The following is a 57,256-nucleotide window of genomic DNA, read 5'->3' on the forward strand; positions in this document are numbered from 1 at the left end:
TTTCCCAAGGAAGGCGAGCAACCTCTCGATCATCTGGTCAGCCGACGTTTCGGGCAGCAGATGTCCGCCTGGAAGGCCCTCGCCTTCTACCGAGACCGCCCAGTCCGCCCAGATGTCGAGCGGCGTGCGTCCGCCACCGTAGAGCCGGCCTTGTTCGGAGAGCACCAGCACCGGCGCCTGTATCTTTCGACCGGAGTTGCGATCGGCAAGGTCGTCTGCCTCGTCCACCGACGCGCCAGCCCTGTAGTCTTCGCACATCGCATGACGGACCTCGGCGCTGCCGAAGGCCATCCGGTAGTCTTCCAGTGCCACAGGATCGATCAGGCGGATGTCGCCGGCCATCTTGCCGAGCGTCAAGTCGATAAGAAAACGCGGATCGGCCGCCATCAGCGTTTCAGGCAGCGGTGCGGGTTGCGCCAGCATGAACCAGTGCCAGGCGCCAAGCCCGAAAGCCTTGCCTGCCCCTTCCCACATTTCCGGCGTCGGCACGACGGTGACGGAAACCAGTGCGCGAACCGCCTCCTCGAAATCGAGCGCGAGCCGATAGGCAACCCTTCCGCCGCGATCGTGGCCGACGACGACGAAGCGGTCGTGCCCGAGGGCTCCCATCATCTCGTGCAGGCTCTTCGCCATCCGACGCTTGGACCCCATATCTTTGAGCGTCCCGGTGACCCGGCTATTACCGTAACCCGGCAGGTCGGGCACGACCACGGAATAGGACGCAGCGAGCACGGGCGCGATCCGGTGCCAGGCCGAACGGGTTTCCGGATAGCCGTGCAGCAGCAGGATGGCAGGGCCGGAGCCTGAGGTGAGGACGGCGAAATCGACATCAGCCGTCTGGACGCGACGGTCCTTGAACCCCGGGAACAGGTCGTTTGCCGGTCTACTCATCGGTTTTTGCTCCTGCTTGCGTGTGTGTCACAGCTGCCGCGATTTCTCGGAGCGCGGTGATCAGGCTGTCGACGCCTTTCTGTCTTGGACGACGGTCGCAGACGTGAACATAGGCGGAAACGCTGGCGCTGTTTTCGATCGGTATTGCCACCAACCCATGGACATCGCAGTCGATTGCCGAAAAGGCATCGAGAACGCTGATGCCGATACGTTCGGCGACGAAGGCGAGAGCGGCGTCGACAAAATGGACGTAGACCGCCGTTTTGCGCGTCTCGCCCCAGCGCTGATAGGTCTGATCGATCAAAAGACCGTGCGTCGTGGTCGCGCCAAACGAAATCAGTTGCTCGTCCGCAAAATCCGCTGGCCTGACGGACCGTCTACCTGCCAGCGGATGGCCAGCAGGCACCACGCAGACCAGGCCAGCGGTGGCGATCGGGACAGTCTGGATAACCGGATCGTTAACCTCCGCGATCGTCGCGACGCAGGCCCCTTGGCCAAAGAGGAGGTAGTCACGCACATCGCGCTGCGACAAGGAATCGCTGTAGAAAGTGCCGGCGGTGCCTTGCTGCTGCAAGCGCTTCAGTGCCTTCGGGATCAGCCGGGCGCCAAGGCTTGGCGTGGAGCCGAAGCGGAAGGTGGACGCGTCGCCCCGGGCAATCGAGTAGATGACATCGGACAGTATTTCCGACTGCTGATGAACATGCTCGACCTCGGCAAGAATGAGTTCGGCCTCCTGCGTCGGGACCAGCCGGCCGGAGATGCGGGCAAACAGCGCGATGCCGAGCTGGTCCTCCAGACGCTTGATCGCGGTCGACAGGCTGGGCTGAGAAACGCCGAGATGTCTTGCGGCAACCGTCAGCGAACCCGTCGCCATGATCGTCCGAAAAATCTCGATCTGCCGTTCCTTGAGCTTGGGGTTCGGCATCCGCCACGGGTCTCCGTCCTATAAATCCGGGTTATACCCTGGTTCGGAAACTGTATTAGCGTCAATACCCGCGGCCGCCTATCGTCGCCTTTATGCTCGCAACCGCAGTGAGCATCATCGATTGAGATCCATAGGATGAGCATTATGCGTGGTGGTCGATATGATGTCGTGGTGGTCGGAGGCGGTGCAGCCGGCATGAGCGCGGCGGTGGCCGCATCCCGGTTTGGCGCACGAGTTCTGCTCGTCGAGCGGTACGGCTTTCTCGGTGGCGCAGCGGCAAACGCGCTGGTGCTTGCCTATTGCGGCTTCTACCAGAAAGGCCCCGAACCGGTCTTTGCCGTGCGCGGCATAGGTGCGGATCTCTTGCACACCCTCGGCACGCTCGGCCAGGAGGTCGCGCCGATCAGGTCGAGCAGCGGCAACTGGATCGTCATGCTTGATCCGGAGGCAATTAAGTTCGGCTTCGACCAGATGACCGACGCTGCCGGTATCGACGTGTTGCTGCACTCTCGCGTGACAGGCGTCGCAACCGGCTCGGACGGCCTGACCGCAATCACCGTGACTGACCACGCCGGTTGCTACGAGATCACTGCCGCCGCATTCGTCGATGCCAGTGGCGAGGCAGCGCTCGCATCGCTCGCCGGGTTCGAAATGACAGTCAACAGCATGGCAGGCGACAAGGTTCAGCCGGCCTCCATGCCGGTTCGCATCGGCGGAGTAGCGCCAGGGGTCTCATTCGACCGGGCGCGGATGGCAGACCTGATTGCAAGGCACAACGAGAGCGGCGATACGCAAATTCACCGTGCAGACGGGGGCGTTATGCTGCGGCTTCCGACATCGAACGACTACTGGTGGATGACGATCGACCTCGACACGGACGGTTTGAGCGGCGCAAGTCTTGGATCAGCGGAACGCCAGGCACGACGAGAAGCGTGGCGAAACCTTCAGTTGTTGCGGCAGCTACCGGGCTTTGAAAAGGCCTTCATCGCGGCGACCGGACCGCAGATCGGCATCCGCGAAACGCGCCGGCCACGGTCGCGCGACGATCTGACCGGCGCAGCCCTGGCAAAAGGCGAGCGGCGCGAAGACGGTATCGGCCGCGCAGCCTGGCCGATGGAGGTTCACGAGGCGCCTGGGAAAGTTCGTTTCGTCGATCTTGGGGGAGAAGGATTTGCAGACATCCCGATGGGATCGATCGAGGCTGCCGGAGCTTCCAATCTTTTCCTCGCGGGCCGCGTCGCCGGGGCCGATCAGGCAGCCTATGGTTCGCTGAGGGTGATGGGAACCGCTTTCGCAACAGGGCATGCAGCCGGCGTTGCCGCAGCATTGCGCGCCTCGAGCGCAACAGTTTCGGCCGACGACGTGCGGGCAGCGCTTACGCTCCAGGGCGCGTTGATTTGAAATCCTGCAGGTTCACTGGCGGCCGGAAATTTTCGGGACAACAATGACTTTGATCACCGCAGTGCCGGGGCCGCGTTGAGTTCAACACGGCCACGGCTTTTATCGTCGCGGAAACAGGAACCGTTTTACCCGCGAGCGCAAAGATCAGGGCTTGCAGGTCTGTACAGCGCCGGGGAGCTTGCACCAGTCGGCATACCAGGTGTCGAACAGCGTCAGCTGGGCTTCCACATAGCCGCGCTGGCTGTCGCTGAGCACGTCCGTTTCGATGAAGTTCAGCGCATATTCTGCGTCGCCCTTCAGGACCATCATGTGCTTGAAGTAGAGAACCAGATCCGGGCCTTCATCGAAGGAGGAAAGCACGCCGAGCGCTTCTTCCAGTTCCTTGGCGCGCAAGCGTGCATCGGCGTTACCCGTGGCCGCGGCTTTCGCGAGGTTGCACAGATGCAGCACTTCCCTGGGAAGAACGTTGCCGATGCCCGTAATGGCGCCGGTTGCGCCGCAATTGACGTAGCCGTGGTAGACGGCGGTATCGACGCCGATCATCAAAGAAACGTCGTCATCGCGGCTGGTGATGGTTTCGGCCGCATAGCGCATGTCGGCCGGACCGCCGAATTCCTTGAAACCAACAAGGTTGGGGTGTTCCGCGCGAAGCGCGAAAAACAGATCGGCGCGCGTGGCAAAGCCGTAATAGGGGCTGTTGTAGATGACCGCAGGCAGGTCCGGTGCAGCGGACAGGATTTCCTTGAAATGCGCCTTCTGGGCGGCGATCACAGAGCCGCGCGACAGAACCCGCGGGATGACCATGAGACCATTTGCGCCGACCTTCTGGGCGTGTGCGGCAAGCGCGACGGCAGATGCGGAGTTGATCGCGCCAGTGCCGACAATCACGGGGATGCCAGCCTCAACCAGACGCGAGACGCCTTCCATGCGCTGCGCATCTGTGAGCAGGGGCCAGTCACCCATTGATCCGCAATAGACCACTGCCGACATGCCCGTTTCGATCAACTGCTGTGCCTTACGGACCAGCGCGTCAAAATCCGGCATGCGGTCTGCGGTGCACGGTGTCATCAGCGCCGGAACGACGCCCGAAAATATGCTTGCAGTCACGGAAAGCTCCTTCGTTTCGGCGCACGGAAACGCGCCCCTGTCCCTATCGACGAGCAGCATAGCGTCTTCTTCAATCTTGTCGACAAGAAAAATACAAAGACCTACAGGACAATGTCGAGCCTATCATGGCGGGTCAGCAACCGCTCGATCTGGGCTTCGATCTGCTCACTGTGAGCGCGGCCGAGCCTGTCCGCGGCCTCGACGTCTCGCGCTTCGATCGCCGCGATGATTTCCTCGTGTTCGTCCACAAAGCGGGATGGCAGCCGATCATCATAGGATTGGTAGTAGAGACGCAGCATTCTCCGCCCTTCGCCCAGCAGACGCTCGAAGAAGCGCGCATAGTATTCATTGCGGCCAGCCGCAGCGATCGCCGCGTGAAAGTCCGCATTGGTTGCGATCATGGCCAAGGCGTCCTGGGCTTCGACAGCCGCTTTGAATTCTGCCTGATGAACTCGAATGCTGTCGAGGTCACCTGCCTTATGGTGCTGCGCGGCGAGCCGCGTCGTGACCCGGTACATCAAACCCAGCGCATCGAAATAGGCGTGCATGCCGAGAAAGTCGATGTTCGACACCATGGTCGACCGGTTCGGCAGGGTCTCGATCAGCCCCTCTCCGGCAAGCCGCACCAGAGCTTCACGAATCGGCGTGCGCGACATGCCGAACCGCGTTGCCAGTTGCACTTCGTCGATCGCACTTCCGGGGGCGAGGCGAAGATCAAGGATTTCATCCCGCAAGAGGTCATAGACCTGCCTCGCGCCGGACCCCCTCTTGCGCTCCAGCGCATGATTTTGATTGCTGTCGTCCATGCCGGCACCCACAAAGTTTTTATCTGTCATTCATGCACTACTGCATCCTCTCCTCGTCGTCAGCCCGTCCGGCAATTCGAACGAAAGTCTTGACGACCGTCGCCAGCAGCATATTCATCGCCAAACGCTACCGCTACGCCAACTGCGCACGCTCAAAGATCTCACCCCTCGCGTAGGCCCCGCCCGCCGAACAGCGCTTTCAGGAAAGTCCCAGCATGAGTGCCCCTGCCTACATATCGTTCGAACAGTCGCTTGCCGGTTTTGACAATATTGCTGCCGCGGTTCCGCCGATCTCGAAGGAGGAACTGAACGCGCGCATAGCCAAGCTGCAGGGGCTGATGCGCGACGGAGGCGTCAAGGCGGTCTATCTCGATACATCGACGAGCCTCACCTATTTTACCGCCATGACGCTCGGGGCGAGCGAACGCATGCATGGTGCGATCATCCCTTCGCGCGGCGCTCCGATCTATATCAGCCCAGCCTTCGAGGAGCCGAAAACCCAGACGCTAATCACGATCCCCGGCGAGATCGCGGTCTGGGAGGAGCATGAGGATCCGGCCCGTTTGGTCGCTGACCTGATCTGCAGCCTTGCCGCAGACGGGAACATTCTGGCCTTCGATCCGGCGACGCCGTTCGCATTTTCCAGCCCAATCACCACGCATCTCGGCGACCGCCTGACGGTTACCGGCGCCAAGGACTTGATTGCCCAGTGCCGGCAGATCAAGTCGGCGAACGAGATCGCGATCATCCAGGCCGCGATGACCGCGAGCCTTGGTGTTCACAAGGCCGTCTGGGAAGGTCTCTACGAGGGCGTGAAGACAACGGAAGTCACCGATTTCATTGCCGCTGCGCATGCCAAGCTCGGCATGAAACACATCTTTGCCGCCGCGCAGTTCGGCGAAGCGACCGCCTATCCGCACGGCGTTCCCTACGCGCAGACGCTGAAGGGGGGCGACATGGTGCTGATCGATCTCGGCGCGCATATCCACCGCTACTGTTCTGATATCACCCGCACCTATGTCTTCGGAGAGCCGACGGAACGCCAGCGCGAGATCTGGTCGCTCGAACAGAAAGCCCATCGCGCCGCCTTTGACGCGGCAAAGATCGGGACCGCCTGCGAAGAGGTTGATTTTGCCGCCCGCAAGGTGCTGACCGATGCCGGCTACGGTCCCGACTATCAGGTTCCCGGCCTGCCGCACCGAACCGGACATGGGCTCGGCATGGACATGCACGAAGACCCCTACATCGTTCGCGGCAACAAGACACCGCTTGCTCCCGGCATGGTGTTTTCCGACGAGCCGATGCTGGCACTTTACGGCGAATGCGGCGTCCGCCTGGAAGACATCATCTACATGACCGAAGAGGGGCCCGCCTTCTTCACGCAGCCGTCGTCCTCTCTCGAGCGGCCGTTTGATTGACGAGGCGAGTCTATCCGAGGGCGTGAGCCTGGGCCGGCGTCACCTGTGTTGGCCGGCGCAGCCTTCTAGCCAGTCGTCATCCTGCGCAGAACATTTGTTTTCCAATAGAACTGGTGGACAAGAGCGCCCAGCACATGGCCGGAGATCAGCACCCATAAGGCGACTTTGAGGACATCGGCATGCAGTTCCCCTGCACTGCCGTAGCCAAGATAGTATGCAGCCATGCCAGTCAGCGGCATTGCGACGAGCAGAATGTAGAGCGCGGCATGCGCGGCTGTGGCAGCCATCCGAAAAATCGGGGGTTCCTGCGGCGGGGATGCCGGAACGCCACGGGTGAAGCGGATGATCAGGCGAAGCACGACGAGAGCCAGAATAGAAATGCCCACATAGGCGTGAATATTGGCACTTGCCACTTGGTCGGCAGAGGCCATCCCGTCTCGCTCCATACTCCGGTTCCAGTCGCTCATGCCATCGGGCAGGACGAGGTTGAAAGTGACGAGCGCAGCGGTAAGCCAGTGCAGGACGCGTTGAGATACGGAGAATGATAGAGGTCTAGACGTTGTCATTGGTGATCCTTCCATCGTGGTTGTCTCAGACGTCGCATGGGGCGATCGGATGGTGAGCGTCGACGGGGCATTGGGTTTGATCATCGAGATCGCTTGGTGCGGGGACTTCAGCTTCACACGCACCGTTTCATTCCTTCGGTTGTCAGGATGATCGACTAGAGGCCGAAGCTGACATTGAACTGAAGGCGGTCAGGGTCATTTCCCAACGCCTGCCTCCGCTGCCATGACGCGGTCTCGAAGCGTTTCGCGATTGCATCAGGTAGAGAGACCCAGCCGCCACGACGTCCCGTTCCGGACGGCCCGAACACCGTGCCGGTCGCCGTGGAAAGGTTCATCCGCGGCAGCCGTTGCGGTCACGGATAGAGTTATACGGGGTGAAAGACCGATCATTCAAAGCGTATGCGAAAGCAGAAGAAAAACAGACGCCGTGTTCAGGGGAGTCAATCCAAAAGTTCGCGTAAGACCGTCGCGAGCTCCCGAGCAGTATGTGGTTTCCGCAACCATCGTCCTGACTGAGCCAGTTCTTTACCTGCGATGGTTGGCTCGGCGTATCCGGACGTGAACAGAACCTTTATCGTCGGCTTTGCCATCCTCACTTGATCCGCAAGCTCGTTGCCTGTCATGCCGCCTGGCATGACGATGTCGGTAAAGAGGAGCGAGATGTCATCGTGCTTTTGGAGGAGTTCGAGCGCCTCAATTCCAGTTGCTGCTTCGATGATTTGGTAGCCGAGGTCTGCAAGCCGTGCGACCACCACTCGACGCACCCTCGGATCGTCTTCGACGACCAAAAGCTTTTCCCGGCCTCGGGGCAACGGAGCGGTTTCTGCCGTGTCGAAATGCGTGATCTCTTCGTCAGCTTTTGACCGGGCGGAAGGCAGAAAGAGCCTGACGCTCGTTCCCTGCCCGGGCTCGCTGTAGAGCTGAATGTTTCCACCGGATTGCTTGGCAAAACCGTAGACCATACTCAAACCCAGACCTGTCCCGGCACCAAGGCCCTTCGTTGTGAAGAACGGGTCAAAAGCCTTCTCGCGAACCTCGGCCGTCATTCCCGAACCCGTGTCCGTTACTGAGATCAAGACAAAGTCACCAGTCCTTACCGACGGATAGGTTTTCGCGTAGTCAGCATCGAGTTTGACGCTGGAGATATCGATCGTCAGCCTTCCGCCTTTTGGCATAGCGTCGCGCGCATTTATCGCCAAGTTCAGGATGGCATTCTGAAGCTGCGATCCGTCGACCGAAGCCTCGATGGCCGCGCCTGATATAACCGTGCGAAGCTCAACGGCTTCTCCAAGGGTTCTGCGCAACAGGTCCGAAAAGCCGCCGACGAGTTGCCCTATGTCCACCGTTCTCGGATTGAGGCTTTGACGCCGTCCGAATGCGAGAAGCTGGCTTGTCAGTTTGGCACCGTCATCTGCCGCGCTTTGCGCCTCACGCAGGAGCACTCGAAGCTTTGGATCCTCAAGCTTGTTATCGATCATTTCCAGATTGCCGCTGACCACGGTCAGGAGATTGTTGAAATCATGAGCCAAACCGCCGGTCAGCTGGCCAATTGCCTCCATCTTCTGCGATTGGCGCAGTTCTTCCTCGATCTTGTGTCGGCTCGTCAGGTCCCGGATGAAGCCCGTAAAGATCCGCTTGTTGTGGGTTGCTGCTTCGCCCACCGAAAGCTCCATCGGAAAGGTCGAGCCGTCCTTGCGTCGTCCGGTCACAACCCGGCCATATCCGATGATGCGCCGTTCGCCGGTCGTCAGGTAATTGGAAATATAGCTATCGTGCGCCGCTCGGTCGGGGTCGGGCATCAAAACCTTGACATTCAGTCCGCAGACTTCTGCTGCCTTGTATCCGAACAGCCGTTCCGCAGCCGCGCTGAACGACGAGATGATGCCCGCTTCATCAATGACGACCATCCCGTCAGGAACGGTATCCAGGATAGAAAGCTGGTGGGCCTCGCGCTCGGCGACGGTTTCCTGCATCACTTTCATGGCCGTGACATCGTTGTTTGTCTGGACCACGACCTGCTCGGCCGAGCCCAGCGGCGACAGAAGAACCCAGTGGGTCGCAATGAAGAGAGGACGGCCATCCTTGTGGTGATGAATGACTTCGCCGCTCCAAGACTGCGCAGCCAAGAACCGGTTTCGTTGTTCTTCAACAGATTCAGGGAACTGCGTGCCGAGAAGCTCGTGAACCTCTTGGCCAACGGCCTCGATGCGTGACCATCCGTAGAGGTTTTCGCATCCTGCAGTCCAGCTGCGGATGATACCATCCGTTCCGTGAACAATGATGTTTGCCGCATCCAGCAAGCCTGTAACAGCAGAAAGCTGTCGTTCGAGCTCATCTCGACTGCCTCTATATGACATAGCTTTCCCATGATCGCACGCTCAGTGGGACCGTCCCCCGCGGACGATCGTTAACCGGGGCTCGCGGGAACGATCATCTTCATCTCCGGCCATCTGCGCAAGCAGAACCGGACGGCAGATCGTTATCGCGTTTCGAGCCGCCACACCGTCGATTTGGATGGCACCCTTGCCGATGAGTTTTGTCATGGTGCGCGAGACTGTTTCGATTGTCAGTCCAAGGTAATCGGCTATGTCCTGCCTCCCCATGGGAAGCTCCAGCGTGGTCCGGTTGCCTGAGGAAGCCGCTTGGCGCCGGAGTGTCGCCAGCAGAAAGGAACAAAGGCGTTCCTCCGCGTTCTTGGACGACAGGAGTACCATCTGATCCTGCGCTGCCGCCATCTCGTCGGAGACCAGAGCGAAGAGCTGTGGGCGCAAGTGATCACTCTCGGTCACCGCTGCATCGAACCGGCGTCGTGACAATCGCCTCAGGGTTACAGACGTCACCGCCTCGGCACTGTAGAGATAACGCCTGCCAAGCGAGATGCCGACGATATCGTTTGGATAGAGAAAGCCGGTAATCACCCGCCGTCCGTCGGCGATGATCCGAAAAATCCTCAACGTACCTTCGAGAATTTCGAAAACATCGACCGCATCGTCGCTCTCAAAGAAAAGCGCTTTTCCCGCTGTCAAATGTTCAAACGGCTGCTTGCAGAACAGGCTGTGAAGGCTGGTTTGGTGATGGACTGCGTGAAGAGCAGTCGTCCCACTTTCATAATTCTGAGTTGTACTGAGCATAACCGTGCCTCCAATCTCGATGCGCGCAGTTGACTCGCGTGGCGTGACGGGCGGATGCTGTTTCCGTGACAATCTATGGAATTGCGTAACACATTGTAACAGGAGGGGATAATGGCGCGGCAAAATCCTGCGACAGCTCACATCCTCATCGTCGATGATGATGTGAGGATCACTCAAATGTTGAAGCGATATCTCAACGAAGAGGGCTATTTAACCAGCAAGGCCAAGGACGGTGAGGAGATGCGCCTGCAACTTGCGCACACACAGGTCGATCTCATCCTGCTGGACGTCTCTTTGCCCGGAGGGGCCGATGGTTTTGATCTTGTTCGGGAGGTGCGAGCGGCGTCCGATACCCCGATCATCATGCTGACCGGTCGAAATGACGTTGTGGACCGGATCATCGGGCTTGAGATGGGCGCCGACGACTATCTCGCGAAGCCGTTTAACCTCAGGGAGCTGCACGCCAGGCTGAAAGCCATTCTTCGCCGGCGAAACGTGCAACCTCCCGAGCAGGAAGAGACCGACAAGATCGTCCATTTCGACCGCTGGGCTCTGAACCTTACGCGACGCGAGCTGTCATCAGCGGATGGCGAAGGTATCCATCTGACAACAGGCGAATACGACCTCCTTGCTGCCTTTGTGGCCCATCCAGGACGCGTGCTGTCGCGAGATTTCTTGCTAGAGGAAACAAAAGGGCGCCATCTCGATGCCTATGATCGGGCAATCGACGCTCAAATCGTCCGGATCCGGCGCAAGGTGGAGATCGACCCCAAACAGCCGCAAATAATTCGCTCCATCCGGGGCGTCGGCTACATGTTCGCCGCACGCGTCAGCGTGGCGAAGGTTGCTTAGAGGGCGATAGGTCATACGTTAAACCGGCCCGCGGTACTTTGAAAGTCGAGGTGTCGCCCAGAAGCCAGTGGTCCGTTTTGGCGACGGGCCAGACGTGGATGCGATTGCATCCTTCCTCTGCAGCGCGGCGTTTCGCATACTCCAACAAGCGCCCTGCCACGCTGTGCTCATTGAGGAGACTTACGGACGCGAGAACAGGAACTTCCAGCTGTTTGCTCAAGCCACTTTGCGTGCTGACAAATACCAGGGAAATCCCGCGGACAACCCCTGCCGGGTCGATTACAGTAAGCCAATTTCTCCGGAGGTCTTCTGTGGAAGTCGCTGCCTGCCACTCGGCAAGATCAATGTTCGGAAAGAGATGCCGAACGATTGCGTAAGCACGAGCAACGTCCGAGGCTCGAAGCGCACTGACCGTATAGTCCGCATCCATCTCCATCCCCCCATTGCACCGTTAATCTTTGGTGGACCGGCTGAGCCTGCATTGACGGCGGTCAACGCAACGACTGCAGATGTCGAAGGGTCAGCGCGGGTGAAGAAAGACGCAATATGGACGCTGAAGCGCCTTCTTCAGCGCGTAGCGTGAGGATCGAAGGAGAGCGCAAGGATGTGCTTATCCATTCGCCCGATGAACCTGGAAGGCATGCCTGCTCGGAAATCAGGCGACGGTCTTCAACTGGACCTCTGCCAACATCTGCTGCGCCACAAACGCCTGACCCGCAATGGCTCGACGATCAACGCCCCGTTGCATTGCGCTTTATCAATGAGAGCCGCACCATTCCGGGTGAAAGAGTTACCGGAGGCGAGCCACCGAGAACGACCGTTTTGAACACGCGGCCCCAAAGCCCAGCCATGCGGTCGCAGGACTACTGAATGATTGCCATTACAGCGCCGTGTCGAGCCGCGGGCTGCAAGAGGACGTGAAACAAGGACGCCTTTATGACGGACAAGCTTCTCCTCACCTTCAATGCCGGATCTTCATCCGTGAAAATCGGCATCTTCAGGGTGGACGGTGAAAGGCCTGAGCGGATCGGCAAAGCCGTGGTCGATTTTGCAAGCGACCCCGTGTCGCTGCATCTCAAGGAAGGTCCGGCGCAGTTCGAACTGTCGCTGGAAGGCGCTTCCGGCGACGATCTTGCCGGCCTGATGGACAAGGTGTTCGGGGAACTGAGTGCCCATTTCGATCTCGACGCCGTCACCTCCGCCGGTCACCGCATCGTCCATGGCGGCGACGTCTTCGACGGTCCCGTGGAACTGACGACCGCGACTGTTGCGAAGGTTCGGTCGTTGACGGCACTTGCGCCACTCCATCAGCCCCAGGCGCTGCGGATGATCGAAGCCGTCCGGCACCTGCGCCCTGATCTGTTCCAGACCGGCTCCTTCGATACGACTTTCCATGCGACACAGTCCGACCTCGTGCGGCGTCTCGCAATTCCGCGCGCCTATCATGACGAGGGCATCAAGCGGTACGGCTTCCATGGACTGTCCTATCGCTACGTCGCCGGTGCACTGGCCGCCAAGGCGCCCGGTATTGCGGACGGCAAGGTCATCATCGCCCATCTGGGCAGCGGCGCCAGCCTCTGCGCCATCGAAAACGGTCTCAGCCGCGATTCCAGCATGGGCTTTTCGACGCTGGACGGAATCCCGATGGCAACGCGACCCGGCTGGCTTGATCCCGGTGTGCTGCTGCATTTTCTGGGGCCGATCGGCAAGTCGGTCGAAGACGTGGAGGACATGCTCTACCACAAGTCCGGCCTGCTGGGTGTTTCAGGCCTTAGCGGCGATACGCGCGAGCTCCTGGAGAACGACAGTGAAGAAGCGCGGGAGGCAATCGATCTCTTCACGCTCCGGATCGCCGGCGAGGTCGGGAGGCTTGCATCCACGCTCGGTGGGCTCGACGGCCTCGTCTTCACCGCCGGCATTGGCGAGAACCAACCGGAGATCCGCAGGCGCATTGCAGACCAGCTTTTGTGGCTGGGCGTAGAGCTGGACGGTTCGGCCAATCAAAACAACGCGCCCACGATCAGCACCGCGGCAAGCCGCGTTGCCCTTCATGTCATCGCTACGGATGAAGAACAGATGATCGCAGAGGAGTGCATGTCCGTTTTTCGCGCGAGGGAACATCCCGCCACCTGACGGCACCGCGGAGGCGTCGCTCCCAGTCACGACAGTAATTTTCGATCACTCGCCCTTTCAAAGGAGCAAGAAGATGCAGCTACGTAACAACCTGCCCGTCACGCCCGAAATCAGCACTGAGGAGCTGACGCTCATCGACCGCTATTGGCGGGCGGCAAACTATCTCTCCGTCGGGCAGATTTATCTTCTCGACAACCCACTGTTGAAGGAGCCCTTGAAGCCGGAGCATATCAAGGCACGGTTGCTCGGCCACTGGGGCACGACGCCCGGCCTCAACTTCATCTATGCGCATCTCAACCGGATGATCCGCAACCGCGATCTCAGCATGATCTATGTCTGCGGACCCGGCCATGGCGGTCCCGGCATGGTGGCGAGCACCTATCTCGAAGGCACCTATAGCGAAATCTATCCGGACATCTCCGAGGATGCCGAAGGTATGCGGAAACTGTTCCGGCAGTTTTCCTTCCCTGGCGGGATTCCGAGCCATGCGGCCCCGGAAACCCCGGGCTCGATCCATGAAGGCGGCGAACTCGGCTACGCTCTGGTGCATGCCTACGGCGCAGCCTTCGACAATCCCAACCTCATCGTCGCCTGCGTCGTCGGCGATGGCGAGGCAGAGACCGGACCGCTTTCCGCAAGCTGGCAGTCGAACAAGTTCCTGAACCCCGCCCGCGACGGTGCGGTGCTGCCGATCCTGCATCTGAACGGCTACAAGATCGCCAACCCAACGCTTCTCGGCCGCATGGCCGACGAAGACATCGAGCACCTTTTCCGCGGACACGGCTACGAACCGTTTTTCGTAGAGGGCCATGAACCGGCCGATATGCACCGGCAGATGGCTGCGGCATTCGAGACGGTTTTCGATCGCATCCGCACGATACAGGCCGAAGCCCGCGACGGTACGGTTTCGGAAGGCCTCCCACGCTGGCCGATGATCGTGTTTCGCAGCCCCAAGGGCTGGACGGGACCAAAGGAAGTCGACGGCAAGAAGGTCGAAGGTTTCTGGCGCGCGCACCAGGTGCCGGTCTCCGGCTGCCGCGAGGACGACGGGCATCGCAAGGTCCTTGAGGACTGGATGCGGAGCTACAATCCGGACGATCTGTTCGACGCCAACGGCCGGCTGAAGGAGGAATTGCGGGCGCTATCGCCCGGCGGCGAACGCCGCATGGGTGCCAACCCCCACGCCAATGGCGGCCTTTTGCGCAAGGAACTCATCGTCCCCGACATCCGCGACTATGCGGTTCCCGTAAGGACGCGGGGCGCCGACATGGTGCAGACGACGGAGATCCTCGGGAAGTATCTGCGCGACGTAATGAAGCGCAACGACGCGAATTCGAACTTCCGCATCTTTGGTCCGGACGAAACGGAATCGAACCGGCTCGGCAATGTCTTTGAGGTCACCGACCGCGTCTGGATGGAGAAGATCGAGCCCTACGACGTGCATCTGTCCCGTGACGGCCGTGTGATGGAGGTGCTTTCAGAGCATCTCTGCCAGGGCTGGCTGGAAGGTTATCTGCTGACCGGCAGGCATGGCCTCTTCTCCTGCTACGAGGCCTTCATCCACATCATCGATTCGATGTTCAACCAGCACGCCAAGTGGCTGAAAGTGTCGAGTGAACTGCCATGGCGCAAGCCCGTCTCCTCGCTCAACTACCTGCTCACCTCGCATGTCTGGCGGCAGGACCATAACGGCTTTTCCCACCAGGACCCGGGCTTCCTCGATCTCGTTGCCAACAAGAAGGCGGATATCGTGAGCATCTACCTGCCGCCGGATGCCAATACTCTGTTGTGGATCGGCGACCACTGCCTGAAGACCTGGGACCGCGTCAACGTGATCGTTGCCGGCAAGCAACCTGAACCGCAATGGCTGACCATGGACGAAGCGATCCGGCATTGCGAGGCCGGCATCGGCATCTGGGACTGGGCTGGCAACGAGGACGGTGCGGTCGAACCCGACGTGGTGATGGCCTGCGCCGGTGACGTGCCGACGCTCGAGACGCTGGCGGCGGTTTGCCTGCTGCGGGACGCGATCCCGGAACTCAGCATACGCGTCGTCAATGTCGTCGACCTGCTCGCCCTGCAATCGCAGGACCAGCATCCCCATGGTCTCTCAGACGAGATGTTCGATCGTCTGTTCACCACCGACAGGCCGGTGATCTTCGCCTATCACGGTTACCCCTACCTCATCCACCGGCTGACCTACAAACGTACCAACCACCAGAACATCCATGTTCGAGGCTTCATCGAAGAAGGCACGACGACAACTCCGTTCGACATGACGGTGCTGAACGAACTCGATCGCTTCCATCTCGCGATCGAGGCGATCGAACGCCTACCCGGTTTGAAGGACAAGGCAGGCAGCGTGATCGCGATGCTTGAGGACAAGCTGGCGGAACACACACGCTATGTCCGCGAACATGGCGAGGACATGCCGGAAATTCGCGACTGGAAATGGAAAACCTCCAAGACGGTTGGATAAAAGGCCGGACATCAAACGAAGCAGCCCGACCTATCACGCTCGGGCTGCTTTGAGCGGAAGCACCAAGTCCGCTTGACCACGATCAATGCCCTTTCCTGCGAGTGGAGGAATATCCGGTCTCACACTTAAAACTCGGGGACACGATGACGACATTCTCATTTGAGCAGCGGGAGCAGCGCGAGACGAAGTTCAAGGCGATCCTCCTCCAACGACAGCAGTATCTGCAAACACGCCTCGAAAAAATCGAGCATGACTTTGAACAACCTCGTAATCGCGACGACGACGATCGTGCGGTCGAACGCAACAACGACGAGGTTCTGGATGAGCTCGGCGAGGCGGGGCAAACGGAGCTGCTGGCGATCGAGGCCGCCCTTCACCGGGTAAAGGAAGGCACTTTCGGTATCTGCGCCAAATGCGGCAATGGAATCAGCGACCAACGTCTCGACATCGTCCCGCACACGCCGTTCTGCCAATCCTGCGCACACGCGCTTCAGCATCTCTAGACCGCCCTATGGCGGCGTTACGGGCGAAGGCGTGAATTCCGGCAGTGGCTGCGTCTCGGGCGCCTTGCGTTGCGAAAGATCAAAGGTCTCCAGCATCGCATCTGTCAAAGTGAACAAAAGCTGCGAGAGGATTGTTTGATGTTGGTCAGGGACTTCATGACACAGAGGCCGATCTGCGTGTCGGCGAGCACGAGTATCAAACATGCGATCCAGCTGATGCTCGATCACAAGGTCAGCGGTCTGCCGGTGATCAGCGACGATGGTCAAGTCGTCGGGATGCTGACGGAAGGCGATCTCTTGAGTCGGAGCGCCTTCAATCTAGGCCCGCAGTCTCCACCGAAAGATCCTGACGATAGTTTCTTCGAAAGTTACGTGCGAGCGCACGGCACCACCGTGGCAGATTCCATGACAAAGGACGTTATCTCCGTCTCGCCACAACAATCGCTTGCGGATGTTGCAGCGCTTGTCAGGACGCATGGTATCAAACGGTTGCCCGTTCTTCAGTCGGAAAGGCTCGTGGGGATCATCAGTCGGAGCGATATCATACGGGCCGTGACTGCAAACCGCGATGCGGTGGCAAAAGGAGATCTCGCGTTGCGGCTTGCAGTTTTGACGCGGCTGCGCTCGGAGCTCGGCCTCGAGCCAGAGAGACTTACAGTTGAGGTCAGGAATTCGATCGTCGAAATCTTCGGCCCTGTCCCCTCGCCTGCGCAAAGGCGTGCCATGCAAGTCGTGGCAGAAAGCGTTGCTGGTGTAGCCGGCCTGATTTTCGAAACCAACTGCGTTGAGACACTGGACCACTGACGCGACGTTCGCCCTGTCTGACGCCTTTCGGTTGTCCACATAGGCGGGCGCAGGCGGCGACAGCCCCTCAAAACAAAGACGATCATGCGCGAGCGATTTCGTACGGTCCGTCCTGCGCAGGCACTGTTCGGCTTAAAATCCTGGAGGTGAGACTGGCATTTCCGGTAGTCCGACAACCAGAATCTGATCGATCACCTTGGTGACACCCAGAGTGTTCTCAGCCGCGACCCGCGCAGCCGTCTTTTCGCGTGCATCCAGTACCCTGCCTTCCAGTGTGACCACAGTCGCGTCGACGGCCACCGTGATGGTGTCACCCCACCGTTGCCGGTCATATTCAGCCTCAAGTCCGGCTTTGATATCCGCATCGATCCGATCGACGGCGGACGCTGACATCTGTCGGATCAGGGTGCGCATGATGTCGGCTCGCGTGACGATGCCGACAAGCTTTTCATTTTCGACAACCGGCAGGCGTTTGATGCCGCGATCGCCCATCAGGTTCGCGGCATCTTCGACGGTTATCCATGGCTCGACCGTGATCGCCGGCGAGGACATGACTTCGCTCACCTCTTTCCCGAAAGCTTTCGCGTAATCCTCCGCCAACGCACCGCGTGACGAAAACAGCCTACGCCACATCCCGGGCGAAGCCTGCGACCGAAGCTCCCCGCGTCGCAGGAAATCGCTTTCACTGATCACGCCCAGCACCTGCTCGTCATTATCGATTACCGGCAGACCGCTGAAGCCGCAATCCAACATGGTGTTGGCCGCCTCCCAGATCTTGGCGTCTGGGTGAACAGAAATCGGATCTGCCGTCATGATTGATCGCACGGTCTGCATGGTCTTTTCTCCCTCGTTGTCGGGAGGTTAAACCCGCGGCTCGGGCCGTCCTTGATCTTCATCAACGATCACCGCTTCGAGCGCCCCAGTCCGGGCAACGCGTGTGCGAAGAGGCCGGTCTGAAGATAATGGACCTGTTCGGTCTCCCGAAAGCGCTTTCGTACCCATCGATTGACAAAGATCATCGCCATCTCTTCCGAGGCTTCTAGGCTTGCTTCATCCAAAACCTCTGAAATGGATGGAGCCAACCATGTCGTTCAAAACTATTCTTGCTGTCGTCGGTGAACACGGCGCCAACGCCGATATTGCCAAGGCCATCGAACTGACAATTGAGTCAGACGCGCATCTTTCGATCATGGTCATCGGCACGGCGTTGCAGCCGATCACGTCCGACTATCCCGTGGGGACCGCCTGGCTTGAGCAACGGCAGGAAGAGATAAAGGCGCTGGTCAACGTCAAGACGGCCGCCGAGGCGCTGTGCAGCCAGAGCGCCATTTCCTTTGATATCGATCACTTTTACGACGACAATTTCATCCTTCAGAGCAATATCGGCGTGCGCGCCATGTATGCCGACCTCGTCATTCTCGGCAACAGCGTCCGGCGCGAAAGAGGGTTGCGACGTCTTGTGGTCTCGGCTGCAGCCTTTGACGCCCGCACGCCGATCCTGCTGATCCCTTCCAAGGGCAACATCACTTTTCCGCCCAAAAATGTTCTTCTCGCCTGGAATTCCAGAGCGGAATCCGCAACAGCCGCCAAGGATGCATTGGATATTCTGAAACGAGCCGATGCCGTGCATGTCGTTCTCGTCGATCCGGATGGTGCCTACTTCAAAAACGGGGGCGAGCCTGGCGCAGACGTTGCCGCATTTCTCTCGCGACATGGCATCAAGGTTGTCGTCGAACAGCTGGCGAGCGGCGGCCGAGCAACCGAGGACATTCTCACGCAGCATGCATTGGAAACCGGCTGCGACATGATCGTCATGGGAGCCTACGGCCATTCGCGGCTGCATGAACGTATCTTCGGCGGTGTGACGGCAACCTTGCTGGAATCTTCGGATTTTCCGATATTCATGGCCCGATGAGCGGCTGTCACGCACAGTCTCCGAACCTTAGGCGCATCGGCTGCGGTCGGGCCTCTCGTTCCGTCCGGCGCGTTGACGGCCTCATGGCCGTCGCGCGCCCGATGGTTCTCGTGGTTCAGGGCTTGGTCCGTCCAGCACGTTCCCGCGTCGCTGACCCGGTCGATCCTATACAGATCGTCTCGGCGGCAACCGGGGTGGGAATACCGCAATCTAAGATTGCAATCCTGATCATGCGATCGGTCCCTGGTAGCGGATCCCGGTGACGGTCCCCTGCCTTAACAACAGGCGCTTGAAGACGAGGATGACTATGCCCCTGGAACACTGGCTCCGGCCGTTACGGCCCCTTCTCGTCGCGGCCCCGATCATCGGGCTGACAATTGGATTGATCGCCTGGCACGGCGGATTTCAGGATCTCTATGTCACATCGCTGGCGCTTGCGACCGGCCTCGTCATGGTCGCCCTCGTTGCCCAGATCATCGCGCGGATTGGCGCCGGTGAAATCGGTCTGGATGTCATCGCGCTTCTCTCCATGGGCGGAGCCCTTCTTTTTGGCGAATACCTTGCGGCGACGATCGTGGCCTTGATGTATTCCGGCGGTCAATATCTCGAGAATGTCGCCGAGGGCAGAGCCCGACGGGAGATGACCGCGCTTCTTTCGCGTGCACCTCATGTGGCAACGAGGCGCCGTGAAAGCCAGATGGAGGAAGTGTCAGTCGATTCCATAGCAGTTGGCGACTGCCTTGTTGTTCGGCGTGGCGATCTGGTGCCGGTCGACGGTACCGTGAACGACGGGGAGGCTGTTCTTGACGAGTCCGCACTGACAGGCGAACCGCTGCCTGCCAAGAAACGCCCGGGCGATGTCGTCATGAGCGGGGCCGCCAATGTCGGTGACCTCTTTAATATGACCGCCACAAAAGCAGCCTCCGACAGTACCTATGCGGGCATCTTGAAGCTTGTTGAGGCGGCCCAGCAGAGCAAGGCGCCGATGGCCCGCATGGCAGACCGGTATGCGTTGGTCTTCCTGACCGTCACAATCGCAATCGCTTTGCTGGCTTGGTGGATTTCCGGGGATCCCGTCAGGTCCGTCGCTGTCCTCGTGGTCGCAACACCCTGCCCACTCATCCTCGCCGTACCGATCGCTTGGGCTGCTGGTGTCTCAAGGGCGGCAAGCTCCGGTCTTCTGATCAAGGGGGCAAAAATCCTTGAAGAGCTAAGCATGATCCGGACGCTGGTGCTCGACAAGACAGGGACGCTGACCGATGGCAGACCGACCCTGCGAGAAATTTCTACATCTTGGCCAGAGGACGAGTTTCTGCGCCTCGTCGCCTCGCTCGATCAGGCATCGAGTCACGTGGCCGCCAAGGCGCTGGTTGATGCAGCGCATGCCCGGAACTTGAGCCTTGTTTCGCCGGAACAGGTGAGCGAGGAACCCGGCGAAGGAATTGCCGGGACGGTTGGCGACAGAAAGGTTGCCATCGGTGGCATCAACTTCATCGCCTCGGCCTACGGCGTTGAAATCAACGACGCACACACACCAGGAACCATCGCCGCAGCGGTCGCGATCGACGGGAAATTTGCCGGCATCTTGTTGTTTTCGGATCAACTCAGGGCGGGAGCTGCTTCGGCGTTGAACGGTTTCAAGGCAATTGGGGTAACGCGGATCATTCTGGCCACGGGCGACCGCGCGATTGTCGCACGCCAAATCACCGCCGGCCTGCCTTTCGATGAGGTCAGAGCCGACCTCTCGCCAGGCCAAAAGATCGACATCGTCAAGGATGAAAAGACACGCGCGCCGGTGATGATGATCGGCGATGGCGTGAATGACGCGCCTGCCCTTGCTGCAGCGAATATCGGACTTGCCATGGGTGCGCATGGCTCAGCTGCCGCCATCGAGTCGGCCGATGCGGTTCTGTTGGTCGAGAGGCTCGACAGGATTGTGGAGGGCATCGCGATTGCGCACGCCTGTCGACGGATCGCGCTACAGAGTGTTTTTGCGGGCATCGGTCTATCGGTGGGCGCGATGATCCTCGCCGCAGCGGGGTATTTGACGCCGGTGCAAGGTGCACTGTTTCAGGAAATAATCGATATCGCCGTCATCCTCAACGCCCTGCGTGCCCTAAGAATCCGACCTTCCGCCTCGCGTATGTCATAACGCGATTGGCGTCGCGCCTGTCTATTCTACCGCCACTGCTTTGTTTGGCTTGGATCGACGACCCGATCTACAGAGGCGGCAGTTCTCAGCTGCTCTCGCCTTCGATCAGATCCATGGGCCATACCAAACGTTTGACGGCATCAGGGTAGTGCAGCTTGTATTCCGGCATGACAGACAACAGACCCTCGGCAAGGCTTATGCCGAGATCGCGAAGAGAAAGACTGAAGCAGGTTAGGCTTGGTTTGAGAAACTGGGCCTGCGGGCTCTGCCGCCCGATGATGGCGATGTCCTTGCCGGGCATCAGCCCGACCTCTTCCAGCCCACGGTAGAGCCCGGTCACCAACGTCTCGTTGACAAGGACAACAGCCGTCGGACGGGTTTCGCAGTCCATGATCTGACGAGCCACGCCATAGCCACCCGTTTCGCTTGGCGTGGCACGAAAAATGTGCTCCGGCGAAAGCGACAGATTGTGCCGGGCAAGAACCTCCTGGGATCGGTGAACGAACAGATGGCCGAGGTTCAGATCACCATTCGGCCAGATCAGGCCGATGTGCCGGTGACCGCTTTTCACAAGCCGCTCGATGGCGACCTCTGCCATGCCCTCGAAATCCAGATCGATCCAAGGCTGGCCGACATCGGTCTGGCTTCGCCCCAAGGTGATGAAGGGAATATTGTGGCGAGCGAGCAGTTCGAAACGCGCATCGTGGAGACGGGTGGCAGAGAGAATGACAGCATCCGCGAAGCCACGCGCGACGACGCGCTGAAGATAGGCGTCCGGGTCTTGGTCGGATGAACACAGCAGTGCGACGAGATCGAGCTTGTGACGGGCAAGGACGGTTTGCACGCCGTCAAAGACACTCATAAAGAACGTGTCGCCCTGGCCTGTAATTTCGGGTCCCGTCTGCATCATGAAGCCGATGACGCCTGTCGAACCCTTGCGCAGAGAACGCCCCGACTGGTTGGCGACATAGCCCAGTCTGGTGGCCGCTTCGAGAACCCGGCGCCGCGTCTCCTCATTCACGTCCGCCTTTCCGTTCAAGGCGCGGGACACAGTTCCTATTGATATATCTAGATAATTTGCCAGCTGGCGAATGCCCTTCATGAACTGCCTTTCCGCGGACCCGAATGCGTCGCCCAAAACAATATTGACAAATTCTGGCTCCTGTCCATACTACCGTAAACGTTTACGGAAAATCGGAAGAGGAGTTTCGATTTCCGTAAGGAGGAGGATACCAGTGACATACAATGCTGTTTTGTGTGGATGCGGAGCTATGGCCAAAGGCTGGCTCCGGGCGGTGCGGGACACGCCCCACATCAAAGATGCCATAGAAATCGTTGGCCTCGTTGATCTCGACCGAGCGACAGCTGAGGCGCTTGCAACCGAATTCAATCTTCAACAAGCGGTTATCGGGACGGATCTGGAAGTTGTTCTCGCGGAGACCAAGCCAGACATCCTGTTGGATGTCGTCATCCCCAACGCTCGCCATTCGGTGGTAAGGGCCGGTCTGGCCCATGGCTGCCACGTCTTAAGCGAAAAGCCGATGGCAACCTCCATGGAGGAAGCGCAGGATCTGCGCCGTGCCGCCAGCGCAGCGGGTCGTATTCATGCCGTCGTTCAGAACCGACGTTTCATTGCAGGCGTCCGCCGCATGCGTCGTCTGGTCGAAAGCGGCGCGATCGGCGAGGTCACGGGCATTCATTCCGATTTCTTCCTCGGCCCACATTTCGGTGGCTTTCGAGAAGAGATGGAGAATGTCCTGCTCCTCGACATGGCGATCCATACGTTTGATGCAGCGCGTTTCGTGTCCGGCAAGGCGCCCCTCTCGGTCTATTGTGTTGAAACCAATCCGGCCGGCTCATGGTACGCCCATGGCGCTGCGGCCAATGCGATTTTCCGTTTCTCGGACGATGTAGTCTTTACCTATCGAGGTTCCTGGTGTGCCGAAGGCGAGCGCACCAGCTGGGAAAGCGCGTGGCGCATTGTCGGCTCGAAAGGCATGCTGACCTGGGATGGCGAAGACACGTTTAGGGCTGCCGTTGCCGGGAACGATCCCGGCCTCCTCCCGGGCTTTACGTCAATTGACGTGCCTGCCCCTGCCAGAGACGAGGAAACCCACGGCCACGCCAGCGTGATCGCCGATTTCCTCGATGCCATCAGCACCGGGCGCGAACCCGAAACAGTCAACCACGACAATATCAAAAGCCTGGCCATGGTGCTTGGCGCCATCGAAAGCGCCAAGTCGGGCCAATCCGTCGACATTTCAGCATAGGGACCGTGACATTGATCAACCAGCAGCAAAAATCCATTCGCATCGGCACCATGGTCAGCGCCTCGAAGGGGCAGGCTGCAGAACGCATTGCGCAGATCGCCGACATTGGGTTTGAAAGTTTCGAGCCCTTTTTCTGGCAGACGACCAATGGTCAGGACATTGCCGAGCTCGGCAAGCGCTGCCGCGAGGCGATTGGAGATCGCGACATTACGATGTCGACACTTGGCATGTTCGGTAACCCGCTCGAAGAGACCGACATGGACCTTCAGACGTTGCAGGGTTGGAAGGATTGCATCGACAACGCCCACCATTTTGGAGCGACGTGCGTTGCCGGCTTTACTGGCCGCATCCGCAACAAGCCCCTGCCCGACAGCCTTCCACGTTACAAGCAGATTTGGAGTGAGCTGGCCAAGCGGGCGGCGGACAAGGGTGTGAAAATCGCTTTTGAGAACTGCGCCATGGACGGCAACTGGGCGACGGGCGACTGGAATATCGCTCACAATCCGGATGCCTGGGAGCTGATGTTCAACGAGACCCCCGATGACAATATCGGGCTTGAGTGGGAACCCTGCCATCAGATGGTCTACCTCATCGACCCACTGCCGCAGATCCGCAAATGGGCTTCGAAGATCTTTCACGTCCACGGCAAGGATGCGACCATTCGGTGGGACGTCATTCGCGAACATGGCATTTTCGGCAAACATCCGTTCGTATTGATGCGCACACCCGGTTTCGGCGACAGCAACTGGACGGACATCATCTCCGAGCTACGACTGGCGGGCTGGTCCGGCTCCATCGACATCGAAGGCTGGCACGACCCGGTCTATCGGGATGGACTGGAGATGACCGGACAGGTTCACGGTCTCAATCACCTGAAACAGGCGCGCGGCGGCGATTTCGTCGTCGACCCGGTTTAGATCGTTCAATGTTGGCGCGGCAAGGAGGAGGCCGCGCCGCGCGAAAGTGCATTCCGGAGAACCACAAAGGAGGACAATATGGGTATCCGAACATATACGATCGCCATCGCTACGGCGTTTGCAGCAACTGCATCGCTCTTTGCGCTCAGCGCTCAGGCAGAAGACGTCAAGCTGACGCTATGGTCGCTCGACCGCGACATTCAGCCCGCCCCCAATCTCATCAAGGAATTCAACGCCCAGAAGAACGGCATCCAGATCGAATATCGCCAGATTCAGTTCGACGATGTGGTCAGCGAGGCGATGCGAGCCTATTCGACCGGTAAAGCACCTGACATTATCGCAATCGACAACCCAAATCATGCCATGTTTGCGTCCCGCAAGGCATTTCTGGACCTTACCGACATGATTGCCGGTTCAAGCACGATCAAGCCGGAAAACTACTTCCCCGGCCCGCTCGCCTCCGCCACCTGGGACGGAAAATATTACGGCGTGCCGAAAGCGACGAATACGATCGCGCTTTACTACAACAAGGATCTGTTCAAAGCCGCGGGCCTCGATCCGGAAAAGCCGCCGCAGACCTGGGACGAGTTGCTCGAGACCGCCAAGAAGCTGACCGACCCATCCAAGAATGTTTACGGCATCACCTTCTCGGCCAAAGCCAATGAGGAAGGCACGTTCCAGTTCCTGCCCTGGGCACAGATGGGCGGCGCCACCTACAAGTCCATCAACAGTGATGGGGCTGTCCGGGCGCTGACGATCTGGAAGCAATTGCTCGACGGCAAAATGACATCTCCCGATACGTTGACGCGCAGCCAGTGGGATTCCACGGCAACCTTCAATGCGGGCAATGCGGCGATGGCGATATCCGGACCTTGGGAAATCGACCGCATGGTGACCGATGCCAAGTTTGACTGGGGAACCGCGCTCTTGCCAGTCCCGCAGGAAGGTGCCGAGCGCTCTTCCGCTATGGGCGACTACAACTGGGCGATTTTCTCCAACACCAAACATCCGGAAGAGGCGTTCAAGGCGCTTGAGTTCTTCGCCTCCAAAGACGTCACCATGTACAAGGATTTCGGCCAGATCCCTGCCCGTTCCGACCTGCCGATCCCGCCGACCGGAAATGCGCTCAAGGATGCGGCCCTCAAGACCTTCGTGGAACAGCTGAAATATGCCAAGCCACGCGGCCCTTCGCCAGAATGGCCGAAGATTTCCAAGGCAATTCAGGATGCCGTCCAGGCGGCGCTGACCGGACAGATGGAGCCTAAGGCCGCGCTCGATCAGGCTGCAGAGAAGATCAAGCTTATCGAAGGCTGAGGCAGGACTGCCTTTCTCAGGAGCCGATGGCACTCGTGCCATCCACCTTTTCCTCCCGGAAGGAGCTGTCTCGTTCGTCAAGAGCGGACAGCTCCACACCGGATCTTATGGGGTTTCCATGAAAAGGATACTTTCCAGCATCACGGACGGCCGCGGCTTCGACATTGGCCTGGCCGGAGTTCCCTTTGCCTTCCTGTTCATTCTTGCGGGCTTGCCCCTGCTCTACAATATCCTGATGAGCTTTCAGGAAGTGGACATGTTCAGTCTGGGAAGCATCATCAGGCCATTCGTCGGCTTCAAGAATTACATCGATCTGTTCAAGCAGCCCGAAACCCTGCCTATTCTCTTCAACACCGTCATTTTCGTGGTCGGCTCCATCGCTGGCCAGTTTCTCATCGGGTTTGGCCTTGCGCTGTTTTTCTGGGTCAACTTTCCGGGATCATCGTGGCTTCGTGGATTGTTTCTGGTCTCTTGGGTCATGCCGGGTCTGGTCGTCGGTGCGATCTGGAACTGGATACTCTCGGGGGACTTTGGCGTCCTGAACTTCTTTCTGCGTGAAAGCGGCCTGATCGACAGCAATATCTTCTGGCGCTCAGACCCCAATTTCTCGCTCTGGGCGGTCGTGCTCGCCAATATATGGCTTGGTACATCGTTCAACATGATCCTTCTGTCCGTCGGTCTTTCCGCCATACCCGGCGATCTCTATGAAGCAGCCGAGCTGGACGGTGCAGACGCCTGGCAGCGCTTCTGGACCATCACACTGCCCATGATGCGCTCCACCATCGGCGCGATCATTTCGCTCGGGCTTATCTTCACACTGCAACAGTTCGATCTGTTCGCGGCAATCACGGATGGCGGGCCGAACAACTCATCCAATGTCGCCCAATACTGGGCCTGGGACCTCTCCTTCCGGCAATACGACTTTGGCAAAGGTGCCACGATCTCGGTCATCATGACTGTGTTCGTGATGTTTGCGGCTATCGTCTATGTGCGCTCGACCCGTCATGAGGTGCGCGGATGACTGAAACCAACCGAAACCGCCTGATGCTCGCCATCGCCATCATCATGGCGGCGATCTACCTGTTTCCGCTCTACTGGATGTACGTCACGGCTCTCAAAACGGGCTCGGAGATGTTTGCCACCCCGCCCAGCTTCTGGCCATCGACAGCGCAGTGGAGCACCTTCGCGTATGTCTGGGAAAGCCGGAACATGGGCCGCTACCTGTGGAACTCAACGCTGATCGCCTTTGGATCGGTGGCGCTCATCGCCGTTCTCGGTACCGGCTGTGCCTATGTACTGGCGCGGTACCGTAACCGCTGGGTGGATGTGGGCCTGTTCCTCATTCTGATGCTGCAGGTTCTGCCCGCATCGCTGATGATCACGCCGATCTTCGTCGGGTTCTCCCAAGTCGGTTTGCTGGACTACCCGCGCTTTGCCGTCATTCTGGCGATAGCGGCAAAGAGCATGCCGTTCTTCGTGGTTCTCGTGCGGGCGACATTCATGGCTGTGCCGATGGAGCTTGAGGAGGCCGCATTGGTCGATGGCAACTCGCGCATCGGTGCCTTCTTCAACATCGTGCTCCCGCTTGCCCGCAACGGTATCCTTGTCAGCGCCATCCTCATCTTCATGCAGGCATTCGGCGAGTTCGTCTATTCGAAGTCGATGATCCAGAACATCGAATTGCAGCCCGCAAGTGTCGGTCTCAACTCGTTCATGGGCCCAAACACCAGCGAATGGAACAACATCATGGCGTACGCAACGATGTACGTAACCCCGATCCTTGCCATCTTCGTCCTTCTGCAGCGCCGCATCGTTTCCGGCCTCACATCGGGAGCTCTCAAATGACCAATCAAATTGAATTGTCGGGCGTCAACAAATATTACGGTGCCTATCACGCGCTGAAGAACATCGACCTCACCATTCGCAAAGGCGCTTTCGTCGCCCTGGTGGGACCGTCCGGATGTGGCAAATCAACGCTTCTGCGCGCCCTCGCAGGGCTTGAATCGATCTCCGAAGGTAACCTGGTTATTGCCGGCGACCGCATGAACAATGTACCGCCCCGCAAGCGGGATCTGGCCATGGTGTTCCAGTCCTATGCGCTCTACCCGCATATGACGGTTGAGGAAAACCTCACCTATAGCCTGCGCATTCGCGGCACCAAGAAGGCGGAAGCGAAGAAGGCGGCAGAGGACGTGGCCGCCATTACCGGCCTGTCGGACCTGCTGCATCGCTATCCCCGCGAACTCTCCGGCGGACAGCGACAGCGTGTCGCTATGAGCCGGGCCATTATCCGCAATCCCAAGGCCTTTCTGTTCGATGAGCCACTGTCCAACCTCGACGCCGCCTTGCGTGTCCATATGCGCAAGGAAATCAGGGCACTGCATGACCGGCTTGGCGCGACCTCGGTCTATGTCACGCACGACCAGATCGAAGCGATGACAATGGCTGATCACGTCGTGGTCATGCGCCAGGGCGTGATCGAGCAACAGGGCCGGCCACTTGAACTCTATGACCGTCCGGTCAACCGGTTCGTTGCCGGATTTATAGGATCGCCGGCCATGAATTTCATTCCGGCAACGACTGGACCGGATGGAAAAAGCCTCATTCTGGATCTTGGCCGGCCACAGACGATCGGTCTCGACCGAACCATTCCGGCCAATCGAAATCTTGTCGTCGGTCTGCGGCCCGAACATCTTACCATCGCCGAAGACGGCAAGGGTTTGTTGGAAGCACCAGTGGCCTTGGTCGAGTCGACAGGGTCAACGACCTTCGTCACAACGGCAACGACGCCCGAATGTGTCGTCGTCGTAAATGGACGAGTTCCAATAACCGGCGGTCAAACCGTCGGATTGAATTTCCAGCAGGAACACATTCATCTGTTCGATGCGGAAACGGACAGTCGGATTGAATGATTGATGCCTATGGCGACAAGCGTAACCGTGCGCTTGAGCCGGATGGCCGCGTCCGACGGCTTGCAGAAATCGCTCTGGCCGGTTTTGCTGAGCGCAGCTGGCACCGTTGTTTTTCCGCTGCGGCTTTCTTCTCCGCATTTTCCCTTTGCGGTCCGCCAATTCTGACCCGCCACACCCCCATGTTCATGGCTGGCGCGGTTTGGGAATTTGCTCAATAATCCTTTCTGGCCAAGCCGAGGCCTGAAAGCGAGTGTTATCTTGAACACCCAAACGGAGAGAGCCGGACCTATATCCGTTGTCATCGTCGAGGACGATGGACCAACACGTCAGCGTATCGCTGACGGCCTGTCCGACGCTTCCGCATTTTCGGTTCTTCAGGCGGGAACGCTCTCGGAGGCGCGCCAAGTGCTGGGGTCTGGTTACCCTGATGTGCTTCTGACTGACCTCCAGCTACCCGATGGCCATGGCATGGACCTGATCCGCGACGTCCGGCAGCATAGCCAGACCACCGAGATCTTGGTCATCTCCATCCTGGGCGATGAAGAAAGCGTCATTTCGGCTATTTTACTCGGTGCCAACGGCTATCTGCTGAAGGACGCTCTGCTGACCGACATCGCCGACACGGTGCGCGATCTTATGCGGGGCCACTCGCCAATCTCGGCCTCGATTGCCCGTTTCATCGTCAAACGGACCCAAGGCGTCAAGGATCCCGTCGTCGGGACGGACTTGAATACCGCCAAGCTGACAGCGCGCGAAATCGACATTCTCTGGGGCATCGCCAAGGGTTTCAGCTACGCCGACATCGCGGATTATCTGGGTATTTCACGCCAGACCGTTCCCGGCTATATAAAGAACATCTATCGCAAGCTCGAGGTGAATACCCGCGGTGAGGCCGTATTCGAAGCCTTGCAGCAGGGCTTGATAAAGCTTTAGGATGAAAGCTGCCGCTCACCAAGTTGGAAGGATGGCTCGACCCCGTGGCAGGATCGGCTGTCTGCTGCTGTACCTGGCGCTGCAACCTGTCATCATCGTCCTTTGCATCCTGGCCCGCCAGATCGGCCCGCCCCTGCCTCCCGCGGTCTATGAACTGAGCGGCGTTGAGCTCCAGGACGCGACAGGCCAATTCCGTTCTGTGAACCTCCCGGACTTTCGGCCCGTCTCCGAAGATGCAACCTCCTCCGCGATTTATCGCGTCTCACTCGAACGACCGACCACACAGAAAGATCTGGCATGGAGCATTTTCGTGCCGCGCTTTACCACGGGCGTACAATTCGAGGTTAACGGCTCAATGATCCACGATACGCACCGGAATGTTATGAGCCGCAGACCCGACCGCAATACGTCCGCCATAGCGACGATTCCGGAAAGCCTGCTGCATGAGGGGCGCAATGAGCTGATCATTCACCTCGTCACATGGGGGCCGGTCGGCGGCTATCTGGACAGCGTTTATGCCGGTCCGGACAAGGTCCTGAGACCGGTTCACGATCAGCGGTCGATCATGTTCGAGACCCTGCCACTCATTCTCGTTGCCGGACAGGCGACATTGGGAGCGATCCTCGGCCTGATCTGGATCAACCGCCGGAACGATCGCAGCTATGGGCTGCTTGCGCTCGCCATGCTGATCGGTTTTTTTCAGTATTTCGTCTCGATGCCAGCATCGCCACAGACGCTCGGCCTCGTCGGCGCTGCCGTTGTTACGCAAGCGCCGCTGGTTCTGCACTTCATCGTGCGCTTCATCGACATGCCGCCACCGCGATGGCTTCATCTCACATTCGTACCCGGCATTATCATTGCCTTTGCGGGCCTTACGGGACAGCATGATTTACTTCACGCACTCTTCCTGCCGCTAGGGCCACCAACGATTGCTCTCTGCGCCGCCGTTGCTTGCCTCCTTTTGGGCAACGCAGCTCTGCGCGGAAACCGAAAGGCGCTGATAATGGCGCCTGTATTCTCAGTCATGCTGGGGTGCGCCCTGAACGATATCCTGACGGTCAGCCGGCTCATTCCGGGTGAACGGATCTTTATCGGCTGGTTCGGTTATTCGATCGTCCTGATCGTCATCGGAGTCTGGCTGACCTGGCGTTTCGTCCAGGCTTTGAATGATGCCGACAGTTTCGCCGACCGGTTGGTGAAGCAAGTATCGGAGGCCGAGGTCAAGCTCAGGGCAAGTTTTTCCCGCGAAGAAGAACGCGCAAGGGCGGCGGCTTTGGCCTCGGAGCGGACGCGATTGATGCGGGACCTGCATGACGGGTTGGGCGGGCAACTCGTCAGCATCGTCGCTCTTGCCGAACAGCCGAGAGATACAACGAATACAATCGGAGATGCCGCTCGCGCTGCGCTGCGCGATCTTCGTCTGGTCATCAACGCAATGGAAGAGATCGATGGCGACCTCATGCTTGCCCTTGGCTCCTGGAGGGAGCGGATATCAGGCCAGTTGCGCGCCCACGACATGCAGCTGGTTTGGAGCGTGCAGTCGCCACACGGACTTCCCGTCTATCCGGGCCTGCGTCCAAGGCACGTTATCCAGGTGATCAGGCTGCTTGACGAAGCTGTCACCAATGCGATCAAACACTCGGGCGCATCGATCGTGACGATCATGATCGAGACCATACCTGGCCCCGACGGCGACGCGAGGGGCCAGATCTCCGTCAGGGACAACGGTTGCGGCTTTGCGGTCGATGCGGTGAATGGGGCGGGGACGGTGCAGGGCCGAGGCTTGCTCAACATGAAAAAGCGCGCAGCCCTCTGCGATGTGACCTTGTCCGTCACAAGCGCACCGCTCGGCACAACGGTCTCGCTGCTGCTACCCGCCGACTTCCCCGAAGCCGGCTAAGGGGGCTGATGCCAGCGGGGAGCGCGCGGATAAGGTCATAGGAACCGAGCGCGGAGACACTTTCATCGCCTGGACTATCTGATGCCGAGACGGTTCCTCGGGCCACCACGATTGACCGGCGCGACACCGAGACCGGGTGCGCGAACGCCCGGCCTGCGGACACAGCCAACTGGCAAGCCCGGAGCAGTACAATAGATCGCGGTCCTTGCCACGGGACGCGCCACGCAACCAAGCGGAACCCCCGGCGCCGTGCAGTAGACGACCACCGCGGCCGGGGGGCGCACCACGCAGCCTTTTGGGACGCCGACGGCGTTGCAATACACGACGGCCGCCGCCGGCGCGGCCGTGAAAATTGGAGCTGCCAGCACGGCAAGATAGGTAAGGGCCAATGCGGCCTTGAAACCATTTGGGCGATGTTTCATGGCGAATGTCTCCCGGATTCTGAACTGCGCCGACGGATACCGGCTTGACCCCATCATGCCCGTTTCCGGTGCCGCGAATACGCCATGAACATGGGGTGGATGCGCATCTTAAACGCACCTAATGGTTGAAACTATCGGTTGCTCGCCAGGCCGGTTTGCCCGGCGAGCCGTAGTTTCTCTGCAAGTGCGAACGGGACTGGCACGATGGACGTCTCCGCGACTGCAACAGGCCCGTCCCCGGCCCCCGATCAGTCTGTCGTCAACGTCGCGGACTGGATCGTCAGCGCAGAGCAGGTCTTCGATCGTCTCGAGACGGCGTTGGTGGACACGGCGCTCGCCCTGCCACATCTTGATCAGGAACTGTTATGGGCGGGCACGGTGTCCATGACCTCGGCGCCCAGGGTTCTTGCCCTCAGCCTTGGCGCCGGCGGTGTCGTCATGCTGATTTTTCTGCTCAGCAGTTACGGTCTGAGAGGCCGACGCGAGGCTGCCGCGCGCGAACGCGTCCCATTCCTCGCCGTCTTGAAACGGACGGCCTGGAGCCTTGTGCCGTTGCTGGCCGCCATCGCAGTGGGGCGCGCAATAGCCGTTCGACTGCTGAGCGCCGATCCGCTCGGGGACGGCTTTGCCAGGGAGTTTCTCGTTTCCGTCATCTACTGGCTGTCTGCCATTACCTTTCTAGGCATTGTCTTTTCGCCCCGCACTCCTCAATTGCGGCTTCTGCCGCTGGACGAGAGCGGCGCGGAAAAAGGACTTCGGCGAAGCGCCGTGATCCTGGCGTGCGGATACCTGATGGTGTGCCTTCTGGCAGCAGCCGCCCGCGTCGGCATGCCGCCGAACTCGGTGCGGCTGCTGGCGATACTCGGCGCGTTTGCCATGACGGCGGCGGCTTTGAGATTACTGCATCTTCTGCGCCGGCACGGCCTGACGCCGCGGCTACACATGGTCGCCGCCTGGATGATCCTGCTGGTGTCAGGCTTGTGGATATGGGGCTGGCTGATGCAGCAGTTTGACCTGTACCAGGGCATCAAGGGAACAACGATCGCCCTTATGCTGGCGCTGGCCTTCGATCGCTCGATCGCCCTCTCGATCCAGCTGTCGCGCAAGCCCGAGGTGATGCGTCGACTGTTCGTGGTGCGGGTGGTGATCGATGCCTTGGCGGCAGCTGTCATCCTCAGGCTGATCGTCGAGTACTGGCTGGTCGGCACGCTTGCGGTCATCCCGCAACAGGATTGGCCGCATTACTCGCGGCAGATCAATTTTTCGCTTTTGGTGTTGGTGCTCGCTGCCGTACTCGCCGCGGTTACCCACGCATGGGTAGAGTCGCGCATGATGCCGAAGGAGGCTCTCACCTCGCTGGAAGACGCGGAGTTGCACCTTGCGCGTATGACAACGGTTCTGCCGATCCTTCGTGTGGTCTTGCTGGGGCTCATCGGATCGATTTTCTCGCTCGTGACCCTGTCGGTTCTGGGGGTCGACACCACTCCCATCATAGCCGGCGCCGGCATTCTCGGTCTGGCGGTCAGTCTCGGGTCCCAGGCGTTGGTGAAGGACGTAATATCGGGCATTTTCTGGATGCTGGACGATGCGTTCCGGCTCGGCGAAGAGATTGAGATCGACTCCACTCCCGGCAGGGTGGAGCAGATACTGATCCGCAGTCTCAGACTGCGCGGCTTGGATGACAGGCTGCATACAATTCCCTACGGCCAGATCGAGACCGTTGTCAGCCGCAGTCGCGGACTCGTCCTCGCTCGGGTTAGCCTGAGACTGGAGAACGACACGGACGCCGTCGGGCACGCGCGGTTACTGCGGTTGGCGGCGTCGACCCTTCGAAGCGAAACCAGGCTTCAGGCCGATATCGTCGGCAAGATCGCGATCAGCCCGCCTGAAGCCCATCTGCAGACCAGGGAGCTGGTGTTGAGCTTCAATTTGGCGCGTGCCGCAGCGGTGACCGCCCTTCCCCTGATCCGCTCTCTGCTGCTTGAAGTGCTCGAAGCCTCCGGCTTCGATCGCGCGCCAGATGGCGTCCACGTCTCTCTTGCTGAGAGGCGCGCCACGGCAGCCCCGGTGGCTGGCACACTGGACGAGGTGCAGACCCCATGAACATGGGATGGCTTCACTGCAGCCTTTGGTTGATCGTGCCGTCCAGCATCGTAGGGACATTGACCAGTCCCTTGGAGCAGGTCCTGCGGCCTCGTCGCGAAGAATTGGTCCGGATTAGCTGATGCTGGCAGTTCCGCAACTGAAGAATGGACTGCTGACCGCGTCCGCCCGGCAGGAGGCTCCCGACACAGGGATCAACCTGGCGGATATCGCAACACTCAAAGGAGATCGAAATGGCAAACGTTAAGCTGATCACCCCTGTTCTGATCGTCTTCGGGGGGCTCGCCGTCGCTTCGAGCGGCTATGCGCAACAGGAGGCCTTCATGACCGCAGACAAGAACGCCGACACGATGCTGGACCAACCCGAATTCAAGGTTTTCATCGACACGATGGCCGCGTCCGGAAAGCCGATAGCCCTCAAGGTCAAGCAGGCCGGTCGCTACAACCTGGCGTTTGGCCGGATCGACAAGGACAAGAACGGACTCCTGACGCCGAACGAGTTGCAGTCGCTGAAATAGCTGCCGCTCCCTGAGCAGGCCTGCCACGACATGCGCAAGGGAAGGATCTTTCCATGAAACATGCACTGTTGCCCCTGGTGGCCGCAGCTCTGCTGATTGGCTGGGTCGGGCAGACCCGCGCCCAGGCCGAGAAGCGGAAAGTCATGGTCGAGGCACCTACCCTCGTCGAGGTGACGCTGTACCTGGAGACGACAGGAACGTTCCGCGCGGTCAACCAGGTTGACCTCGTCGCCCGAGTCTCCGGTACGCTCGAGAAAGTGAACTTCAATGACGGCGACACCGTGCGAAAAGGTGACGTCGTCTTTCTCATAGAGCCCGAACCCTATCGCATCAGCCTCGCAGCTGCCGAGGCAGAACTGCGTCAGCAACAGGCCAACCTGCAACAGGCCGTCTCAAACGCGGCCCGGCAGGAAGGACTTTCTGCCAAGCAGGTCGTATCACAAAGCGCAAATGAATCGGCCGTGGCACAGCGACTGGCAGCCGAGGCACAGGTCGAAGCAGCCAAGACCAAGGTGCGAAGTGCTGACATTAACCTCAGCTACACGGAAGTGAAGGCGCCCTTCGCCGGTATCCTATCCGCACGCGCGGCCGATCTCGGCGCCTTTATCAATCCCGCATCGGCTCCGAAGCTCGCATCGCTGGTCGTACCGGACCCGCTCCACGTAATCTTTTCGGCCGATGAGCGGCAGGTAATCGCCATTCGCCGCGCGATGGCTGAGCGCCATATAGACCTGAGGAGCCTCGGGGCGATCCGAGTTGAAGCCGGTCTTCAGGGTGACGCGACCTACCCTTACAGTGGATATCTCGACTACATCGCCCCCGAGCTGGACAGCGCGACTGGAACCATGACCCTTCGCGGCGTCATTGCCAACACGCAACGCCTGCTATCGCCGGGCATGTTTGCCCGCGTCCGAGTCCCGATCGTCACGCGCAAGGCATTGACCGTGCCGGAAGCCGCGATCGGCAATTCCCAGTTGGGCCGAACGCTTCAAATCGTCGATGCCGAAGGCAGGGTCGCAACCGTCAAGGTCGCGCTCGGAGAAAAAACCGCCGGTGGCCGACGGGAAGTTGTCCACGGCGTAAGGGAGGGCGACCGCGTGATCGTCAAGGGCGGGGCTGGGTTGCGTGCCAGAGAAGTCGTCGAAGTCGTGACGGCACTCGATTGATCTGCTTACAGAAACAGGGAATGCCCCAGGATGGCCAGGTTCTTTATCGATAGACCGGTGCTTGCGAACGTGATCGCGCTCCTGACCGTCATACTCGGTCTGGTGGCGCTGGTCGGCCTGCCTGTCGCACAATATCCGAATGTCGTACCGCCCTCGGTGCAGGTGACGGCACGCTATCCCGGCGCCAACGCCGAGACGATCGTCCAGGATGTGGCATTGCCGATCGAGCAAAAGGTCAATGGAGTTGAGGGCATGCTCTACATGCAATCGACCTCCACCAGTGACGGCACCTACGCACTCACCGTGACCTTTGCGATCGGCACCGATCCCGACGCGGCGCAGATCCTGGTGCAGAACCGTGTGGCGAGTGCGACGCCTTCCCTTCCGGATGCCGTACAGGCACAAGGCGTGCAGACGGCCAAGCGCTCGACGGCTATTCTGGCGATTGTAGCACTCACCTCCGACAACCCGGATCATGACAGCCTGTTCATGACCAATTATGCAACCATCAACCTGATCGATCAGATCGCTCGCATCCCCGGCGTCGGTAGTGTTTCGGTTTTCGGCGCCGGCAACTATGCGGTGCGCATCTGGATGGATCCGGACCTGATGGCGGCACGCGGTCTCATGCCGTCAGATGTGAACAACGCGATCCGTCAGCAAAGCCGCACATCGTCCGCCGGCCAGCTTGGCCTTCCACCAGTGCCGGAGGGACGCGATTTCCAGTACACGCTGAAGCTCGACTCCAAGCTCGCCAATGTAGCGGCCTTCGAAGACATCGTCCTGCGCGCAAATGACAATGGTGATCTTGTGCGCCTGCGCGACGTGGCACGGGTAGAGCTGGGTGCTCAGCAATACAGCCAGGATTTCAGTCTCGATGGAAAGCCGGCGGCAGGCCTCGCACTCTTTCTGTTGCCCGAGGCCAATGCGCTCGACGTCGTAGCGGCGGTCAAGGCAAAACTGGAGGTCATGTCGACCGACTTCCCCGAAGGGCTTCGCCACTCCGTGCCGTTCGACACGACGCTGTTCGTCAAGGCCGCCATCGATGATGTCTACCACACCCTGGTGGAAGCCGCGTTCCTCGTGCTGGTTGTCATCCTCATCTTCCTGCAGGATTGGCGCGCGATGCTGGTGCCTGCCACCACGGTGCCTGTCACCATCATCGGCGCCTTCGGCGCATTGGCCTTGTTCGGTTTCTCCATCAATCTTTCCACCCTGTTCGCCATCATCCTTGCCATCGGCATCGTGGTTGACGATGCAATCATCGTGGTCGAGGCCGCTGCTCGCCATCTCGATGATGGAAAAACGCCAAGGGAGGCGGCGGCGCTTGCCATGGACGAGTTGATGGGCCCGATCATCGGCATCACACTTGTGCTGCTTGCCGTGTTCCTCCCGGCCTCCTTTCTGCCTGGCCTCAGTGGCGAAATGTATCGCCAGTTCTCGCTGGTCATTGCCGCCACGGCCCTGATCAGCGCGGTCAACGCCGTGACCCTGAAGCCGACCCAATGCGCCCTATGGCTGAAACCACATGCCCTGAAGCCGCGCAAGAACATCGTCTACCGCGGTTTCAACGCAAGTTACGACGCCGTCGAACGGGTCTATGCAGTGCTGGTGAGGATCATGGCCCGTTTCAGTGTGACAGTCTCGCTGGTGGCACTGCTGTTGGTCGCGCTCTCGCTCTCCCTGCTGACACAGGTGCCGACGGCCTTCCTGCCGATCGAGGATCAGGGGTATTTTCTGGTATCTGTCCAGTTGCCCGAGGGCGCGTCGCTCGAGCGCACCCGCCGCGCAATCGAAAACCTACGCGGGCGGGTCGAGAAGCTGGATGCCGTTGAAACGGCGGTCGCAATCAGCGGCATTTCCGCCCTCAACAACAATGCCAGCATTTCCAACGCGGGTGTCCTCTACTTGATCCTCAAGGACTGGAGCCTTCGACAACAGGGAGATGACCTGTTGTCGCTCTACACATCCCCGCGGAGCCTGACTGCCGATCTCCCGGACGGACAGGCGCTCGTGCTTCCGCCGCCTCCGATCCAGGGTATCGGCAACGCGGCGGGCTTCACCATGCAGGTAGAGGCCCGTGACGGCGCCTTCGACTATGCGGCTTTGGAAGAAGTGGCGGCCAGCATCGCCCGTGCAGCAGGGTCTGATCCGACATTCCGCGAAGCCTTCAGTCCGTTCCGTGCCGACGCCCCCCAATTCGCCGTCTCGATTGACCGAAGCAAGGCTCAGCGCGCCGAGATCGATGTCGGCGGGGCCTACGACGCTGTCAGCCAGTACATCGGATCGTCCTATTCCGGCCAGATCAACCTCTTCGGCCGCATTTTCCAGGTTTACCTGCAGGCAGACGCCTCGAGGCGCGCCGAAGTCGCCGACCTGGAGCGGATCAGGCTGCGCGGCGCCTCCGGCCAGATGGTGCCCCTGGGTTCGATCGGAGATGTGAAGCTGGCCACCGGGCCTGCGCTGATCAGCCTCTACAATCTCTATCCATCCGCTCAAATCATCGGCTCGCAGGCGCAAGGCTATTCGACCGGCCAGGCGCTCGATGCACTCGACGGGATCGCAAAGTCGCTGCTGCCTCACAGTTTCGAACGGGAATGGACGGCTGTGTCCTACCAGGAACGAGAACTCGGCGGACAGATTTATCTGGTCTACGGCCTGAGCCTGCTTCTGGTCTATTTCGTTCTGGCTGGCCAATATGAAAGCTGGTACGCACCGTTCAGCGTCATCGCGACCGTCCCACTTGCGCTGATCGGAACGGCTACGACGCTGCTGTCGCTCAATGCCGCCGTCAACCTCTACACGCAGATCGGTCTGGTGCTGCTCGTCGCACTGTCGGCCAAAAACGCGATCCTGATCGTTGAAACCGCGCGGCATCTGCGGCTGCATGACGGCGCAGAGACCGTGGATGCGGCCATAAGGGCTGCGATCACGCGGCTTCGACCGATCCTGATGACGTCGATCGCCTTCATCCTCGGCGTCGTGCCGCTCGTGCTGCAGACCGGGGCGGGAGCGAGCGCGCAAAAGTCGATCGGGCTCGCGGTTCTGACCGGCATGATGGGCTCAACCTGCCTGACCGTCGTTTTCGTACCGTCGCTCTTCGTCGTCATGCAGAGAATGGAAGAGCGCTTCAAACGTCGCGTTCCAGTTTCAAGCTAACTGTGGCCGGCAAGCAGAGAGCCTTGTAAAGTCGTTCGCATGAAACCGAACCTCCACGTAAGCGCTTTCGTTGCGGGGACCTAGAACGACGCCTTCAGCTGGCCGCCGATGCTCCATACAGGATCGGCGTCTTCGCGAAACGTTGCTGCGGCAGAGGTGTTGACCTGCCATTTTTCGGTAACCATCCACCCGATGCGTCCGCCAAGCGCCGCATAATTCTGGTCCTCTGTGCTGCCCTTGACATCGCCGACCCAGTCGACGGAGGCTTCTACGCCCTTCTTGTCTGCGGACGTGCGTCCTACACCCAGTGAAAGCGTCAGGTCGAACCGCTCATCGAGCTTGCGGCTCCAAGCTAATTCGGCGCCGAGACTGTCAGTGATCGTTGAGCCGGATCCCATCCTGGCGGCGAAGAGATTGTCGGTCTTGTCTTCCCCATAGCCATCGAGGTCGAGCCAGGATCGAGCGAAACGGGTCGACAGCGCCAGTTCGTTGGTATCGTCGGGCGCGTAGATGACACCAACCCGAGCGTAGGACGCAAACAACGATCCAGATGTCGCACCCCCGGTCTGGATCATCTCATCGATGTTCATGTAGCTTCGGGTGAGCGACGCGGAAACATCGGGCGATCCCCATGCGCCAGCCTCCCCGAAAGCACGCCATGTTGCCGGCGCAGTCGTGTATCGGATACCTCCGGCAAAGAGCGCAAGGTCGTCCGAGAGAGCGTCCGACGCGCTCGCGCTGACGCGTGTTGCGCCCCCAAGCAGGCTGAAGCCGCTGCCAGCTTCCCAGCGAGCGTTAAAGCCCGCCGCCGCGTCACTGTTGCCCGAGAGAGAGACATAGCTTCCGCTGTCGAAGCGCTCGGATTGGCCTAACAGCGTTAGTGCTGTTTGAGAAAGATCGAGTGCAATGGACTGCCGCTGATGTGCAATCTGGTTCATCGAGTCCACCACGGAGCGGGTTGTGGTGAAGCCGAGGCGAGCGAAATCGATGGTATCGAGGAACAGGATTGCGTCCTGGGCCTCATCGTCCAAGGGCCCGGCGGATGTGAGGAGCACTGTAAGGTCGAGTGTGCTCGATCCCGAGACCCCGACCTTGCCACCAACCGCGACGTCGGCATCCACTGGGCCGGACGCCTCGTATTTCAGTATCTCCATCCGATCCTTGAGAGCTTGAATGGACACGGCCTGCCCTTCCGACGTCGAAACAAAGCCGCGATAGTCCATCGCATAAACTGAGTGACCATCCGGCTGTGTCACCGGTACGCTGAGCGAGCAGCGTGTCGTGGCGCGGCGGATACCGGAGGCACCGCCCGCTGTCGCCGAAAAATCGTCGAACAGATAACTGGTCGCGTTGCCGTCGGGTGATCGGACGCGCGAGTATGTCCCTTCAGCGCATCCGTCTGCTGCGAGCACCAGATCTGGAATAGAGAAATTGACCACAGCAAGCAGCGGGAGGAAACGGCGGATACGCATGACAAAATATTCCCGGCATCGGGGGGGGCAGCGACCGTGCTGCCCCGGATTTTCCTTTTTAGCGGCAGTCGCGCCACTGAAGTTGGTAGACGATCGCTGCCTTCACGTCCTGCGTATCAACTGTCGCCATGGCCTCCTGCTTGCGCGTGGTATTGACGCGGATGCTGGAATTGGTGCGCAGGTTTACGTCCTCGCCGCACGCCGACCAGATCAGTGATTCCGCAACGAGCTTGTTTGAAATCAGATAATCCTTCTCGACCGGGCCGTTGAACGTTTTTGTGAATGCCGGACCACTTCTGCCCGCGAAGAAGTACTCCACATTGAACTGCGAGCGCGCGCCGCGTGGGAGCTGGTTAAACCCGCGGTAATCGATCGCGAGGACCGAAACACTGCGACCCTGCGGGACATGGACCGGTATGGCAACGTTGCAGGTCTTGCGGTCCAGGGATTTGCCGGTATCACCGCCGGCTTCAACAATGTAGTTGTCGAACAGCAGGCTGAGAGCCTTTCCATCAGGGCTGATGGTCGCCGATACGCTGTCAGAAGGGCAACCACTTCCGCCATAGCCTGGTGTGCCAAGCGAGATATCGTCTGCTTGGGCGGCCGAGGCCATAAGGAGAGATGCGAGCAAGAGACCTGCGGTTTTCATGGGGTTCCTCAAATTTTGTCGAACGTGGCGTTCGGTAGCGGCATGACGCGAGTGAGCTGAACTTCTCCTGAGTGGGACATTCATGTCGGAGTCATTCGCCTGATGCCAAATGTCAGTAGGAGAGTTAAAAGATTTTTAACTAAAAGTGGCGGTGAAGGTACTTTTCGTAGGTCTAATTAAGGCAATCCAATCACTTTGCGCGAGAAACCGGATCCATCGAAGCAAAAAGCACTGACCGAGGAGATTCAGATGTTCAGGATTGGCACAACTTTGCGTCTTTCAGCTCTGGCGGTCAGCCTCGGCATTGGCCTGTCGAGTTGCGCTGCGACGGCACCATCCATCCGTTCCAGTGAAGCCGGACCATCTCAATCCTCGCGGGCTGCCGAACACCGGCGCGCGCAGAGGCAAAAAGCGATTGATGGCGGTTATCAGCGGCTTTATCGTCCGAAAGGATGCCGCTCCTCGACGGCATCATGCGATGGATTTCCTCGAATGTCGTTCAAGCTGTCCACACCGGGCACGGCGACGACATAGGATTCGCGCCGAGCGACGCCCGATGGTGATCGTCTCTACCGCTCAAGCCCGCCGTCACATTTGAACAACCAGCCGGATCACTTCGCCTCGGTGCAAGCGGTCGAAACCTTCGTTGATCTCGTCGAGCCGGATCTCGCCGCTGAGAAGCTTGTTCACCGGCAGGCGCCCGGACTTGTAGAGAGCAACGTAGCGCGGAATGTCGCGGACGGGGACGCAGGTGCCGATATAGCTGCCCTTCAGCATTCGCTCCTCGGCGACGAGACTGACGATGTTGAGGGGAAGCGTCGCGGTGGGTGCCGGCAGTCCGGCTGTCACCGTCGTCCCGCCGCGCCGTGTCATCCTGTAGGCGCTCTCCAGCGCCTTTTCGGAACCGGCAAACTCGAAAGCGAAATCGGCGCCGCCATTGGTGAGCTGCCGAACCTTATCGACCGCGTCCGCATCGCGGGCATTGAATGTCGCCGTGGCGCCCAGATCGCGGGCGATGCTCAGCTTCTCATCCGAGAGGTCGACGGCGATGACCTGCGCCGCACCCGCCGAAATAGCTCCCAGCAGAGCAGCAAGCCCGACCCCGCCGAGGCCGATGATTACCGTGGTCTGGCCTGCCTGGACCTTCGCCGTATTCACCACCGCGCCGACGCCGGTCAGGACCGCGCAGCCGAACAGCGCTGCTTCGTTGAACGGCAGGTCCTTGTCGATCTTGACGATCGAGCGGCGCGACACGACCGCGTGTTCGGCAAAAGCCGAGCAACCGATGTGATGATGGACCGGCTCGCCATGCGATTTCAGGCGGATGCTGCCTGTCAGTAGTGTGCCCTTGCCGTTTGCTGCAGCGCCCGGTTCGCAGAGCGCCGGTCTTCCTTCCGCACAGGGAAGGCAGTGGCCGCAGCTTGGCACAAAGGCAAGCACGACGTGATCGCCGACCTCGAGATCGTCGACACCTTCACCCAGCTCCACCACTTCGCCCGCGGCCTCGTGACCGATTGCCATCGGCAGCGGTCGCGGCCGGCTTCCGTTGATCACCGAGAGATCCGAGTGGCAGAGCCCTGCGGCACGAATGCGCACAAGCACCTCTCCCTGCCCCGGCGGATCGAGATCCAGCTCGGCGATTTCAAGCGGCTTGCTCTCTGCATAAGGCATGCTCGCGCCTGTCTGGCGAAGCGTTGCGGCTCGGATCTTCATGTCATACCTCTCTGGAATCTGGAATGCGGCGCGTGAAAACTAGCATTGTCTGCACCGCATGCGAAAACTTCCGCCGTCGGTTTCGATCTGCGTGGCGTGCGGCGCCAGGAAATGCCCCGTCATCAGCATAGTCTCGGTGTCGGCGATATCGCCCAGCAATGCTGCCCGCGTAAGCGCGGACTGGGCCTGATTTTCGCAGCCCATGCAACTCAGTTGCGGATATTTGAGCTGGATCGGGTGATGGATGATATCGCCTGAAAACACGCATTCGCGGCCATTGGAATGCAGCCATATCGCGACATGGCCAGGCGTGTGGCCCGGCGCCGGTTTGAACGTGAGGCAGCCATCCAGTTCATACCCATCGTCGACCAGCACGACCTGACCGGTCTCCACGACGGGCAGAACGCTGTCGCTATAGGCTGCAAGATGATGGCCGCCGGGATCGGAGCCGTATTTCTCGGCCCAGTAATCGTACTCTGTGCGGCCAAAGATGTACTTGGCATTCGGGAAGGTCGGAACCCAGCGTCCGTCGATCAGCCTTGTGTTCCAGCCGACATGATCGGCGTGGAGATGGGTGCAACAGACATAATCGATGTCCTCGGGCTCAACGCCTGTTGCGCGAAGACGCTCGAGAAACGGGGTCGAAAGGTTGGACCACTGGGTGCGAGCGTGCCGTTCCTTGTCGTTGCCGACGCAGGTATCGATCAGGATCTTGTGCCGGCCGGTGTCGACCAGCCAGGCATGGATGCTGAGCCTGATCCGATCGCTATCGGCATCGTAGAAAGCCGGTGCAAGCCAGGAACGCTCGCGCTCGAGGATCTCGTCCGTAACGAGAGGGAAGAACGTCTTCATCCGGAACGATGTATCTTCCAGCTCCCATATGGCCGAAACCGTGATGTCTCCAATGGCAAAACGGGTCATGAAAATCTCCGAAGTTCGGGCCTGCTCACGCGCTCGCGACAGCTGCCTGTTGCCGGACCGGAGGCCAACCGGAATCAGTCGATGTCGCAAGCCGGTTCAGCAGCTGTTTCAGCACCCAGACCTCGTTTTCGTCGAGAAGCGCAAGGCAGTCGGCTTCGGCAGCCTTCAGCATGGCAACGATCTCCATCATCGCCTTGCGTCCCGCGCCCGTCAGATGCGCACGCCGTGGTCCTGTCCCGTCGATCTCGATCAACCCTTCGGCCTCGAGCTTTGCCATCGTCTCGTCGGTAATCTCGTCTCCGCGGGAGCGACCGATCTCGCTGATGGTGTCGAGTGTCCTGCCATCCTCATGGCCGAGCAGCGTCAGCACGGCATAGTCCGCGCCGCTCCATCCGCGCCGCCGGCGTTCAACCACCGCGTCGTTGCGGATCTGGTAGAAGACCCGTGAGATCTGGTAGATGAAATCATCGGGCGAAAGACTGCTTTCCGTTTTCTCAAACGAGGTGTTTTCGCCGGCGTGGCGAATGAGCCGGCCGTATTGCCCGCCATGGAAGACCAGCGGCGGTGTGCTCGAATGCTCGAACCCGGTGATCTCGCCCACGAAAATGATATGGTCCCCGCCTTCATACTGATGGGCGGTCCGGCATTCGAACCGGGCAGCGCAGTCTTTAAGCAGCGGGATGTCGCCGTCTCCCCTCTCCACGGTCAGCCCCTCGAACTTGTCTTCCTTCTTGCTGGCGAAAAGACCGGAGATGTCGCTCTGTTCGGCTGACAGGATGTGAACTGCGAAATGGCCCGCCTGCCGGAAATCGTCAAAGCTCGAGGATGTCTTGGCAAGGCTCCAGAGGATCATCGGCGGATCGAGCGACACCGAGCTGAAGCTGTTTGCGGTGCGTCCGATATCCTGCCCGTCCGCGGATCGGGTGGTGACGACGGTCACGCCGGTCGCGAAGGATCCAAGCGCGTTACGCAGAATGCGGGGGTCGTTGGACATGGTGATTGCTCCCTGTCTTATTGATGGTGATGAATGGTCTTTGCGGGTGATGCCGGTTGGGGCAGCGAGCCGCTCTGTTCGTCCTCGAGATCGGCACCGGCCGCCTCGCGCAACGGAATGATTGTGACGACCGACAGGCAGGCGGCGGCGATGATGTAGCAGGCAAGCGGTATCCAGCTCCCTGACCAGGCCCAGAGCGCGGCTGCGATCATCGGCGTCGGTCCGCTCCAGAGCACGGTTGCGAACTGATAGGCGACGGACACGCCGCTATAGCGGACCGACGCCCCATACTGCTCGGCGAAAAGGCTGGGCTGGGTGGATTGCGTCGTGGCCTGCCCGAAGATGATGGACAGGGTCATCGCAGCGGTGATCCAGAATACGCTCGCCGTATCCATGAGAAGAAAGAACGGCACGATGAAGAGGCCGTTGAAGATCATGCCCCCCATGAACACCCGCTTGCGGCCGATCCGGTCGGAAAGTCCGGCAAACAGGGGCTGGGCGATAAAGCAGAAGACGGCTGCGATCATCAGCGAATTAAGCGCCGTCGCCCGGTCGATGCCGACGACCGTCGTCAGATAGACCAGCGAATACACCGCCACGATATAGAAACTGGTGTTTTCCGCGGCCTGACAGGCGACCAGAAGCGCTGTCTTCTTGCCATGCTTGCCCAGCACGTCCACGATCGGCAGGCGCTGGCGTTCGCCACCGGATTTCAGCTTCTGGAAGCTTGGCGATTCCGCGAGGCGTCTGCGGAGGAAGATACCGAAGACGAGAAGGATGCCACTGAACAGGAAGGGCAAGCGCCATCCCCAGGCCATGAACTGCTCGGGCGTCGTCAATCCGCCGACAAGCGCCATCACGCCGGACGAAAGAAGAAGGGCCGCCGGAATGCCCATCTGCGGCCAGCTGCCGAAAAAGCCGCGCGTCTTGTTCGGCGCGTGTTCGACGACCATCAGGGTCGCTCCGCCCCATTCGCCGCCAACCGCAAAGCCCTGCAGGAAGCGAAGCACGGTAAGCAGGATCGGCGCCCCGACGCCGAGGACGGCGTAGGTCGGGATAAGACCGATCAGAAATGTGATTCCGCCCATCATGGTGAGGCTGAGGATCAGCATCGCCTTGCGGCCGATCCGGTCACCGAAATGGCCGAACACGATGCCTCCGAGAGGCCGGGCAATGAACCCGATGGCGAAGGTCGCGAAGGCTGCGATCATACCTGTGACCGGGTCGAATTCCGGAAAGAACAGTTTGTTGAAGACGAGTGCCGTGGCGGTACCGAAGATGAAGAAATCGTACCATTCCAGGGTCGATCCGATAAAGCTCGCCAGTGCGACCTTGCGGATGTCGGATGTTTGCGTGGCCATGAAGCTCCTCCCCGAGCTGTTATTGGCAATCGCATGGGTCTCCCTCAAGCCTCCAGCGGAAGACCCATGCGCAGGTCGTGGTTAGTTTTCGAGCGGGATATCGACATCCAGCAGGGGGGCGTGCTGCTGCGCACCGTACACGTCGGTATCGCCGATATCGCCGGCGGGGATCGCTCGCGGGAACGTCGCCTTGAACGCAGCGGCGGTATCGTAGGGCGTAAACAGCACGTCTTCTTCCTTGACGCCGTAGAGCCTGGAGAAAAGGGCCGCATTGAGCGTTCCCGTCGCCTTCACGCGGCGGTAGAGGTCGTGATCCTCGAACAGGACGTCGATCGTGACGTTGAAAGGACCGGCATTCTTGCTCTTGCAGATCTGGGCGATGTCTCTGATGAGGGCCATGTCACACCTTCTCGTATTCGATGGGGAACAGGGCGCAGGGATCGCTGACTTCGACCGTATGGAAGATGCTGAAGCGATACATCGGCCCCATGTCGATATCCGACGGACTGAACGGGAACGCCATGTTGCCTTCCTTGCACAGACGCCCCGGGAAATCCGCATGCAGCATCGAGGTGCGTGCCATGGCGATGACCGCATTGGCGATATCCGCCGTCTTGGCGACAACCTCGATCACGAAGCCAAGTTCGTGGCTCGTGATCTGCTTGACCGGCTCCCAGCCGCCCATGACGCCGTCCTTGCCGTAGCAATGGATGATCATCCGGTAATCGTCGCGCGGAACGCCGAAGGATTCGGCCTTCACGGCAACCTTCTCGCGGTGGGTGGCGAGATAGTCGTCGATCTGCCAGATCAGGATCGGATCGCGCGTGCCGCAGATCGCGATGGACCGGTAACCGGCCATCTCGACGCCTTCGAGCTTGATCGTGTACCGATCGGCCGGCGTCCAGGTCATGCCGTCGATCTTGACGGCACGATCGCTGATCGCCTCGAACCGGCAATCGGTCGTATCCAGCAGACCACCGGGCTCGACGTGGTGGATCGGGCTCGAATTCTCATGCAGCGCGAAATTCGCGACGGCCAACGGCGTCGAGCGCCGAATCGGGTTCGGCGGCTCGCAGACGACATGGTCGTCGCGAACGCGAAGGAAAATGCAGTCCGGCTCCTTTGGCACGGTCGGCTCGGCGCCGCATTCCAGCATCTTGCCCGCATACCACGACGGTGCAGGCGCCATGCCGGCCCGGATGGCGGGGGCCGCCCACTGCGCCGGGTCGCTGCTTCGACCGGCAAGAATGACCTGCGCGCCTTCGTCGAGTGCCTTTGCAAACGGCTCCGGCCCCATCATGCCGACGACGCGGGTAGAGTTGTCGATCATCTGGCGGTCGAGCGGCTTCATCTTTGCCAGCGGTTTCGTGAGGCCCTTCTCGGCCCAGCCGGCGAGGTCGCTCTTGCTTTGCTCGGAATGGATCAGCGCCATCTTGAACGACAGCCCCTCCTCCCGTGCAATTTCCCGCACAAGTGCTGCCGTATCCTGCAGATGCGGCTCGCCCCCTGCCCCACCGGACGTGCCGATGATGCAGGGAATACCGGCCGCGATGCTGGCCTGCAGCATCAGCCGCAGATCACGCTTGACCGAAAGGCGCGAACAGAAGGACGTTCCGGCACCGAGATAGTAGGGCCCGGGATCGGTACTGCCGCCATCGCAACCGATGACATGCGGCTGCCACGACATTCCGATCTTGAGCGATTCCTCGGCATAGCCATAGCCGAGGATGCCGCTCGTCGAGAGCATTCTGAATTCTTTCATCACTCTTCTCCGACTGCTCGCTTATTCCGCCGCCTGGCGCTGGGCGGGATGAACCGGCATGGGAATGCCGAGGTTTTCGCGCAGCGTCGTGCCGGCATAGTCCTTCTGATAGACGCCGCGACGCTGGAGCTCCGGCACCACGTAGCGGACGAAGTCCTCGTAGGCGCCCGGTGTATGGGTGGCCGCCAGCACGAAACCGTCACAGGCTCCTGATGTGAACCACTCTTCCATCTGGTCGGCGACCATGGTCGGCGTCCCGCAGAAGATCGGAAACTCGCCGATCGTGCCGCGGCCCGAATAGTGCACGAAGTCACGCACGGTCGGATTGGGTTTGCCGCTCAGGGAGATGACGCGCTCCTTGAAGCCCGACCAGGACAGCTTCTTCAGCTCCTCGTCGGTGAATTCGCTATCCATCGGCTTGCTGGCGAAATCGAAGTTGAGCGCTTCCGACAACAGCACGACAGCATCGATCGGCTTGGCGAGCGCACGAATGTACTCGCGCTTCTCCTCGGCGATTTCCTGGCTTTCGCCGACGCAGACGTAGCAGGCCGGGCAGATTGCAACCTCGTCGGGATTACGACCGGCGGCAGCGACCTCCTGCTTCACGGCGGCATACTGTTTCTGCCCTGCCTCAAGCGTCGGGTAGACAACAAAGATCAGATCGCCCCACTTGCCGGCGAACTCCCGACCGCGGCCGCTCTGGCCTGCCTGGATCAACACCGGGCGGCCCTGCGCTGACGGAGGCACCGGCAGCGGACCCTTCGAGCTGAAATACTTGCCCTTGTGATCGAGCCGATGGACCTTCTTCGGATCGGCAAACTGGCCGGTCTCCTTGTCGACGATCAGCGCATCAGGCTCCCAGCTGTTCCAGAGCCCTGTCACCACGTCCAGGAACTCGTCGGCCCGCTCGTAGCGCAGGTCATGGGCAAGATGCTCGACGCGGCCGAAGTTGGCCGCCTCGGAATTGTTGAGCGAGGTCACGACGTTCCACGCAGCACGGCCCTTGGTCATCAGGTCGAGCGTTGCGAACAGGCGCGCCACATGAAAGGGCTCGTAATAGGTGGTCGAATAGGTGATGCCGAGGCCGATATGGCTGGTTGCCATGCCGATCGCCGTGATGATCGAGACCGGATCCATCTTGACGACGCGAACGCCGTTCTCGACCGCTTCCTGGTGATCGTCACCGTAGATGTCGGGCATGGCCAGACGGTCGTCGAAAAAGGCGAGATGGAACTTGCCGTCCTCGAGGATGCGTCCGATGCGCTGGAAATATTCGGCGGACAGAAAATCGGTGGCGCCGGCAGGATGCCGCCATGAGCCGGGCGCAATCGAGCAGTTCTGCGCCTGCAGGAAGCCCACCATTTTCATCTGGCGTTTTGAAGTAGACATCGTTCCTCCCGTGTCATCGTCAATCGCAAATATTTGCGCAAACGTTTGCGCACTCCGATCCAATCGCTTTCTGGAGGAGATGTCAAGTTGGGAGCGAATATTTTGTCATGCAGCCCCTCTTTTTCGCATCGGTGCGGATGCGGAGTGGCGCGACAGGGCGCAGCTGTTTTGTTATGAATCGGTATGAACTCAACACTGCCGCCTTCCACACCGCGCCGAGCGACGGTCGTTACCCTGTCAGCACTGGCGGGAGTCGCGCCATCGACGGTGACCCGCGCGCTCAAAGGCGACACGCGGATTTCCCAAAAAATGCGGGACCTGATCATCGGGCTTGCGAAAGAACACGGCTACATGCCGAACGTTCTGGCGCGCACGCTGTCTTCGGGGAAGAGCGGTCTGTACGGACTTGTCCTCGGACCGGCTGAAAACCCGTTCTATACGGAACTGTTGCACGAAGCGACGCGACAAGCGGAGAAGCTCGGCTTTCGCCTCCTCATCATTCATGCCGGCGGCGGGCCTATCGAGGATACCACTGCGCAGGCGCTGATTCAGTACCAGGTCGATGGCTGCATCATCTCGTCGGCCATATTGTCTTCAAAGGCCGCCGACATCTGCGCCCAGAACAACGTCCCGCTCGTGATGGTCAACCGCGTCGCACTTTCGCATGGATGCTTCGTCACCTGCGACAATCGTGCTGGCGGTGCTGAGATGGCGAAACTTCTGATGTTGCGAGGATGCCGTCGTTTCGGACTGATCTACACCTCCTCCACCAGTTCGACGTCTCGCGAACGCGAGGAAGGATTTGTCGCCGAACTGGAACAGGCCGGTCTGGCACTCTCCCTTCGAATCGACGGCCACTCCAATTACGACGGCGGCTTCGAGGCCGGTCGCGAGATCGCGGCGATCCCCTCGGCGGAGCGCCCGGATGCGATCTTCGCGTTGAGCGACATCATGGCCATGGGCGTCCTCGACGCACTGCGCCTGGCGTCGATCGATGTGCCCGGCGACATCCTGGTTGCAGGCTTCGATGGCGTTGCGGCGTCCGCCCGGCCGATCTACGACCTCACGACAATCCAGCAGCCCCTGCCCCTGATGATCCAGCGCGCCTTTGAACTGCTGCGAGCGCGCACGGTCGATCCGAGCCTGCCGGACGAACTGATCGCCATGCGCGGCAAGCTGATTGTTCGCGGCTCCACCGGCCGGGCATGAAAAAGGGCGCGAAAAGCGCCCTTTCTCGACCAGTTGTCGGTGCAGCCTATCAGCCCGCTTTCGGAATATACATCACGATTGCGGGGAAGAAGTAGATGGCAAGCACGGCGAACAGCATGATGACGACGTATGGCAGAGCCCCGTACATCACCTCCTTCAAACTCGATTTCGCCACCGACTGGATCACGAAGAGGTTCATACCCACCGGCGGCGTAATCAGCGCGATCTCGATCATCAGCACGAAGTAGATGCCGAACCAGATTGGATCGATTCCGTGCACGCCGAGCGACGGGAGGAGCACCGGAAGCACGATCAGGATCATCGCGATACCCTCCAGGAACAGGCCGAGCAGGAGCAACACCGCTGTGACCGCCAGCATGAACATGCCAGCCGTCTCGATATTGACGGCGATCCACTGGGAGATTTCGTAGGGAATGCGGTAAAGCATGATCGCCTTGCCGAATACGTTTGCCCCCGCAATGATCAGCAGCAGGTTCGCCGTGGTAAGACCCGCGCCGAACACCGCCCCCCGAAAATCTGCAAAAGACACGCCCCGGCGTATGCAGAATACGTAGATCAGGGTCATGACGAGGCCCACAGCTGCCGACTCCGTCGGCGTGAAGACGCCTGCATAGATCCCGACGATCATCGTCAGCGCAATGACCATGGTCGGCAGGGCGCGAAGGCTTGCAGCCATCCGACCACCCGAACCGGATTCACCTTTTTCCGCCTTCGGTGCCGCCCCCATGAACGACTTGACGATGCAGTAGATCAGGAACAGCACGATCAAGAACAGCCCGGGCCCGACGCCGGCAAGGAACATCGAGGCGGTGGACTGCTCCGCGACCGCCGAATAGATGATCAGCGGAATGGACGGCGGGATGAGGATGCCAAGCGTTGCGCCAGCGGCGAGCGTTCCCATGACAAAGCGACGATCGTAGCCGCGCTTGGTCATCTCGGGAATTGCCACGGTGCCGATCATGGCCGCAACGGCCACGGAAGAGCCCGAGATCGCGGCAAAGATGCCGCAGGAGATGATCGTTGCGATCGCGACACCGCCGCGCACGCCGCCGACCCATCGCTGCACCGCGTCGAACAGGTCTTTCGCGACCCCCGCCTTCAGCAGGATATTCGACGTCAAAAGAAACACCGGCACCGCCAGCAGGATGAAATTGTTGACCGAGCCGAGGAATTCCATCGACACGCTGGCGAGCGGCACGTCCTTCATCAGGAGAAGAACGATACCCGTCGTCGAAAGCGCGATACCGACCGGTATGCCCGCAAACAGAAAGACGAAGAGCGCGACTAGTACGATAACGCTTTCCATATCAGATCTCCTCGTGCGCGAGTTCGAGCTTGCGTCGCTGCCCCGTCGCAACAAGCAGGATCAGTTCCAGCGCAGCCTGGACGAAGAAAAGAAAGAACCCGATCGCGACCGGCAGGTAGAAGAGCCAATAGGGGATGCGCAGGACACTCGCCGTAGCGCGGCCGACTGTCGCCGCGTCGATTGCGGCAACAAGCGCCTCGAAGGAGACGACGGCACAGGCGAGCGCGATGATCGCAAAGCTTATGCCTTCGAGAACGACCTTGGCGCGTTCGCCGACCGCATCGGAGAAAAGCGTGATCGAGATCAACTGCCGGCGCCCCATGCAGGCTGGAAACAGCAGGAATGTTGCCCAGACCATGCCGAGACGTGAGGTCTCCTCGACCCAGTCCGTCGGACTGTTGAAGAAGTATCGCGACGCCACTTCATAGGCGACGATGATGCCGATGAAGAGGTAGATCCATGAACTGTATTCACCGATCCTCATGATGGTCGACTCGATTGTGCCGACCCATTTCTTTTCTTGCGGGGGCATGGTGCCGTTCCTCCCAGACGTTTGCGTCTGACCCTCTCAGACGCTGCGCGAATGCGCGTTTCGCCGCGACGGTGGCACTGCGCCCCGCCCTTGTTTTTGGTGTCGTGCTTTTACATTGTGCCGACTCTGTGCGAGGCGGCGCGGCTAGCCAATTGCCGCTACTGAAGCTTTTGCGCTTCGTCGAAAACAGATTTCGCAAGGTCGTTTCCGTTGTCGTAGAACGACTTTGCGACAGGTGCCGTTTCCTCTTTCCACCGGACGATTTCATCCGGCGTGAGATCGATGATCTCCATCTTCTTGGCGAGAACCTCGCGCGTATGCTTGGTGGCATCGAAGATGCGATCCATGAGCACCGTCTCGAGTTTCGCGGCCTCCTCCTGGAAGATCGCACGAAGTTCGGTCGGCATCTTTTCGAGCGCTTTTTCGCTCATCAGGGCGAAATGCGTCTCATACATGTGGTCCGTCGCGATGATGTAGCGCGAAACCTCGAAGAGGCGGCGCTCCTCGACCGACGGCCATCCCGTCAGCCCGCCATCGACGATACCGCGCTGAAGCGCCAGGAACTGTTCGCTACCGCTGGTGACGACCGGAGCGGCTCCCACGGCCTCGACGAATTCGCTGACGGTAGAGCCGAACGTTCTGATCTTCAGGTTGCGCATATCCGCAGGGACATGAACTTCCTTGTCGCGGGTGATCATCGTGATGAAGCCATAAGGGATCCAGAACATCGCGCGCGACCCGGTCTGGTTGATCCTCTTGTCGAGTATGGTTCTGATCGGGGTTCCGGGCAGCACGGCGCGATCGAGCTTTTCGCGCGTATCGAAAAAGAATGGCACGGCGAACACGTTGAGAGCGGGCACGGTGCCGGCAAGGATGGATGCAGAGGCGATGCCGATATCGATTGTGCCGTTTGCAACCGCCTCGTCCATGTGCTGGTCGCTGACGAGTGAACCCGAGTCATAGAATTCGAAGGTAATTTCGCCGTTGGTCCGCTTCGACACGTTGTCTGCGAACTCCTTGATGACGTTGGTGAGGTAGTGATTGTGCGGAACGCTGGTGGCGACGCGAAGGGCCCGCTCGGCGGCGAAACCCTGTCCCGTTCCCATCACAAGAGCTGCCAGAACGACAGCAAGTGTCTTGAGCTTCATCTTATCCCTCCCGGTCAAAGCTTGCATCCGGTGACTCAGCCGCGACCTCCTTATCGCCGCTGCAGATGCGCAAACGTGTGCACTAACTTTCGCAAATTTGCCCGTCCCGTCAAGTTTTTTTCTGCCGACGCCCGAAATATCCTTCTTCTCTGGTCGTGCAGGATCGTCTTCAGGCACTGCCGCGCACGATCAATTTGCCAGGCAGGATGCTGGTCGTCGTCTCGTCGAGTGGAACGGTCTTGCTGGCCTGTATCAGGCCCACGACCTCGGAGATCATGCGGGTAATCGGCTGCCGGATCGTCGTCAGACGATAGGATCTCCAACCGGCCATGGGAATGTCGTCAAATCCAACGATCGAAAGATCCTCAGGCGCGGACAGTCCAAGTTCGCGGGCAGCATCTATGGCGGCGAGGGCCATGATGTCGTTGCAGCAGAACAGCGCATCTGGACGGTTTTTTGCTGTCAGCAGTGATAGCACTGCGCCGTAGCTGCCTCGGTAGGTGAACTCCCCGTTTCCCTCGGCAAGCACGGAATGCCCGCTCTCGCGTAATGCTTCGGAAAAGCCTTCCGCCCGGTCACGGTGGGTAGACGTGTTGGAGATCCCGCCGATGAAGCCTATCCGTCGGCGCCCCCTGCCGAGCAGAAACAGTGCCGCATCACGACCGCCTGCGTGATTGTCGCACGCGACCGCATTTACGCGGACATTGCGCTGGATCCGGTTGAGCAGCACCACCCGGATGCCATGCTGCCGGCAGGCGTTGGCCATTCCAGACGTCAGGCTTGCGGAGGTCACGACAAGTGCGCTGGGGCGAGCGGCAAGGATCTGCGGCGTCAGCTGGTCCATGTCCGCCTGCGGCGGGATAGCATAGACGAGCAATTGTCTCCCGACCGCCTGCAGTGCTTTTGCGAGCGTGTCGAGAACGAGTGGATAGAACGGGTTGGCGAGATCGCCTGCCACCAACGTCACTGTACCGGCGGAGATCACCTCGGCAGTACGGCGCGCCGGACTGCTATAACCCAACTGCGCTGCGACCTGAAGGATACGCTGTCTTTTCAACGGATCGATGGACGACCCCGGCGAAAACGCGCGTGATACCGCGGCGATGGAAACGCCCGCTTCATGAGCGACCTGCTTGGCTGTCGGCTTCAAAACAGACTCCATGAAATTTTTTCACGCAATGATGAAAACTTGCATTCAGCGTCGCTAGCACATTACGCTCGATGTCAAAAGGGAGGTGAGACATGTCAATTCGCTATATGAAACAGGGGAAGGCGGCCGCCGAACGCGCCGAAGATGACGCCAAAGTCAGGACGCTTGTCGAAGCGACGCTCAAGGACATCGAAACCCGAGGCGACGCCGCAGTACGCGACCTGTCGGCGAAATTCGACAACTTCTCTCCGGCCTCGTTTAGACTGACCACGTCCGAGATCGAGGCGGCAATCAACAAGGTGTCGGCTCGCGACATGGACGACATCAGGTTTGCCCAGACTCAGATCCGCAAATTTGCCGAAGCCCAAAGAGCGTCGATGACCGATATCGAAATCGAGACCATGCCGGGGGTCTTCCTCGGCCACCGCAATATTCCTGTTCAGTCGGTCGGTTGCTATGTTCCAGGCGGCAAGTACCCGATGGTCGCGTCGGCGCATATGTCTGTCCTCACGGCCTCGGTGGCGGGCGTTCCCCGCATCGCAGCAGCGGCTCCGGCCCAAAAAGGCGAACCCCACCCCGCCATCGTCGCTGCAATGCATCTCGGCGGGGCCCATGAAATTTTTGTCCTCGGCGGCATTCAGGCGATCGGCGCGATGGCGCTCGGGACCGAGACCATTCGCCCCGTCGACATGCTTGTCGGCCCCGGCAACGCGTTTGTTGCGGAAGCAAAGCGCCAGCTCTACGGGCGCGTCGGAATAGATCTCTTTGCCGGCCCGACCGAAACGATGGTCATTGCGGACGAGACTGTGGACGCGGAAATGTGCGCCACAGACCTTCTGGGGCAAGCCGAACATGGCTACAATTCCCCGGCGGTTCTCGTGACCAATTCGGAGACGCTGGCGAAAGCGACGATCGCTGAAATCGATCGAATTCTCGGAATCCTGCCAACTGCCGAAACCGCTTCCGTATCCTGGCGCGAGTACGGCGAGATCATCGTCTGCGACACCTACGAGGAGATTCTCAACGTCGCCAACGAGATCGCCTCCGAGCACGTGCAGGTTATGACAGACCGGGACGACTGGTTTCTCGAAAACATGCATTCCTACGGTGCGCTCTTCCTCGGCCCACGCACCAACGTTGCCAATGGCGACAAGGTCATCGGCACCAACCATACTTTGCCGACGAAAAAGGCGGGGCGTTATACCGGCGGTCTCTGGGTCGGCAAGTTTCTCAAGACGCATTCCTACCAGCGCGTCACAACGGACAAAGCGGCGGCTGAGATCGGCGCCTATTGCTCGAGGCTGAGCATGCTCGAGGGTTTCGTCGGCCATGCCGAACAGGCGAACTTACGGGTGAGACGCTATGGCAACCGCGACGTCGCCTATGGCGAAGCAGCCGAATGAGCGGCCTTTTCAATCTTGCCGGAAAGCGGGCGCTCGTCACCGGCGCCAGCCGTGGCATTGGACGCGCGGTCGCCGAAGGCCTTGCCGAGGCGGGTGCCGAGGTAACGCTTTGCGCGCGCTCGCGGACGGAGATCGAGGAGGCCTGCGCTGTGATGTCTACGCGCGGCTGGAGGGCGCGGCCGCTTGTGTGCGATGTCACCGACGTTGCCGGCTTCCGCCAGCATGTCGGGGCGCAAGCGCCGTTCGATATCTTTGTCAACAATGCCGGCACCAATCGCCCCAAGCCGCTGACCGAGGTCACTGAAGACGACTACGATGCCGTCTTCAGCCTGAACACGAAGGCTGCAATTTTTGCAGCCCAGTCCGTGACGGCCGTTATGCTGAGGCACGGTAGGCGGGGCACCGTCATCAACATGTCCTCGCAGATGGGCCATGTCGGCGCGGCCAACAGGACGCTCTATTGCGGCTCGAAGTTTGCGATTGAAGGTTTTACCAAGGCGTTGGCGGTCGAACTTGGACCTGCCGGCATCCGCATCAATACCCTTTGCCCCACCTTTATCGAGACACCGATGACCGCCTCGTATTTCGAGAATGAGGAGTTTCGCCGCGAGACGCTGTCCAAGATCAAGCTAGGTCGCCTGGGGCAGCCGGCAGACGTCGTCGGCGCCGCCATTTTCCTTGCCTCCGACGCGTCGTCCCTGATGACCGGCTCGGCGTTGATGATCGACGGCGGCTGGACGGCGGACTAGTCCGCCACCGCCTGCTTCGCCCGGACGATCCGCGTCAGCATTTCATCGCGCCAGGAGCGTCTGGCATCGAGATCCTGCTCTGCGAGCAGTTCGCGACGCTCCGCATCCGCCCGTGTCACCGCATCCGGCGCCCAGCCTCGGTCTGCCCTGCGCTGATCGGCAAATCCGGCATACATCGGCCCGAGCCGTTCGGCATAATCTGCAAGCCCCTTCGGCGCGTTGAGATCGATGGTCTCGAACGGTCCCATGAACGACCAGCGCAACCCAAGCCCGTCGCGCACCGTGCGATCGATGTCTTCGGCCGTAGCATAGCCTTCCGCAAACAGTGCAAACGCTTCGTCCAGCAGGGCGCCCTGCAACCTGTTCAGCACGAAGCCGGGAATTTCGCGCGACAGCGACACGGCTGACTGCCCCACATCCTCCATCAGGCGCCGGACACGGCTCGCTGCCTGTGGCGCAGTCCAGGGCGTCGGGACGATTTCGACCAGCGGCACGAGATGCGGAGGATTGACGGGATGCACCACCATCAACCGCTCCCGGTTGCCACACTCCTCATAGAACGCCGACCCGGGAAATCCTGAGGTGGAACTGCCGACGATGGCATGGGCGGGAAGCACCGCATCGATCGCAAGACTGACCTCGCGCTTCACATCGATCCGCTCGAACGCCGACTCCTGTACGTAGTCGCAGCCCGACACAGCCTCGCTGAGGCTCCGCGCAAAACGGATGCGCGACAGGACCAAAGGCACGTCGCCGCAAAGCCCCCCGGCGGCAAGATCG

General features: G+C 60.0%; 50 protein-coding genes (2 of these 50 only partly in view). 26 read left to right on the forward strand and 24 right to left on the reverse strand.

Translation table 11 applies throughout. The annotated features are described in order from the left end of the window. Both ACQY1L_RS19790 and ACQY1L_RS19795 read right to left on the reverse strand, forming a co-directional pair. Positions 1-891, reverse strand: partial view of an alpha/beta fold hydrolase gene (locus ACQY1L_RS19790; RefSeq protein WP_430245759.1) — the 5' portion only. It extends 18 nt beyond the left edge of the window; only the first 891 of its 909 coding nucleotides appear in the window; the start codon lies at positions 889-891; its stop codon lies off the left edge, out of view. Beyond that, positions 884-1,816 carry a LysR substrate-binding domain-containing protein gene (locus tag ACQY1L_RS19795; RefSeq protein ID WP_430245761.1) on the reverse strand — a complete coding sequence of 311 codons (933 nt, stop codon included), beginning with the start codon at positions 1,814-1,816 and terminating at the stop codon, positions 884-886. Before ACQY1L_RS19795 ends, ACQY1L_RS19790 begins: the two co-directional genes overlap by 8 nt. A 144-nt stretch (positions 1,817-1,960) precedes the next feature. Here ACQY1L_RS19795 and ACQY1L_RS19800 point away from each other — a divergent pair, with 144 nt between their 5' ends. Continuing rightward, a complete protein-coding gene (locus ACQY1L_RS19800) occupies positions 1,961-3,217 on the forward strand; it encodes an FAD-dependent oxidoreductase (RefSeq protein WP_430245763.1) in 1,257 nt (418 codons plus the stop codon). 144 nt (positions 3,218-3,361) lie between these two features. Here ACQY1L_RS19800 and ACQY1L_RS19805 read toward each other — a convergent pair whose 3' ends face one another. Together ACQY1L_RS19805 and ACQY1L_RS19810 are read right to left on the reverse strand one after the other, a co-directional pair. Beyond that, positions 3,362-4,324 (reverse strand): dihydrodipicolinate synthase family protein, encoded by a 963-nt coding sequence (locus tag ACQY1L_RS19805; RefSeq protein WP_430245765.1) that lies wholly within the window; start codon positions 4,322-4,324, stop codon positions 3,362-3,364. Between the two features lie 101 nt (positions 4,325-4,425). Continuing rightward, on the reverse strand, positions 4,426-5,130 hold the full coding sequence (locus tag ACQY1L_RS19810; RefSeq protein ID WP_062460497.1) for a GntR family transcriptional regulator: 705 nt from the start codon (positions 5,128-5,130) through the stop codon (positions 4,426-4,428). A 215-nt stretch (positions 5,131-5,345) separates the two neighbouring features. Between ACQY1L_RS19810 and ACQY1L_RS19815 the strand changes: the two genes are divergently transcribed. Next, positions 5,346-6,548, forward strand: a complete 1,203-nt coding sequence (locus ACQY1L_RS19815; RefSeq protein WP_430245767.1) for a M24 family metallopeptidase — start codon at positions 5,346-5,348, stop codon at positions 6,546-6,548. Between the two features lie 65 nt (positions 6,549-6,613). On the opposite strand, the gene ACQY1L_RS19820 is transcribed toward ACQY1L_RS19815, so the two are convergent. The 3 genes from ACQY1L_RS19820 to ACQY1L_RS19830 all read right to left on the reverse strand — a co-directional run bounded on the left by ACQY1L_RS19820 (position 6,614) and on the right by ACQY1L_RS19830 (position 10,317). Further along, positions 6,614-7,114, reverse strand: coding sequence for a cytochrome b (locus ACQY1L_RS19820; protein WP_062578392.1), 501 nt, complete (start codon positions 7,112-7,114; stop codon positions 6,614-6,616). Between the two features lie 440 nt (positions 7,115-7,554). Continuing rightward, on the reverse strand, positions 7,555-9,471 hold the full coding sequence (locus ACQY1L_RS19825; RefSeq protein ID WP_430245769.1) for a PAS domain S-box protein: 1,917 nt from the start codon (positions 9,469-9,471) through the stop codon (positions 7,555-7,557). Between the two features lie 21 nt (positions 9,472-9,492). Further along, complete coding sequence (locus ACQY1L_RS19830; RefSeq protein WP_430245771.1) at positions 9,493-10,317, reverse strand: Crp/Fnr family transcriptional regulator; 825 nt, start codon at positions 10,315-10,317, stop codon at positions 9,493-9,495. 39 nt (positions 10,318-10,356) lie between these two features. Here ACQY1L_RS19830 and ACQY1L_RS19835 point away from each other — a divergent pair, with 39 nt between their 5' ends. The 5 genes from ACQY1L_RS19835 (at position 10,357) to ACQY1L_RS19855 (ending at position 17,016) form a co-directional block, all read left to right on the forward strand. Continuing rightward, on the forward strand, positions 10,357-11,097 hold the full coding sequence (locus tag ACQY1L_RS19835; RefSeq protein ID WP_430245773.1) for a response regulator: 741 nt from the start codon (positions 10,357-10,359) through the stop codon (positions 11,095-11,097). A 936-nt stretch (positions 11,098-12,033) separates the two neighbouring features. Next, on the forward strand, positions 12,034-13,230 hold the full coding sequence (locus ACQY1L_RS19840) for an acetate/propionate family kinase (protein WP_430245775.1): 1,197 nt from the start codon (positions 12,034-12,036) through the stop codon (positions 13,228-13,230). Positions 13,231-13,303: 73 nt separating this feature from the next. Then, the gene (locus tag ACQY1L_RS19845; RefSeq protein WP_430245777.1) at positions 13,304-15,709 is read left to right on the forward strand and encodes a phosphoketolase family protein; all 2,406 of its coding nucleotides are present in this window, start codon (positions 13,304-13,306) and stop codon (positions 15,707-15,709) included. A gap of 143 nt (positions 15,710-15,852) precedes the next feature. Next, positions 15,853-16,212, forward strand: coding sequence for a TraR/DksA family transcriptional regulator (locus ACQY1L_RS19850; protein ID WP_430262117.1), 360 nt, complete (start codon positions 15,853-15,855; stop codon positions 16,210-16,212). A 138-nt stretch (positions 16,213-16,350) separates the two neighbouring features. Further along, on the forward strand, positions 16,351-17,016 hold the full coding sequence (locus tag ACQY1L_RS19855) for a CBS domain-containing protein (RefSeq protein ID WP_430245781.1): 666 nt from the start codon (positions 16,351-16,353) through the stop codon (positions 17,014-17,016). Positions 17,017-17,148: 132 nt separating this feature from the next. Here the strand turns inward: ACQY1L_RS19855 and ACQY1L_RS19860 are convergent, their stop codons facing one another. Continuing rightward, entirely contained in the window at positions 17,149-17,850 is a 702-nt protein-coding gene (locus tag ACQY1L_RS19860; protein ID WP_430245783.1) for a CBS domain-containing protein, read from the reverse strand. A 250-nt stretch (positions 17,851-18,100) separates the two neighbouring features. Between ACQY1L_RS19860 and ACQY1L_RS19865 the strand changes: the two genes are divergently transcribed. Beyond that, positions 18,101-18,931, forward strand: coding sequence for a universal stress protein (locus tag ACQY1L_RS19865; protein ID WP_092662899.1), 831 nt, complete (start codon positions 18,101-18,103; stop codon positions 18,929-18,931). A gap of 301 nt (positions 18,932-19,232) precedes the next feature. Then, positions 19,233-21,083 (forward strand): heavy metal translocating P-type ATPase, encoded by a 1,851-nt coding sequence (locus tag ACQY1L_RS19870; protein WP_430245785.1) that lies wholly within the window; start codon positions 19,233-19,235, stop codon positions 21,081-21,083. 85 nt (positions 21,084-21,168) lie between these two features. Here the strand turns inward: ACQY1L_RS19870 and ACQY1L_RS19875 are convergent, their stop codons facing one another. Further along, positions 21,169-22,185 carry a LacI family DNA-binding transcriptional regulator gene (locus ACQY1L_RS19875; RefSeq protein WP_062577848.1) on the reverse strand — a complete coding sequence of 339 codons (1,017 nt, stop codon included), beginning with the start codon at positions 22,183-22,185 and terminating at the stop codon, positions 21,169-21,171. A gap of 133 nt (positions 22,186-22,318) precedes the next feature. Here ACQY1L_RS19875 and ACQY1L_RS19880 point away from each other — a divergent pair, with 133 nt between their 5' ends. From ACQY1L_RS19880 to ACQY1L_RS19920, 9 genes are all read left to right on the forward strand, one after another. Next, a complete protein-coding gene (locus tag ACQY1L_RS19880) occupies positions 22,319-23,353 on the forward strand; it encodes a Gfo/Idh/MocA family protein (protein ID WP_430245985.1) in 1,035 nt (344 codons plus the stop codon). 50 nt (positions 23,354-23,403) lie between these two features. Next, a complete protein-coding gene (locus tag ACQY1L_RS19885) occupies positions 23,404-24,270 on the forward strand; it encodes a sugar phosphate isomerase/epimerase family protein (RefSeq protein ID WP_430245987.1) in 867 nt (288 codons plus the stop codon). A gap of 78 nt (positions 24,271-24,348) precedes the next feature. After that, on the forward strand, positions 24,349-25,584 hold the full coding sequence (locus tag ACQY1L_RS19890) for an ABC transporter substrate-binding protein (RefSeq protein WP_113111394.1): 1,236 nt from the start codon (positions 24,349-24,351) through the stop codon (positions 25,582-25,584). 118 nt (positions 25,585-25,702) lie between these two features. Then, positions 25,703-26,605: a carbohydrate ABC transporter permease gene (locus tag ACQY1L_RS19895; protein WP_430245787.1), complete on the forward strand. Its 903-nt coding sequence runs from the start codon at positions 25,703-25,705 to the stop codon at positions 26,603-26,605. After that, a complete protein-coding gene (locus tag ACQY1L_RS19900) occupies positions 26,602-27,429 on the forward strand; it encodes a carbohydrate ABC transporter permease (RefSeq protein WP_062577842.1) in 828 nt (275 codons plus the stop codon). The genes ACQY1L_RS19895 and ACQY1L_RS19900 overlap by 4 nt, the downstream gene beginning before the upstream one ends. Beyond that, entirely contained in the window at positions 27,426-28,496 is a 1,071-nt protein-coding gene (locus ACQY1L_RS19905) for an ABC transporter ATP-binding protein (protein ID WP_430245790.1), read from the forward strand. The genes ACQY1L_RS19900 and ACQY1L_RS19905 overlap by 4 nt, the downstream gene beginning before the upstream one ends. Further along, positions 28,493-28,714, forward strand: coding sequence for a hypothetical protein (locus ACQY1L_RS19910; RefSeq protein WP_430245792.1), 222 nt, complete (start codon positions 28,493-28,495; stop codon positions 28,712-28,714). Before ACQY1L_RS19905 ends, ACQY1L_RS19910 begins: the two co-directional genes overlap by 4 nt. 40 nt (positions 28,715-28,754) lie before the next feature. Next, entirely contained in the window at positions 28,755-29,429 is a 675-nt protein-coding gene (locus ACQY1L_RS19915; protein WP_062459961.1) for a response regulator, read from the forward strand. A gap of 382 nt (positions 29,430-29,811) precedes the next feature. Beyond that, positions 29,812-31,329, forward strand: a complete 1,518-nt coding sequence (locus ACQY1L_RS19920; protein WP_430245795.1) for a sensor histidine kinase — start codon at positions 29,812-29,814, stop codon at positions 31,327-31,329. A gap of 74 nt (positions 31,330-31,403) precedes the next feature. Here the strand turns inward: ACQY1L_RS19920 and ACQY1L_RS19925 are convergent, their stop codons facing one another. Then, positions 31,404-31,751, reverse strand: a complete 348-nt coding sequence (locus tag ACQY1L_RS19925; RefSeq protein WP_082476433.1) for a hypothetical protein — start codon at positions 31,749-31,751, stop codon at positions 31,404-31,406. A gap of 204 nt (positions 31,752-31,955) precedes the next feature. On the opposite strand from ACQY1L_RS19925, the gene ACQY1L_RS19930 reads away from it, so the two are divergent. The 4 genes from ACQY1L_RS19930 to ACQY1L_RS19945 all read left to right on the forward strand — a co-directional run bounded on the left by ACQY1L_RS19930 (position 31,956) and on the right by ACQY1L_RS19945 (position 38,697). Continuing rightward, positions 31,956-33,854 carry a mechanosensitive ion channel family protein gene (locus ACQY1L_RS19930; RefSeq protein ID WP_430245798.1) on the forward strand — a complete coding sequence of 633 codons (1,899 nt, stop codon included), beginning with the start codon at positions 31,956-31,958 and terminating at the stop codon, positions 33,852-33,854. Positions 33,855-34,087: 233 nt separating this feature from the next. Beyond that, entirely contained in the window at positions 34,088-34,372 is a 285-nt protein-coding gene (locus ACQY1L_RS19935; protein ID WP_113111390.1) for an EF-hand domain-containing protein, read from the forward strand. A gap of 53 nt (positions 34,373-34,425) precedes the next feature. Next, positions 34,426-35,538 carry an efflux RND transporter periplasmic adaptor subunit gene (locus ACQY1L_RS19940; protein ID WP_430245801.1) on the forward strand — a complete coding sequence of 371 codons (1,113 nt, stop codon included), beginning with the start codon at positions 34,426-34,428 and terminating at the stop codon, positions 35,536-35,538. Between the two features lie 30 nt (positions 35,539-35,568). Then, the gene (locus tag ACQY1L_RS19945; RefSeq protein ID WP_430262119.1) at positions 35,569-38,697 is read left to right on the forward strand and encodes an efflux RND transporter permease subunit; all 3,129 of its coding nucleotides are present in this window, start codon (positions 35,569-35,571) and stop codon (positions 38,695-38,697) included. A gap of 80 nt (positions 38,698-38,777) precedes the next feature. Here ACQY1L_RS19945 and ACQY1L_RS19950 read toward each other — a convergent pair whose 3' ends face one another. Together ACQY1L_RS19950 and ACQY1L_RS19955 are read right to left on the reverse strand one after the other, a co-directional pair. Further along, on the reverse strand, positions 38,778-40,169 hold the full coding sequence (locus ACQY1L_RS19950) for a DUF4360 domain-containing protein (RefSeq protein WP_430262121.1): 1,392 nt from the start codon (positions 40,167-40,169) through the stop codon (positions 38,778-38,780). Between the two features lie 58 nt (positions 40,170-40,227). Next, on the reverse strand, positions 40,228-40,818 hold the full coding sequence (locus ACQY1L_RS19955; RefSeq protein ID WP_062577828.1) for a DUF4360 domain-containing protein: 591 nt from the start codon (positions 40,816-40,818) through the stop codon (positions 40,228-40,230). A gap of 249 nt (positions 40,819-41,067) precedes the next feature. On the opposite strand from ACQY1L_RS19955, the gene ACQY1L_RS19960 reads away from it, so the two are divergent. Then, the gene (locus tag ACQY1L_RS19960; protein WP_162759480.1) at positions 41,068-41,352 is read left to right on the forward strand and encodes a hypothetical protein; all 285 of its coding nucleotides are present in this window, start codon (positions 41,068-41,070) and stop codon (positions 41,350-41,352) included. Between the two features lie 54 nt (positions 41,353-41,406). Here ACQY1L_RS19960 and ACQY1L_RS19965 read toward each other — a convergent pair whose 3' ends face one another. The 7 genes from ACQY1L_RS19965 to ACQY1L_RS19995 all read right to left on the reverse strand — a co-directional run bounded on the left by ACQY1L_RS19965 (position 41,407) and on the right by ACQY1L_RS19995 (position 48,958). Continuing rightward, entirely contained in the window at positions 41,407-42,531 is a 1,125-nt protein-coding gene (locus ACQY1L_RS19965; RefSeq protein ID WP_430245807.1) for a zinc-dependent alcohol dehydrogenase family protein, read from the reverse strand. Between the two features lie 39 nt (positions 42,532-42,570). After that, positions 42,571-43,452, reverse strand: coding sequence for an MBL fold metallo-hydrolase (locus ACQY1L_RS19970; RefSeq protein ID WP_062577822.1), 882 nt, complete (start codon positions 43,450-43,452; stop codon positions 42,571-42,573). Positions 43,453-43,477: 25 nt separating this feature from the next. Further along, positions 43,478-44,446: a flavin reductase gene (locus ACQY1L_RS19975; protein ID WP_184655850.1), complete on the reverse strand. Its 969-nt coding sequence runs from the start codon at positions 44,444-44,446 to the stop codon at positions 43,478-43,480. Positions 44,447-44,463: 17 nt separating this feature from the next. After that, positions 44,464-45,807: an MFS transporter gene (locus ACQY1L_RS19980; protein WP_192087409.1), complete on the reverse strand. Its 1,344-nt coding sequence runs from the start codon at positions 45,805-45,807 to the stop codon at positions 44,464-44,466. Positions 45,808-45,888: 81 nt separating this feature from the next. Further along, positions 45,889-46,206 carry a DUF4387 domain-containing protein gene (locus ACQY1L_RS19985; protein WP_062459166.1) on the reverse strand — a complete coding sequence of 106 codons (318 nt, stop codon included), beginning with the start codon at positions 46,204-46,206 and terminating at the stop codon, positions 45,889-45,891. Between the two features lies 1 nt (position 46,207). Further along, the gene (locus ACQY1L_RS19990) at positions 46,208-47,569 is read right to left on the reverse strand and encodes an acyclic terpene utilization AtuA family protein (protein WP_430245810.1); all 1,362 of its coding nucleotides are present in this window, start codon (positions 47,567-47,569) and stop codon (positions 46,208-46,210) included. Positions 47,570-47,590: 21 nt separating this feature from the next. Next, complete coding sequence (locus tag ACQY1L_RS19995; RefSeq protein WP_082476357.1) at positions 47,591-48,958, reverse strand: LLM class flavin-dependent oxidoreductase; 1,368 nt, start codon at positions 48,956-48,958, stop codon at positions 47,591-47,593. A gap of 183 nt (positions 48,959-49,141) precedes the next feature. Between ACQY1L_RS19995 and ACQY1L_RS20000 the strand changes: the two genes are divergently transcribed. Further along, complete coding sequence (locus ACQY1L_RS20000) at positions 49,142-50,167, forward strand: LacI family DNA-binding transcriptional regulator (RefSeq protein WP_082476356.1); 1,026 nt, start codon at positions 49,142-49,144, stop codon at positions 50,165-50,167. A gap of 49 nt (positions 50,168-50,216) precedes the next feature. On the opposite strand, the gene ACQY1L_RS20005 is transcribed toward ACQY1L_RS20000, so the two are convergent. From ACQY1L_RS20005 to ACQY1L_RS20020, 4 genes are all read right to left on the reverse strand, one after another. Beyond that, positions 50,217-51,494: a TRAP transporter large permease gene (locus ACQY1L_RS20005; RefSeq protein WP_430245813.1), complete on the reverse strand. Its 1,278-nt coding sequence runs from the start codon at positions 51,492-51,494 to the stop codon at positions 50,217-50,219. A gap of 1 nt (position 51,495) precedes the next feature. After that, complete coding sequence (locus ACQY1L_RS20010) at positions 51,496-52,026, reverse strand: TRAP transporter small permease (protein ID WP_062459152.1); 531 nt, start codon at positions 52,024-52,026, stop codon at positions 51,496-51,498. Positions 52,027-52,184: 158 nt separating this feature from the next. Next, on the reverse strand, positions 52,185-53,174 hold the full coding sequence (locus ACQY1L_RS20015; protein WP_192078375.1) for a TRAP transporter substrate-binding protein: 990 nt from the start codon (positions 53,172-53,174) through the stop codon (positions 52,185-52,187). A gap of 169 nt (positions 53,175-53,343) precedes the next feature. Beyond that, positions 53,344-54,336: a LacI family DNA-binding transcriptional regulator gene (locus tag ACQY1L_RS20020; protein WP_113111597.1), complete on the reverse strand. Its 993-nt coding sequence runs from the start codon at positions 54,334-54,336 to the stop codon at positions 53,344-53,346. An 80-nt stretch (positions 54,337-54,416) separates the two neighbouring features. Between ACQY1L_RS20020 and hisD the strand changes: the two genes are divergently transcribed. Both hisD and ACQY1L_RS20030 read left to right on the forward strand, forming a co-directional pair. Continuing rightward, positions 54,417-55,727 (forward strand): histidinol dehydrogenase, encoded by a 1,311-nt coding sequence (hisD, locus tag ACQY1L_RS20025; protein ID WP_430245816.1) that lies wholly within the window; start codon positions 54,417-54,419, stop codon positions 55,725-55,727. Beyond that, entirely contained in the window at positions 55,724-56,476 is a 753-nt protein-coding gene (locus tag ACQY1L_RS20030) for an SDR family NAD(P)-dependent oxidoreductase (protein ID WP_430245818.1), read from the forward strand. Before hisD ends, ACQY1L_RS20030 begins: the two co-directional genes overlap by 4 nt. Here the strand turns inward: ACQY1L_RS20030 and ACQY1L_RS20035 are convergent. Beyond that, positions 56,473-57,256, reverse strand: the 3' portion of a protein-coding gene (locus tag ACQY1L_RS20035) for a 3-hydroxyacyl-CoA dehydrogenase (RefSeq protein ID WP_430245820.1). It continues 155 nt past the right edge of the window; 784 of the gene's 939 nt are visible here — the last part of the coding sequence; its start codon lies off the right edge, out of view — the gene reads right to left on this strand; it ends in the stop codon at positions 56,473-56,475. The two genes, ACQY1L_RS20030 and ACQY1L_RS20035, sit on opposite strands and share 4 nt — an antisense overlap.

It is taken from the genome of Neorhizobium sp. DAR64862/K0K3, assembly GCF_050500185.1.
Lineage (GTDB): Bacteria > Pseudomonadota > Alphaproteobacteria > Rhizobiales > Rhizobiaceae > Neorhizobium > Neorhizobium soli.

Coding starts and splice junctions, on each gene's coding strand:
- ACQY1L_RS19795 (WP_430245761.1), bottom strand. CDS start 1,816: ATGCCGAACCCCAAGCTCAAGGAACGGCAGATCGAGATTTTTCGGACG.
- ACQY1L_RS19800 (WP_430245763.1), top strand. CDS start 1,961: ATGCGTGGTGGTCGATATGATGTCGTGGTGGTCGGAGGCGGTGCAGCC.
- ACQY1L_RS19810 (WP_062460497.1), bottom strand. CDS start 5,130: ATGGACGACAGCAATCAAAATCATGCGCTGGAGCGCAAGAGGGGGTCC.
- ACQY1L_RS19815 (WP_430245767.1), top strand. CDS start 5,346: ATGAGTGCCCCTGCCTACATATCGTTCGAACAGTCGCTTGCCGGTTTT.
- ACQY1L_RS19820 (WP_062578392.1), bottom strand. CDS start 7,114: ATGACAACGTCTAGACCTCTATCATTCTCCGTATCTCAACGCGTCCTG.
- ACQY1L_RS19825 (WP_430245769.1), bottom strand. CDS start 9,471: ATGTCATATAGAGGCAGTCGAGATGAGCTCGAACGACAGCTTTCTGCT.
- ACQY1L_RS19835 (WP_430245773.1), top strand. CDS start 10,357: ATGGCGCGGCAAAATCCTGCGACAGCTCACATCCTCATCGTCGATGAT.
- ACQY1L_RS19840 (WP_430245775.1), top strand. CDS start 12,034: ATGACGGACAAGCTTCTCCTCACCTTCAATGCCGGATCTTCATCCGTG.
- ACQY1L_RS19845 (WP_430245777.1), top strand. CDS start 13,304: ATGCAGCTACGTAACAACCTGCCCGTCACGCCCGAAATCAGCACTGAG.
- ACQY1L_RS19850 (WP_430262117.1), top strand. CDS start 15,853: ATGACGACATTCTCATTTGAGCAGCGGGAGCAGCGCGAGACGAAGTTC.
- ACQY1L_RS19855 (WP_430245781.1), top strand. CDS start 16,351: ATGTTGGTCAGGGACTTCATGACACAGAGGCCGATCTGCGTGTCGGCG.
- ACQY1L_RS19860 (WP_430245783.1), bottom strand. CDS start 17,850: ATGCAGACCGTGCGATCAATCATGACGGCAGATCCGATTTCTGTTCAC.
- ACQY1L_RS19865 (WP_092662899.1), top strand. CDS start 18,101: ATGTCGTTCAAAACTATTCTTGCTGTCGTCGGTGAACACGGCGCCAAC.
- ACQY1L_RS19870 (WP_430245785.1), top strand. CDS start 19,233: ATGACTATGCCCCTGGAACACTGGCTCCGGCCGTTACGGCCCCTTCTC.
- ACQY1L_RS19875 (WP_062577848.1), bottom strand. CDS start 22,185: ATGAAGGGCATTCGCCAGCTGGCAAATTATCTAGATATATCAATAGGA.
- ACQY1L_RS19885 (WP_430245987.1), top strand. CDS start 23,404: ATGGTCAGCGCCTCGAAGGGGCAGGCTGCAGAACGCATTGCGCAGATC.
- ACQY1L_RS19890 (WP_113111394.1), top strand. CDS start 24,349: ATGGGTATCCGAACATATACGATCGCCATCGCTACGGCGTTTGCAGCA.
- ACQY1L_RS19895 (WP_430245787.1), top strand. CDS start 25,703: ATGAAAAGGATACTTTCCAGCATCACGGACGGCCGCGGCTTCGACATT.
- ACQY1L_RS19900 (WP_062577842.1), top strand. CDS start 26,602: ATGACTGAAACCAACCGAAACCGCCTGATGCTCGCCATCGCCATCATC.
- ACQY1L_RS19905 (WP_430245790.1), top strand. CDS start 27,426: ATGACCAATCAAATTGAATTGTCGGGCGTCAACAAATATTACGGTGCC.
- ACQY1L_RS19910 (WP_430245792.1), top strand. CDS start 28,493: ATGATTGATGCCTATGGCGACAAGCGTAACCGTGCGCTTGAGCCGGAT.
- ACQY1L_RS19920 (WP_430245795.1), top strand. CDS start 29,812: ATGAGCCGCAGACCCGACCGCAATACGTCCGCCATAGCGACGATTCCG.
- ACQY1L_RS19925 (WP_082476433.1), bottom strand. CDS start 31,751: ATGAAACATCGCCCAAATGGTTTCAAGGCCGCATTGGCCCTTACCTAT.
- ACQY1L_RS19930 (WP_430245798.1), top strand. CDS start 31,956: ATGGACGTCTCCGCGACTGCAACAGGCCCGTCCCCGGCCCCCGATCAG.
- ACQY1L_RS19935 (WP_113111390.1), top strand. CDS start 34,088: ATGGCAAACGTTAAGCTGATCACCCCTGTTCTGATCGTCTTCGGGGGG.
- ACQY1L_RS19940 (WP_430245801.1), top strand. CDS start 34,426: ATGAAACATGCACTGTTGCCCCTGGTGGCCGCAGCTCTGCTGATTGGC.
- ACQY1L_RS19945 (WP_430262119.1), top strand. CDS start 35,569: ATGGCCAGGTTCTTTATCGATAGACCGGTGCTTGCGAACGTGATCGCG.
- ACQY1L_RS19950 (WP_430262121.1), bottom strand. CDS start 40,169: ATGCGTATCCGCCGTTTCCTCCCGCTGCTTGCTGTGGTCAATTTCTCT.
- ACQY1L_RS19955 (WP_062577828.1), bottom strand. CDS start 40,818: ATGAAAACCGCAGGTCTCTTGCTCGCATCTCTCCTTATGGCCTCGGCC.
- ACQY1L_RS19960 (WP_162759480.1), top strand. CDS start 41,068: ATGTTCAGGATTGGCACAACTTTGCGTCTTTCAGCTCTGGCGGTCAGC.
- ACQY1L_RS19965 (WP_430245807.1), bottom strand. CDS start 42,531: ATGAAGATCCGAGCCGCAACGCTTCGCCAGACAGGCGCGAGCATGCCT.
- ACQY1L_RS19970 (WP_062577822.1), bottom strand. CDS start 43,452: ATGACCCGTTTTGCCATTGGAGACATCACGGTTTCGGCCATATGGGAG.
- ACQY1L_RS19975 (WP_184655850.1), bottom strand. CDS start 44,446: ATGTCCAACGACCCCCGCATTCTGCGTAACGCGCTTGGATCCTTCGCG.
- ACQY1L_RS19980 (WP_192087409.1), bottom strand. CDS start 45,807: ATGGCCACGCAAACATCCGACATCCGCAAGGTCGCACTGGCGAGCTTT.
- ACQY1L_RS19985 (WP_062459166.1), bottom strand. CDS start 46,206: ATGGCCCTCATCAGAGACATCGCCCAGATCTGCAAGAGCAAGAATGCC.
- ACQY1L_RS19990 (WP_430245810.1), bottom strand. CDS start 47,569: ATGAAAGAATTCAGAATGCTCTCGACGAGCGGCATCCTCGGCTATGGC.
- ACQY1L_RS19995 (WP_082476357.1), bottom strand. CDS start 48,958: ATGTCTACTTCAAAACGCCAGATGAAAATGGTGGGCTTCCTGCAGGCG.
- ACQY1L_RS20000 (WP_082476356.1), top strand. CDS start 49,142: ATGAACTCAACACTGCCGCCTTCCACACCGCGCCGAGCGACGGTCGTT.
- ACQY1L_RS20005 (WP_430245813.1), bottom strand. CDS start 51,494: ATGGAAAGCGTTATCGTACTAGTCGCGCTCTTCGTCTTTCTGTTTGCG.
- ACQY1L_RS20010 (WP_062459152.1), bottom strand. CDS start 52,026: ATGCCCCCGCAAGAAAAGAAATGGGTCGGCACAATCGAGTCGACCATC.
- ACQY1L_RS20015 (WP_192078375.1), bottom strand. CDS start 53,174: ATGAAGCTCAAGACACTTGCTGTCGTTCTGGCAGCTCTTGTGATGGGA.
- ACQY1L_RS20020 (WP_113111597.1), bottom strand. CDS start 54,336: ATGGAGTCTGTTTTGAAGCCGACAGCCAAGCAGGTCGCTCATGAAGCG.
- hisD (WP_430245816.1), top strand. CDS start 54,417: ATGTCAATTCGCTATATGAAACAGGGGAAGGCGGCCGCCGAACGCGCC.
- ACQY1L_RS20030 (WP_430245818.1), top strand. CDS start 55,724: ATGAGCGGCCTTTTCAATCTTGCCGGAAAGCGGGCGCTCGTCACCGGC.